We start from the raw sequence: 56162 nt of genomic DNA, 5'->3' as shown, positions 1-56162 counted from the left end.
GAACGCAGTGGGGCTGTAGAGCTGCCGGTAGAGCACGGCGCCGGTCGCGCCGATGGCGCCGATCAGAAGGATGCCGATGACTCCGAGTGCGGTCAGATCGACCGCGAGCCGGCGACGTCGGCGCGGGCCGGCGACCGTCTCGGTCCGTGTGGGGGCAGCGGGGACGTCGGACTCGGCGGCATCCGCCGTCACATCGCCCCCATCGTGTTCCACGTGCTCAGTCTAGGAAAGGCCGGCTGGTAGCTAGCATGGTTCCGGTGAGCCTGCCGCCCCTGTCTCCCGAACAGGACGCGCTCTTCCGTCTCATCGAGGACACCCGCGAGCACGTGTTCGTGACCGGTCGCGCCGGAACCGGCAAGTCGACGCTCCTCCAGCACCTGTCGTGGAACACGACCAAGCAGATCGCCGTCTGCGCGCCGACGGGCGTGGCCGCCCTCAACGTCGAGGGACAGACCATCCATTCGCTGTTCAAGCTGCCGATCGGTCTCATCGCCGACAGCGAGATCGAGCAGACCGACGCGACCCGCAAGATCCTGAACGCCATCGACACCCTCATCATCGATGAGGTCTCGATGGTCAACGCCGATGTCATGGACGCCATCGACCGGTCGCTCCGGCAGGCGCGGCGAAAGCGCGCCGAAGCCTTCGGCGGGGTGCAGGTCGTCATGTTCGGCGACCCGTACCAGCTCTCCCCGGTCCCGCCCCGGGGTGACGAGCTGCGCTACATCCAGGACCACTACCGCTCGTTCTGGTTCTTCGACGCGCAGGTGTGGGCAGGCCCCCGAGCGGATGCCGGTGCCATCCGCTCCGACGGACTGCTCGATCTCGGGCGGGTCGGGGCTCCGCTGCACATCGCCGAGCTCCGCAGCATCCACCGGCAGTCCGACGACGCCTTCAAGGCGATGCTGAACGCCGTGCGCCACGGGATCGTGACGGCCGACATCGCAGGCGCCCTCAACGCGGCCGGCGCTCGCAAGCCGCCGGAGCCGGCGGCGGGCGAGGTGCCGATCATCACCCTCGCGACCCGCAACGACATCGTCTCTCGCATCAACCAGCGGCACCTCGACGCGCTACCCGGGCCGGCGCAGACGGCGCGCGCAGAGATCAGCGGCGACTTCGGTCGCGGCGACGCCTATCCCGCCGACCAGGAGCTGCAGCTGAAGGTGGGCGCACAGGTCATGTTCCTGCGCAACGACATCGGCGGCTTCGGCGGCGACGGCCCTCGGTGGGTGAACGGGTCGATCGGCACCGTCACGCGTATCGCCGGCGGCACCGTCCGCGTCGAGCTCGACGGCGAGGAGCACGACGTCGAGCCGACGGTGTGGGAGAAGTTCCGCTACGCCTACGACCCGGGCACCCGCAAGCTGACCCGCGAGATCGTCGCGGAGTACACGCAGTTCCCGCTGCGGCTGGCGTGGGCCGTCACGATCCACAAATCGCAGGGGAAGACCTACGACAGGGCGATCATCGACCTCGGAAACGGCGCGTTCGCCCCGGGCCAGACCTACGTCGCACTGTCGCGACTGACGTCGCTCGACGGGCTCTACCTCTCGCGTCCCCTCCGCCCCGCCGACATCCTCGTCGACCGCGACGTGCGGCGCTTCATGGCAGGGGTCCGGGCGGCACAGAACGCCGGGTGAGACCCGGCATCCGTCATCACGCGAGGCGCGACCGGACAGGCGCGACGGGTGTGTTGTAATCGTTGAGACGAATCCCGGGGGTGATCTGCGCGTGGCAGGACGTGTGTCGAGGCGAGTGGTCGCTGCAGTGACGGCGCTCGGCCTCGCGATCGGTCTCGGCGCGTGCGCTCCTCAGCCGGAGCGCATCGACATCGGGGTCGACCAGGTCGACGGCGCCCTGCCCGCCGATCTCACGGAGCAGATGCAGTCGCTCACCGAGACGGCGATGACCTCGATCGGCGCCAGCGGCGCGATCGTCTCGGTCTCGGTGCCGTGGTCGGGTGAATGGGTCGCGGGCCTCGGCACGTCAGGCCCCGGCGGGCCCGAGGTCGACCCGTCCATGACCTTCAAGAGCGCCAACGTCACGCGCGCCATGACCTGCGATCTGCTGTACGCCCTCGTGGAGAAGGGGACCGTCGGCCTCGACGACACCGTCGGCGACTGGCTCGATTCCTACCCCGGGCAGGCGGGGATCACCCTGGGTGACCTGTGCGACAGCACGAGCGGTCTGGCAGGCTACCTCGGCCGGGTCTTCCCCCGCGTGATCGCGGCGCCCGAGCGCGTGTGGAACCCGCGCGAGCTCGTGGCCTACGGGATCGCCCAACGCGCGACAGCTGCGCCGGGCGCGGAGTTCCGCGATTCCGACACCGGGTACGTGCTCCTCGGACTCGTGCTCGAACGTGCGGGCGGTGAGTCGCTCTCCGACCTGTACAACGAGTACGTGTTCGAGCCGCTCGGGATGTCCTCCAGCGCCTACCCCACGGGAGCGGGCGGCGGAGATCGCCTCAAGGGTGCGTACATCGCCAACGGCAAGGACCGGAAGCCGGACTGCAGCGCCCCGATCGATGTGACCGAGGTCACCTCGAGCGTCGGTGCCGCGTCGGGCGGTGTCGTGTCGACCGTGGGTGATCTGTCGACGTACGTGCGCGCTCTCGCCGTCGGCGCCCGGTCGTACGACGCGGACACCCGCTACGCCGACCCTCGTCCCGCGAACTCCGAGCAGCCGGCATGGTTCACGGCGGACGGCGGCACCTACCAGGCCGGCAGTCTCGTCGGGCAGTTCGGCTCGCTTCCGGGCTACATGGTGGCGGCGTTCGCGGACCGGACGACGGGCATGTCCGTCGTGGTCGTCCTCAACGAATCGCGTGCGTCGTCGAACGCCGTGCGCGTGCTCGCCTGGCAGCTCGCGGCGCTGGCCTCGAAGGCCCCTGCCGCGGACGGGCGCACGGCGCCCGAGATGGGCCTGCCGTGGACCGCGGAGAGCCTCGCGCCTGAGCTCGCCCGCTACGCCACCTGCGGAGGGTGACCTCACGCAGCACGTCGACGACCGCCGTCACGCTGGTCGTCGTGGGGTTGTGTTGCCAGGAGGTCGGCGCCTCGCTCGCGGTGCTCCTGTTCCCCGAGGTGGGACCGCTCGGCATGGTGATGCTGCGCCTCGTGTTCTCCGCGCTCATCCTCGGGCTGATCGCCCGGCCCTCATGGCGCGGCCACAGCCGCGCGTCATGGCTCGCCGTCGTCCAGCTGGGTGTGGCGCTGGCGGTCATGAACGGGTTCTTCTACCTCGCCCTCGAGCGGCTCGCGCTCGGGGTGACGGTGACGATCGAGGTGCTCGGTCCGCTCGCCCTGTCGATCATCGCGAGTCGGCGGGCTTCGGCCTGGATCTGGGCGGGGCTCGCGCTCGTGGGCGTCGTCGCGCTCGGAGGCGGGGGGTTCGACCGGCTCGATCCGCTCGGCGTGATCTTCGCCCTCGGCGCGGCCGTGAGTTGGGCGTTCTACATCCTGTCGTCGGCGAAGGTCGGCGCCGCGTTCCCTCGGCTCGACGGGTTGGCCCTCGCGATGGCGGTGGGCGCGGTCCTCTCGCTGCCGTTCGGCATCGCGGACGCGGGCAGCGCGCTTCTGCGGCTCGACCTCGTCGCCCTGGGTGCCGCCGTCGCGCTCCTGTCCTCGACCATCCCGTACGCTCTCGAACTGATCGCGCTCCGACGCCTGCCGGCGGCGGCGTTCGCGATCCTCATGGCGCTCGCTCCCGCGACGGCATCGCTGGCGGGTTTCGTGCTGCTCGGGCAGCATCTGACGGTGATCGAGCTCATCGGCATCGCGCTCGTCATCGCTGCCTCGATCGGCGCCGTCCGTGCGGCGGGGCGCCGCGCCGACGACGTCATCGAGCCGGTCGGCTGAGCCGCGTCAGGCGGCGGCCGTCGCTCGCGCGGAGGCAGCGGCGGCCAGGTAGCGCTCGACGACCACGGTCGCGACCGCGGCGTCGGGGGCCAGCGGGGCGGTCACCGCATCGGCGCCGGCGCGGGCGATGACGTCGGCGAAGAACCCCGGCGCGAGGACGTAGCTGGCCGCGACGACCCGCATCGCACCGGCATCCCGAGCCGCGGCGACGGCGTCGGCGATCCTCGTGCCGGCGCCCGCGGCGAAGCCGACCGAGACGGGGGCGTCGATCCGCTCCCGCAAGAGGTCCGCCATCTCCGCGACGTCGACGGATGCCGCGGGGTCGCTCGATCCCGCCGCGGCCAGCACCACCGCATCACCGGGGGCGAGGCCGGCATCCTGCAGTCGCTCCGCGAGCAGGTCGGCGAGGAGCGGATGCGGTCCGAGGGCGACGGTCGCGACGGCGCGGGAACCGGCATCCGTCACCGCCCGTGCGATGTCGACCTTCGTGTGGAACCCGGTCGACAGCAGGAGGGGCACGACCACGGCCGGGCGGGGGGAGGTGGCCTGTACGACGTCGTCGATCTCGGGCTGCTGGACGTCGACGAACGCCTCCGCCACGGCGACGTGGGGCAGCAGCAGGCGCACCTGCTCGACGACGGCCGAGATGGCGGCGCGGCCCTCGAGCGAGCTGGTCCCGTGCGAGCAGGCGATGAGGACAGGGGTCACGGTGTCTCTCCCGGGGTGAGGACGTCGAGGCGGTAGCCCCGTTTGACGACGGTGCGGATGAGGGTCGGGATGCCGAGGGCTTCGCGCGTGCGCGCGATCGCGACGTCGACCGCATGGGTGCTGTCGCCGGCGCCCGAGCGGGGCAGGGCTTCGGCGAGTTCGGCTCGGCTGACGACACCGCCCCCGGCGGCGAAGAGCAGGGCGAGGATAGCGGCGGACGTGGGCGACAGGGGCAGGAGTGCCCCATCCAGGACGGCGGCGCCGCTGCGGAGCTCCAGGCGCCCGGCTGCCGTCTCGAGGGCGGGGGCGCCGCCGCCGCCGAAGTGCGTGACGACGGCTCGCACGAGGGATCCGAGCCGGCCCCGCTCGGCGACGAGCGGTGCCGCTCCGGCCTCGACGAGCGGACCTGCCGTGATCGGGCCGACGGCGGCGAGGAGGAGCGTGCCGTCGACCGACCGGCGCACGATCGCGTCGAGGGCGCCCTCCCGTCGCGCCGTCGCGAGCCACTCGGCGGCGCCGGGCGCGGAGGTGAAGAGGACGGCGTCGACATCGCCCTGTGCCGTCTGGGCCACCGAGCGTGCGACGGCGGCGGAATCGGGAGGAGGTCCCCAGCGGTAGACGGTGAGGCTCACGACATCGGCACCCGCGGCCGAGAACAGCTCGTCGAGCCCGTCCGCGCCCGACCCGTGGTGCTGGACCGCGACGCGACGGCCGGCGACGCCCTCGGCCAGCAGGAACGCGCCGAGCTCCTCGGAGGTCTCGGACTCGGCGACCCAGTCGGCGGTCAGGCCGGCCTGCTGGATCGCTCCGCGCGCCTTCGGCCCGCGCGCCACGATCTGCGCGCCCGCGAGCGCCGCGTGGAGCGCACCCTGCAGTCCCGCTTCGTCGGCGGCTTCCATCCACCCGCGGAAACCGACTCCCGTGGTGGCGACCACGATGTCGGGCGGATCGTCGATCAGCGCACGCGTCGCTCCGATGAGCGCGTCGTCGTCGATGTGCGACTCGATCGTCAGGGCGGGGGCGTGGCGCACCGTCGCCCCGTGCCGCTCCAGCGCCGAGGCGAGCTCGGCGGAGCGACGATCGACGGCGATGACGATCGTGCAGCCGCCGAGCGCGGCGGAGAGGGCGGGGCGGGCGATGGTCACCGGGGCGGATCCCCCGTTCCCGCGGCCACGGGCTCCGGCAGCAGCAGGCCGGCGGCGGCGACGTCGCCCACCACGATGACGGCGGGATTGCTCACCCCTGCGGCCGCGGCATCCGTCACCGCGTCGGCGAGGGTCGTGCGGGTGGTCCGCTGCGTGGGCGTGTGGCCGCGCTCGACGATCGCGACGGGGCGACCCTCGGGGGCGCCGGCCGCGAGCGCGGCGGCGACGAGCTTAGGGAGCGCGGCGACCCCCATGAGCACCACGGTCGTGATCGTCGCGTCGGCGAGGGCGGCTCGGGTGGCGGGTGTGACGGGTCCCTGTCCGATCGTGACGTGCAGGCCGGCGGCGGTGCCGCGGTGGGTGACCGGGATGCCGGCGGCCTGGGGAACCGAGACGACACTCGTCAGCCCCGGCACGACCTCGACGGGCACGCCTGCGGCCAGGCACGCGGTGACCTCTTCGCCACCGCGTCCGAAGACGAACGGATCGCCGCCCTTCAGACGCACGACGCGCTTGCCTGCCTTCGCGTGGGCGACGAGGAGAGCGTTGATCTCCTCCTGCGGCACCGGGTGGTTGCCGGGGGCCTTGCCGACGTCGATCACCTCGACGTCGGGGTCGAGCTCGCTCAGCACGTCCGTCGGGCCGAGACGATCGGCGACGACGACGTCGGCCTCGGCGAGCAGCCGGCGACCGCGGACGGTCATGAGGTCGGCGGGGCCGGGACCACCGCCGACGAGGTCCACCCGCCCGGCGGCCTTCCGCCGGCGACGGAGGGGGAGCGTCCCCTCGCGGAGGGCTGACCCGATCGCGTCGCGCAGCCGGGCGGACCGGCGCGGGTCGACGCCGGCGTCGGAGGCCACTCCGACGATGACGTCCCCCGATCGCGTCTCGGCGGTGAGTCTCGCCGTGCCGTGGGCGCCGTCCGAGGCGTTCACGCAGAACACGCGGGCCGACTCGCACCAGGCCGCGACGGTCGCGTCGACGGATGCCTGGGCCGTCGCCGCGTGCACGAACCAGGCATCCGCCACATCGGCCTCGCGGGCCGGGCGGGCGGTCCACGTGACCCGTCCCGCGTCGACGAGCTCGCGCATCGCGTCACCGAGCGCGGGCGCGACGACGGTCACGAGCGCGCCCTCGTCGAGGAAGCGTCCCACCCGCCGGCCGGCGACGGTCCCCCCGCCGACGAAGACGACGCGTCGACCGGTAAGGGACAGCCCGATCATGGCGGTCATCGCTGCTCCTCCCGGAGGTAGACGATCCCGTCGGCGACGGCAGCGGGCCAGACGCGCAGGGCCAGCGGCTCCTTGCCGTTCGTCTCGAGGCACACCCCGGTGCGCAGGTCGAAGACCTGCTTGTACATGGGCGATGCGACCGTCGGCACGTCGCCGCGGGTGCCGACGATGCCGCGGGAGATGACGTGGGCTCCGCTGTACGGGTCGAGGTTCTGCACCGCGTGGACGCGTCCGGCGTGGGTGAGGAACAGTGCGACCTGCGTGCCGCCGAGGAGGGCGGCACGGCCGCGCTCGGTCTCGAGGTCGGTCACCGCGCACACCGCCGTCCAGCCGGCGGGCGGGGCCGCGGCATCCGTCTCATGCGTCACCATCGTCATCGCCGCACCTCCAGCGTCGTGCCGGCGATGAGCACGCCGGCGTCACGGTCCTCGGCGGTCGCCGGGCGGGCCTGCCCGCGCTCCGCTGTGTAGGCGAGGGAGGGGTCGGGCGTCGTGGGGGCGTTGACGAACGAGGCGAACCGGCGGAGCTTCTCGGGGTCGTCGAGGGTCGCCTTCCACTCGTCCTCGTAGTTCTCGACGTGGCGCGCCATCGCGGCATCCAGGTCGGTGCAGATTCCGAGCGAGTCGTCGAAGATCACGCGGCGCAGCTCGTCGATGCCGCCCTCGAGGTCTTCGAACCACGGGGCCGTGCGCTGCAGCCGGTCGGCGGTGAAGACGTAGTACATGAGGAAGCGGTCGATCGCCTGCAGGAGCCCTGCGTCGTCGAGACCCTCGGCGAGGAGCACCGCGTGGCGCGGCGTGAAGCCGCCGTTGCCGCCGACGTACATGTTCCAGCCGGCCTCGGTCGCGATGACGCCGACGTCCTTGCCGCGGGCCTCGGCGCACTCGCGGGCGCACCCCGAGACGCCGAGCTTGATCTTGTGCGGCGATCGCAGGCCCCGGTAGCGGAGCTCCAGCTGCACGGCCATGCCGACCGCGTCCTGCACGCCGTAGCGGCACCAGGTCGAGCCGACGCACGACTTCACGGTGCGCAGGGATTTGCCGTACGCGTGGCCCGACTCGAAGCCCGCGTCGACGAGGCGCTTCCAGATCTCGGGCAGCTGCTCGAGGCGGGCGCCGAACATGTCGATGCGCTGGCCGCCGGTGATCTTCGTGTACAGCCCGAAGTCCTGCGCCACCTGCCCGATCACGACGAGGCCTTCGGGAGTGATCTCGCCGCCGGCGATGCGGGGGACGACCGAGTAGCTGCCGTCCTTCTGCATGTTCGCCATGACGTGGTCGTTCGTGTCCTGCAGCGTCGCGTTCTCGCCGTCGAGCACGTGGCGGCCGGTGAGGGTCGACAGGATGCTGGCGAGCACCGGCTTGCAGATGTCGCAGCCGCGTCCGGTGCCGAAGCGGTCGATGACCGCGCTGAAGGTCGACAGCCCCGAGACGCGCACGGCGTCGAAGAGCTGCCGGCGCGACATCGCGAAGTGCTCGCAGAGCGACGTGCTGAGGGCGGCGCCCGTCTTCGCGAGCTCGCTGCCGAGGAGCTTCGTGATCATGCCGACGCACGATCCGCAGGCGGCTCCCGCCTTCGTGCAGGCCTTGATGCCCTTCACGTCGGTGCAGCCCTCGTCGTTGACGGCCGAGCGGATGCCGCCGGCCGTGACGCCGTTGCAGGAGCACACGAGCGCCTCGTCCGGCAGCTCGCCGGTCGGGGCGGCGACGCCGTCCTGCGGCATGAGGTACGCGACCGGGTCGCCGCCCAGCGCGCCGCCGACGAGAGGGCGGAGCGAGCCGTAGGCCGAGGCGTCGCCGACGAGGATGCCGCCGAGCAGGGTCTTCGCGTCGTCAGAGACGACGAGCTTCTTGTAGACGCCGGCGACGGGGTCGGCGTAGACGACGTCGAGCGCGCCGGGCGTCTCGGCGAACGCGTCGCCGAAGCTCGCGACGTCGACGCCCGAGAGCTTGAGCTTGGTCGACACGTCGAAGCCCGCGAAGGATGCCTCGAGTCCGAGCAGCCGCGCGGCGGCGACCTCCGCCATCGCGTAGCCGGGGGCGACGAGACCGACGCACTGCCCGCCGAAGCTCGCGACCTCGCCGATCGCGAGGATGCGCGGGTCGGAGGTGTCGCAGGCGGCGTCGATGACGACCCCGCCGCGCGGGTCGACGGTCAGGCCCGCCGTCCGCGCGAGCTCGTCGCGAGGACGGACACCCACGGTGAAGACGACCACGTCGGTGCGCTCCCACGTGCCGTCGCGGAACTCGAGCCCCACGACCTGGCCGGTGCGGTCGGCGTCGAGTCGCGTCGTGAGTGCGGAGGTCCGCACGCCGATCCCACGCTGCTCGATGAGACGCCGCAGGGCGTCGCCGGCGGGCAGGTCGAGCTGCGCCGACATGAGCCGGTCCGAGGACTGCACGACGGTGCAGTCGACGTCGAGTCCCTGCAGGGCGCCGGCCGCCTCGAGGCCGAGGAGCCCGCCGCCGATGACGGTCCCGGTGAGCCGGCGTCCGAGCTCGGCCGACCGGCGCTCGACGAAGCGCTCCAGTGCCTCGACGTCGTCGAGGGTGCGGTAGACGAAGCATCCGTCGTGGTCGTAGCCGTCCACGGCGAGCCGGGCGGCGTACGAGCCGGTCGCGAGGACGAGCCGGTCGTAGCCGATGCGCTCGCCGCGGTCGGTGACGACCTCGGCCTGGCTGCGATCGATTCGCGTGACCGTCGTGCCGCGGAGGAAGCGCACGCGCTCGTCCGCCAGGGGAGCCGCGTCGAGCTCGAGGTCTTCGGCGGACGCACCGGCGAAGAAGGAGGTGAGGCCGACCCGGTCGTAGGGGTGCCGCCCCTCCTCGCCGATCACGGTAACCCGCCACGCGTCGTCGGTGCGGCTGAGCAGGCTCTCGACGAACCGGTGGGCGACCATCCCGGCACCCACCACGACAACGTGGGGCGGGGTGGGGCCGGTGGAGCTCATGTCGTGACCGTATGCGGGCGACGTTGCAGTCGGGGTCCCGTCGTGTTGCGGGCTCTTTACGAGGCGGGCCACGGTGATCACCGAGCGGCGACGGGAGCGTCCGCCGCGGCGGCGCGGGCGGCGGTCTCACGGCGCGAGGCCCGCACGCGACGCGGAGCCGAGGGGCGGCCGTACGTGAAGTACAGCGGGAGTCCCACGAAGAGCAGGCCGCCGACGAGGTTGCCGAGCACCGTCGGGATCTCGTTCCAGATCAGGTAGTCGCCGATCGTGAAGTCCCCGCCGAGGAGCAGGCCCGAGGGGAACAGGAACATGTTGACGATCGAGTGCTCGAAGCCCATGAAGAAGAAGAGCATGATCGGCATCCACATCGCGACGATCTTGCCGATGACGTCCTTCGAGACCATCGCGAGGACGACCCCGGTGGCGACCATCGCGTTGCAGAGGACGGCGCGGATGAAGAGCGTCAGCATGCCGTTCGCCCCGTGCTCGGCGTAGCCGACGGTGCGGCCTTCGCCGATGTGCCCGATCGCCTGTCCGACCTCGTTCGGCGGGGTGGAGAACCCGTTGGTGAAGACGATCGCCATGAGCACCGCGATCGCGAACGCGCCGATGAAGTTGCCGAGGAACACGAGTCCCCAGTTGCGGAGGATGCCGCCGAGGGTGACGCCCGGGCGCTTGTCGAGCCACGCCAGCGGGGCCAGCACGAAGACGCCCGTCAGCAGGTCGTAGCCCAGCAGGTAGAGCATGACGAAGCCGATGGGGAACAGCACGGCGCCGAGGAGCGGACTGCCGGTGGTGACGCTGATCGTGACGGCGAAGGCGGCCGCCAGAGTGAGGATCGCGCCGCCCATGATCGAGCGGATGAGGGTGTCACGGGTCGAGAGCATGACCTTCGACGCGCCGGCGTCGATCACGGTCTGGACGAGTTCGGTGGGCTTGACGTACGTCATCGCAGTGCCTTTCAGTCGTGGAGCCGGGTGTGAGGCTCGACGCTAAAGGGCGGGTGTTTCCCCCGACCGCACGGGGATCGACCGCTTTGGTTACCTCTTCCTCTCAACCGAAGAGGTCGCGATGTGAGAACGGATGCCGGGGGTCACTCCTCGTGCCCGACGGAGCGGGCTTCGAGGTAGGAGCACAACTCTGCGGCGACGGCGAGCTCGGCGGCCATGCCGTGGAGCTGGTGGCTGTTGAGGATCGTCGTGTCGGGCTGCGGTTCGAACGTCACGCGCCACGAGGCCTCGCCGATCTGCACGGGCTCCATGGAGATCGCAACGGTCGCATTCTCGAGGGGGACGATGACGAGCCCCGTGTCGGATCCGTCGGATCCGTCCTGGACGATCACCTTGATGCGGTCGCCCGCGCCCCGGGCGTCGTGGAACTCGGACACCCACGTCTCGAGGGTTTCTTTACTGCGGAACGGCATCGGGACTCCTCCCCCGGGTCGCGAGGAGGGTAGCGGATCGGCGGACACGTGGCCACAGGCATCCCTGCACCCTCTCTCATCACCTATTCTCGACGAGATCGCCGTGAACGGCGTCATTACCGGGGAGTGAATGTGGCGGACGTCGACGCGCAGACCAGCGAGGAGCCGCCAGCGACGGCCGGGTACTGGTACGACGAGTCGCCCGGCCAGCGCGAACGTGCCCGCCGCGTCCTCGAGGCCCTCCGCACGTACCGTGCTGCCGAGTCCGCGATGCGTCGGCGTACGCGGGACTCGATGTCCATGGGTGAGAACGAGCTGCTCGCCCTGCGCTACCTGCTCCGCCAGCCCGGCCACTCCGCTCGTCCCGCCGAGCTCGTGAAGTACCTCGGGGTGACGTCGGCCTCGATCACGACGATGCTCGACCGGCTCGAGAAGACCGGCCGGATCGAACGGCTGGCGAATCCGGCGGATCGGCGAAGCATCTTCGTGAAGGCGACGACGCACGCGAACGAGGAAGTGCGCGAGACCCTCGGCCGCATGCACGGGCTCATGTACGACGTCGCTGTCGGGATGAGTCCTGAGGCGCAGGAACATGTCGTCGACTTCCTGCGTCGGATGTCGGATGCCGTCGACGGCGTCGACCCCGTCGTCGTCGAGGAGCCCTGACGCACTCGCCGTACCTGGCTCGGGCGCCGAAAGCAACTGGTCGGTCGAAACCGGGCTCGCCACCCATAGTGGTCACATGAGATGCATCACCTACGCCGGCGAGACCGTGGTCACGACCGATGACGTGGCGGAGGCTCTCGTCACCCTGACCGCCGCCGTCGCCGAGGTGGGACGCGCCGACGCGGTCACGATCCCCATCGTCTTCGAGAAGAACGGCGAGATCGGCGAGGCATCCCTCGTCATCGGCGTCGGCAACGACGTCCTGTCGGTCGCGACCGACTGGGAGCGTGAGGAGCCGGACTTCTCCTTCGCCGCCGCGCAGCTGCGGCGCCACCCGCATTACCCGCGTGGCGATTCCGGCTCCGCCGAACCCGTGTACGACGAGGGCCCGGAAGCGTACTGGGACCCCGACCTCGACGGGTTCGGTCGCAACTGACCGGAGGTCAGTCCTCGACGCCCGCGGGTGGAGCGCCCAGAGCTTCGACCGCGTCGTAGAACTCCGCGGGGATCTCGGCCTCGATCAGCGGCGCGAGAGCGTCGAGGCGGGCCGTCGAGGTGATCCCCACGACCGTCGCGTCGACCAGCGGGCTGCGCATCGAGAAGTGCAGGGCGGCCGCGGCGAGGTCGACGCCGTGCTCGCGGGCGAGATCCCGGACGCGGCCGAGGTGCGCGGCGAAATCGTCGGGCATCGGTCGGTACCCGAATGTGTCGTCGCCGTTCGCGAGCGTCCCGCCGCCGAACGGCGCGGCGTTGAGGACGGTCATGCCGTGCTCGCGCGCGGCGCGGAAGACGGGCTCGGCCGTCCGGCTGACGAGCGTGTACCGGTTGTGCGAGAGGACGACGTCGAAGACGCCGGTGTCGACGTATTCGCGCACCTGCGACAGCGTGCCCGAGGCTATGCCGATCGCCCCGATGACGCCCTGCTCCCTGAGTGCGAGCAGAGCGGGCACGGCCCCGCCGGGTGCCATGGCCTCCGCGAAGGAGATCGTGTACGGGTCGTGCAGCTGGTAGAGCGGCAGCCGGTCGAGTCCGAGGCGCGTCAGCGACTCGTCGAGCGATCGCTTGACGCGCTCGCCGTCGAAGGCGCCGGATGCCGGGTCGCTGTCGGCCTTCGAGTACACGGCGGTGTGCGACGGAAGACCGCCCGCGCGTCGGATCGCATCGCCGAGCAGCTGCTCGCTCTTTCCGCCCGTGTAGTTGTTGCTCGTGTCGACGTAGCCGAGAGAGGAGCGGATGAGCGCATCCGCCAACGCCTCCGGGTCGGGGCGATCGCCGAGGCGGGACGCGCCCAGGATGACGGGGGTGGGCGAGAGTGTCGACATGAGAGCCTCCGGGCTTCTGTGCGCGGTCCACTCCGACGATACTCATCAGCGAGCGCGCGTAGCGTTTCGCGTGGGGGATGCCCCGACCCGAGGCATCCGTCCATCGATCTGCAAGGAGACCCCCATGCCTACTGTCGCCGCTTACGCTGCGCCGTCCGCGACCGAACCGCTCGTGCGCACGACGATCGAACGCCGTGAGACCGGACCCCGCGATGTCCTCATCGCGATCCGCTACGCCGGGATCTGCCACTCCGACATCCACCTCGTCCGCGGCGACTGGGGCCCGGTGACCTACCCGCAGGTCGTCGGTCACGAGATCGCCGGCGAGGTCGTCGAGGTCGGCTCCGAGGTCACCGGCTTCGCCGTGGGCGACCGGGTCGGCGTCGGCTGCATGGTGAACTCGTGCCGCGAATGCGAGAACTGCCTCGCCGGCATGGAGAACTACTGCCTGAACGGCAACACCCAGACCTACGGGTCCGTCGACCGCGACGGCACGATCACCCAGGGCGGCTATTCGACGCACGTCGTCGTCGACCAGGACTTCGTCCTGCGCATCCCCGAGGCGCTTCCGTACGAGTCGGTCGCGCCGCTGCTGTGCGCAGGCATCACCACGTACTCGCCGCTCGCGCACTGGAAGGTCGGCCCCGGCTCGAAGGTCGCCGTCGTCGGCATGGGCGGACTCGGACACCTCGCCGTCAAGATCGCCGTCGCCATGGGCGCCGAGGTCACGGTGCTGTCGCAGAGCCTGTCGAAGCAGGAGGACGGCAAGCGGTTCGGCGCGACGCACTACTACGCCACGAGCGACGCCTCGACGTTCACGGCCCTCGCCAACACGTTCGACCTCATCATCAACACGGTCAGCGCGCCGCTGAAGCTCGAGTCCTACCTGCGTCTGCTGCGCCTGGACGGCACGATGGTCAACGTCGGCGCGCCCTCCGAGCCGCTGTCGCTGCGGGTGTTCGCCCTCTTCGGCAACCGTCGCTCGTTCGCCGGCTCGAACATCGGGTCGATCGCCGAGACGCAGGAGATGCTCGACTTCTGCGCCGAGCACGGCATCGCCCCCGAGACCGAACTGATCGGTGCGGGCGAGATCAACGAGGCCTACGAGCGCGTGCTCCGCTCCGACGTCCGCTACCGGTTCGTCATCGATATCGAGACCCTGCAGGACTGAGTCCAGAAACCGGCGGGGCGGTGTCACCTAGGGGTGTTACCCTCGCGACAGAGCACGACGTCGTCCCGCCGGGGCCACCGGCACGCCGCCGCGCCGGGAAGACGAACACATGCCGTACCGCAGTCGCGAAACCTTGCAGCTCTGGCTGGATGAGTTCACCGCCGCGCGGGGAGACGGCGACCTCATCAAGGTCGTCATCCAGGACGACTCCTGGGGTGATGACGGCGGGCTCGTCGTCGTGCCGCTGCGGAACGCGTCGACGACGGTCTACGTCCGGCCTCCGATGGGAGGCGACGCGCGCTGGCGCGTCGTGTTCGAACCGCAGCTCGACGAGGTCGCCCTCTCGGCGGAGGAGACTGCCGCACTCGTCGCCGAGCTGGGTACGGCCGCCGAGCTCTGCGGGTACCTCGAGGTCCGTTCGGTCGCGCACATCGAGACAGCGCCCACGGCCTGACGGTCGCGAGCGCTGCTCGGCGGACGACGTCCGCGGTGGCGATGTGGCGTCAGTGGGCGGAGTAGCCGCCGTCGACGAGGTGGTAGCTGCCTGAGATGAATGACGCGTCGTCGCTCAGGAGGAACAGCGTGAGCGCTGCGACCTCGGCATCCGTTCCGAGCCGTCCCGCCGCATGCTCCTTCTCGAGAGCCGACAGTGCATCGCTCGAGAGGCTCGCGCGCACGAGCGGGGTGTCGATGAAGCCGGGACCGACCGCGTTCGTGCGAACGCCCTGGGCGGTGTATTCGAGGGCCGCCACCTTCGTGAGGCCGACGAGGGCGTGCTTGCTGGCGACATAGGCCGCGTTCTGCGCGATGCCGACCGAGCCGAGCACGGAGGCCATGTTGACGACCGCACCGCCGCCGGCGGCCACCATCGCGGGCAGCTGGAAGCGCAGCCCGTAGAAGACGCCGTCGAGGTCGACGGCGCGCACCCGGTCCCACGCCTCGATGTCGTAGTCACCGATGTTCTGCGGCGCGGCGCCGATCCCGGCGTTGTTGACCGCGAGGTGCAGGGCGCCGTAGGTGTCCTGCGCGTAGCGGACGGCCGCCTCGGAGTCCTGCCATTTCGCCGTGTTCTGAGCGAACGCGGACGCGGTGCCCCCGGCATCCGTGATCTGCCTCACGACGGACTCGGCCGCCTCGAGCTTGATGTCGGTGACGACCACCGATGCGCCCTCAGCGGCGAGCTTGCGGGCGATCTCCGCTCCGATGCCGCTGCCGCCGCCGGTGACCAGAGCCGTCTTGCCGTCGAACCGTGCCATTGCATTTCCCTCTTCTCGCAGGGCCTGGCGCCGTGACTCTCGCGGCCGATGCCATGCACCTGAATACAACGGATGCCGCGCGCCGGCATTCCTGCGAGCACGGAAACGTGTGCGCCACAGCCATCGATTCCCTCGGTGACAGATGCGACGAGGGCGTACGGTGAGCGGAGGACCGGGGGAACGACCATGCTGAATCTCGCTGTGCGGAGCGTTGCTGCTGTCGCGGCGCTCCTCGTCGGAACGATCGCGCTCTCGGGCTGCATCTCCACGGGGCCGAAGAACTTGGACGATGCGCCGGACGGAGTGCCCTCCCCGGTAGCGACGGAGGTCGCGGGCTTTCCCGCCCTTGACGACCTCATCGTCCGGACCGCCGACACGGAGCTGCGGCTCGAATCCCTGCCCGAGGAGGCCGGGTACGCGGGCATGCCCGATGACGTGCCCGCCATCACCGGGGACGACCTGTACGTCTTCGTGCGGCAGGACGGATGGATGCTGTTCGCCGAGCAGCGGGGCGGCGACGTCGTCGGCTGCGGCCCGGATCTGTCCGAGCCGGAGATCACCGACCTCGGGAGGGGGTGGTGGAAGGTCGCGAACCGCTCGGAGGCCGACACGTACGCCCTGTGGCTCCAAGCCGGGAGCGGCCCCGGTCTGCCGATCGGCGGCACGGTCGGGTCGTCTCAGGCCTACGTGAGGTGGACGACCACGACTACGTTCGACGTGCCGACCACGAGCTCGCTCGACGTCACGGCGAGTCCGGACGGAGAGGGCGGTTCCGTGGAGCTCCACCTCCGTGACGTGACCTCTCCGCTCACCGCCGTGGCGGCGACGATCGCGCTCCGCGGCGAGGGAGGGGGCGTCGACCTCCAACTCGCCATCCCGGACTGGGCATGCGACCAACCCGGCGACCTCACGCTCTTCTCCCGCCTGTCCCCATCGCAGATGGCGACGCTGGGCGAGGATGGTGCCGTCGACTACGACGTCGAGCTCGTCCTCGACGGGACGACGTACACCGCGAGCGGAAGCGCGGACGGCGCGTCGAGCGCCGAGCCGACGTGGACTCCGGGCCTGCCGTGACCCCCGCATGAGTTTCGTCGATGAGGGCGAGACGTTCTCGCGGATCGCCAGGATCACCGGACCGGTGACGTCCGACGACACCCGCCGGCTGGTCGAAGAAGGACATGAAGGCATCCTCCTCGACCATGAGTCTGTGGACGCGGCATCCTCTCTGCGGTGGATCGCGGAAGTGCCCGCGCTCCGCTTCATCGAGTTGCGCGGCAGGATCGTCACCCCGTCGCTGGCGGCCCTCGAGCAGACGAGCGTTCGATCGTTGATCGTCCGGACGAATCACGCGCGTCCGGTGCCCACGGCGGACCTCCGCTGGGCGACCCACATCCATTCGGAGTCCTCCGACTTCGCCGCGGATGGGTGGGTCGGCCTCCCCAGGCTGGAAAACCTCGTCCTCGGCCGGGTTGGTGGCGAGGTCATCACGGCGGGGGACGGGTGCTCAGCCCTCACGCATCTGAAACTGCAGGGTAAGCGGCAGACCGCCGCCCTCCGATGGGAGACCCCGCCGAAGAAGCTGGATTCGATGCTCCTCCTGGCACTGCGGTGTCGAGATGTCGCTGCGCTGTCCGGATGTCGGGCGTTACGCAGCCTCCACATCGAGAACCCCGCCCTCCTCGTCGGGGGAGACGTCGTCGACGTCTCCCCGTTGGCCGACCTCCCCGTGCTGGACAGCGTGGGGATCGCCGAGAACCTTCCGATGGAGGGAGTGCCGAGTCTGCTCGGGAGTGAGGCGCCGTTCGGCTGGCTGCCGGTGGCGAAGGGGCATCATGACGGTGATCCGGCGGACCCGCGCCTGCGGGAGTACGTCTTCCGCACCACGTCGTGATGATGCGGTCGGCCGCCTCATTGCTCGAACGGGTGGTGCCGCTGCGGCGGGCACCGATAGCTTCGACTCCCATGAGAGCGTCGGGGGTGTGGGATGGTCCTGACTGCGTTCGGCGTGACTCTTCTCGTCGGTTGTGCCCCCGCTGCTGAATGGGAGCATTCCAGACGCTCGACTGGCCCTGACGGAAAGGATTGCCGATGGCGAATGACTCAGTCTTCGACGACGAGCGCTGGTTCGTCATCAACGGTCGCCGATGGCGGCGCACCGACCCGTCCCTGCCCGCAGGCCTCGTCGCGGCGCTGACGTCCCATCTCGGGCGCGGCAGGTCGGGTGTGCGCCGTGCGAAGGGCGATCTGGATGCCACCTCAGCGGCTCGCCGGCGGGTCGACCTCGCAAAGCACGGGCTCGGCGAGCGCGGTCCGTACTGGTGGGACGAGCCTGAGGTCGAGCGACTGCGCCGTGCGAGGCAGGCGCTTCGAGAGCTGGAGGAACTCGAGGGCTGAGGGGTTTCGCCGGCTGTAGGGTCCGGGTCAGCGGCGAGATCACCGTTCCACCCGTCGGTAGGAAGGGGCTAGCGCCGCGCGACCGTCGACCCTCGGATCACCAACCGCACCGGCAGGTTCCGGATGCCGGACTCTCGCGTGGAGCCGTCGATCGCTTCGAAGACGTGCTGCGCCGCGCGCCTCCCGAGCTGCTGCAGGTTGGCGTCGATGCTGGTGAGCTCGGGGCGGGAGTTGGTGGCCAGAAGCTCCCAGTTGTCGTAGCCGATGACGGCGAGGTCGTCGGGGACCGTTCTGCCGAGGTCGCGCGCCGTATCGAGTACGCCGCGCGCGATCTGATCGGATGCGGCGAAGATGGCGTCGATGTCGGGGTGTCGAGTGAGAAGAGTGCTCGCGGCATCCCTTCCCCAGTGCTCGGACCAATCGCCGGAGAGGGGTTCGCCGACGAAATCGAGTCCCGCGTCCGCGAGTGCGGCGCGTGCGCCTTCGAGCCGCTCGCGAGCGGCGGCGTAGGTGGGGTCGCCGGAGACGTGCGCGATCCGTGATCGCCCGCACGCGAGCAGGTGCTCGATCGCCAAGCGGCCGCCGGCGCGGTTGTCGGGAGTGAGGGACAGGTCGCGATCGTCGTCGGAGGGCGCATATGCGTAGACGACCGGGACGGGGATCTCTTGACCGAGCGAGGGGCGCGGGTCGGTCTGACGGCCGACCACGATGATCCCGTCGACTCGTCTGCTCAGGAGGGCACGAAGGTGATGCTGCTCGCGAATGGCATCTCCGCGCGCATCGCATAGGAAGACATTCACCTGCCCAGCTCCGAAGGCGTCCTCGGCGCCCATGAGGATCGGGAGCATGAAGCGTCCGTCGAGGTCGCTCGTCAGCAGCCCCACGGTGCCGGTTCGGCCCGCGAAGAGCCCCTTGGCCATCGGGTTCGGTGTGAAGGCGAGCTCGTCCGCCGCCTTGAGTACCCGCCGTCGCGTGCTCGCCGCCACGTCACTGCGGTTGTTGATCGCCTTCGATGCGGTGGCGAGCGACACTCCGGCGGCGCGAGCGACATCGCCCAGAGTGGCCATGCGAGGACCGACTTCGTCGAGCGACACGGACCCACCTTTCGAAAAGATTTCGGAATTCATTATTGACCCTAGCGAACAACCGGCGCTAGTGTCCCGAAATGGGTTTCGATAGTTTCGACATCCGCAGCACCAGGGCCGTGTGATCACCCACACGCTCACTCGACGGAGAGTAAGAGGACTCGCAATGACCACCATCCCTCGCCGGTCCCGACGGCGGACTTTCACTGCACTGATCACTGCCGGCCTCCTGGCCGGTTCGCTGGCCGCCTGCGCAGGTGGCGGGAACACGACGGGGGCGGCGCCTGCCGACATCCCCGCCGAAGGTGTGGACGACGGCTCCACTCTCACCTTGTGGACGCGCGCACCGCTCGAGAAGCAGGCGAAGCTCCTCGTCGAGGCCTACAACGACACGCATGAGAACCAGGTCGAGCTGACGGTCGTGCCCAACGACGACTACGTCGCCAAGGTGGGGGCCGCTGCCGGTTCGAACGGGCTCCCGGACCTCTTCGCTGCGGACATCGTCTACGTGCCGAACTGGGTCGAGCAGGGTCTGTTCCAAGACATCAGCGCGCAGATCGACGGCCTCGACTTCAAGGATGAGATCAACAAGGGGCACCTGAGTGCCGGCACGGTCGACGACAAGGAGCACGTGCTCCCGTTCGTCCTCGACCTCTCCATGCTGTTCTGGAACAAGGAGCTGTTCGAGGAGGCCGGACTCGACCCGGAGAAGGCGCCGGCGAACCTCGAAGAGTTCGCCGAGGCGGCCAAGGCGATCCAGGCCCTCGACAAGCCGGACGTCTACGGCACGGCTACCGGGCTGAACTGCGGCGGATGCCTCGTCTTCACGTGGTTCCCCACGGTCTGGGCCGATGGCGAGGACGTGCTGAGTGACGATGGCATGGAGTCGTTGCTCGCCAGCGACACCGCCAAGGAGGTCTACTCGACCTGGAAGGACCTGTGGGACTCGGGCGCCGTTCTGCCCAGCTCCCAGGATGAGGCCGGGCCGACCTGGACGGCGGGATTCACCGAAGGCAAGGTCGGGCTCATGTACTACCCCGCCACGCTTCTGTCCTCCACGCCCTTCGACGCGGGCGTGGCCGGTATCGCCGGTCCCGACGGCGGCGCCTCGACCTTCGTCGGTGGTGACGGCATCGGCATCTCGAAGGACTCGAAGCAGTCGCCCCAGGCGTGGAACTTCCTCAACTGGCTCATGTCCGAGGACGCTCAGGTCGGTGTCCTCGCCAAGAACAAGGACGTCGTCTCACGAGCGGACTTCGCGTCGAACGAGTACTCCGAGGCGGACCCGCGACTGGTGACCATCAACGAGGTCGCGGGTCAAGGTGACACCCCCGTCGCGCTGAACTTCCAGCAGGCCTTCAACGCCCCGGGCAGCCCGTGGCTGACGCTCGTCCGCAACGCCGTCCTCGGCGACGGGGACACGGTCGACGCCGACAACGAAGAGATCACCGCCATCCTGCAGCAGTGATCCTCGGCGGGGGCCGCGCCGACCGCGCGGCTCCCGCCGGCATCCCCTCCACGAAAGGTCGACATGGTCGTCACCGCACCTCCCGCTCCCGCCCGCCGGCGGGCGCGTCGCCCCCTCGGCGGGCCGGCACAGGGCTGGGGCTTCGCTGCTCCCACGGCGCTGTTCGTCGTCTTCCTGTTCGTCATCCCGCTGTTGCTCGTCCTCCAGATGTCGGGCTCGGACTGGCCGCTCCTGGGTGGCAACCGCGGGCTGAACCTCCCCGAGAACTACGTCGATGCCGTCGATCACCGGTTGTTCTGGGATTCGATCCGGTTCACGCTGCTCTACACCGTCATCACGACGGTCCTGCTGATCGGTCTCGGCCTCGGACTCGCCCTGCTCGTGCAGGAGAGCACGCGCTGGAAGGGGCTGCTCCGCACGGCCTTCCTCGTCCCTTCCGCCCTGGGCCTCGCGTCCGCGTCGCTGCTCTTCTACGTCCTGTACTCGCCTCTCGCTGGGCCCTTCGCCGATCTGATGGATGCCTGGGGCATCACGTTCCTGGGTACGCCCGAGGGTGCGCTCTGGTCGACCGTCTTCCTCATCGTGTGGCGGTACGCGGGCTTCTACATGCTGCTCATGCTGGTGGGCTTGCAGGGAATCCCCGACGAGGTGTACGAGGCCGCGCGGATCGACGGTGCCTCGCGCTGGCAGACCTTCCGCGACATCACCGTGCCGCTTCTGCGGCCGACCTTCGCGCTCACCACCGTCATGTGCGTGACCGGCTCCCTGCTCGCGTTCGAGCAGTTCTACATCCTCACCAAGGGCGGGCCCGACAACAGCACGGTCACGATCGTGCAGCTCATCTACAGCGTCGCGTTCCAAGGGCAGAACAACCTCGGAGTGGCCGGAGCGCTCTCGGTGCTCGTGCTGCTCGCTCTGATCGTCATCAACTTCTTCCAGCTGCGTGCCTTCCGCCGCCCCGACGAGAGCTGACCTCCGATGACCATGACCGCCACGCGCACCCTCGTAGCCCCGGGGTCGACCCCCGACTCGCCGCGACGGCGTCGCTCCCGCGCACAGCGCCTCGTCCTCGGCATCCCCTATGCCGTCTTCACGACAGCCCTCGCCATCATCTTCCTGTACCCGCTCATCTGGACGGCGGTGTCATCGGTGGGCCCCCGTGCGGGTACGAGCCAGACGGAGGGCTGGGGCTTCGGCAACTACCTCGCCCTCGCCGACTATCAGGCGGGGATCTGGGTCTACCTCGGCAACTCCCTGTTCGTATCGATCTTGACGGTGGCGCTGACGCTGCTGCTGTCACTGACCGGCGGGTACGCGTTCGCCCGATTCGATTTCCCGGGCAAGAACGTGCTGTTCCTCCTGGTGCTCGCGATCTTGATGGTGCCGTACGCGACGCTGTTGATCCCGCTCTACGTCCTGCTGAACGCCGTCGGCCTGCAGAACTCGCTCGTCGGGGTGGCCCTGGTGATCACCATGTTCCAGTTGCCGTTCTCGATGTTCATGATGCGAGTGTCGTTCGAATCGGTTCCCAAGGAATTCGACGAGGCCGCCATGGTCGACGGGTGCTCCGCATTCAGCGCGCTGTGGCGCGTGCTGATCCCCGCCGTCAAGCCGGGATTGATCACCGTCGGGTTGTTCGCCTTCCTCACCGCGTGGAACGACTTCTTCGCGCCGCTCATTCTCATCAACGACTCCGCGCGGATGACGCTGCCTCTCGCGGTCGCCAACCTGCGGGGCCAGGTCCAGGGCGTCGTCGACTACGGCGCGACGGAGGCGGGGGTCGTCGTGCTGGCCCTGCCCTGCATCCTTCTCTTCCTGATCCTTCAACGTCATTACGTCCGCGGCTTCATGTCCGGCGCTTTCAAGGGATGACCATGACCACTCCGATCGTCGACACCGCCGTTTCCCGACCCATTGCGCCGGCCGATCCCTCAAGAGGTCGATTCCGTCCGCTCGGCCTCAGCGAGGTCCGGCTGACCGACGGCTTCTGGGCCGAGCGTCAGAGGCGCAACGCCGCAGCGACCATTCCCCACATCCGGGCGCGGCTCGAGTCCGAAGGCTGGCTCGGGAACTTCGATCTGGCCGCTGCGGGTGACCTTCCCGAGGGGCGCCGCGGACGAGAGTTCTCCGACTCGGAGGTCTTCAAGTACCTGGAGGCGCTCGCATGGGAGCTCGGTCGCGAGCCCGACGAGCGATCAGAGGAGAACTTCCGCGCCGTCGTCGCACGGGTCGCCGCCGCCCAGGAGCCGGACGGCTACGTCAACACCATGTTCGGCCGCCCCGGCCAAGCTCCGCGCTGGTCCGACCTCGAGTGGGGCCACGAACTGTACTGCCTCGGTCACCTCTTCCAAGCGGCGGTCGCCCGTCACCGCACGCGGCCCGACGCAGACGACGGGCTCATCGGTGTCGCGCGTCGTGCTGCGGACCTCGTCTGCCGCACGTTCGGCGAGGGGGGCATCGAGCGGGTGTGCGGGCACGCGGAGATCGAGGCCGGCCTGGCCGAGCTCGGCAGAGCATTGGGCGAGGCCGGATACATCGATCAGGCGGGCCATGTTCGTCGAGCGTCGCGGCCACGGCACGCTCGCCGACATCGAATGGGGCAGGGTCTACTTCCAGGACGACGTTCCGGTACGCGAGGCCGACTCCCTTCGCGGCCACGCGGTGCGCGCCAACTATCTCGCCGCCGGTGCCGTCGACGTCGCTGTCGAACGAGGCGATGCGGATCTGCTGGATGCCGTCCGGCGTCAGACCTCGCACGCCATCGCCCGCCGTACGTACCTCACGGGCGGTCAGGGATCTCACCACCAGGACGAGGCCTTCGGGCAGGACTGGGAGCTGCCCTCCGACCGCGCGTACTCGGAAACGTGCGCCGGGGTCTCCTCGATGATGCTCTCGTGGAGACTGTTGCTGTCCGACGGGTCTCCGGAACACGCTGACCTCATCGAGCGCACTCTCTACAACGTCGTGGCGACGGCGGTGGGGCAGGACGGCACGTCGTTCTTCTACGCCAACACTCTCCACCAGCGTGTGCCAGGCGAGCCCGCCGATCCGGAGTCGACGTCCCCGAGGGCATCCTCGTCGTCGCGCGCACCGTGGTTCGACGTGTCCTGCTGCCCACCTAATGTCGCGCGGACGTTCGCCGCCCTCGGCGCCTACCTCGCCACGGCGGACGACGACGGTATCCAGGTTCACCAGTACGCCGGTTCCGAGATCCGCACGACACTCCGGCCCGGGGTGACGGTCGGCGTGCGCGTCGAGACGTCCTACCCGGATGCAGGCGACATCCGTCTCGTGATCACGGAGTCGACCGGCGGGCCGTGGTCGCTCACTCTGCGCGTGCCGGCGTGGGCGGTCGGGGCGACGATCTCCGATGCGGATGGCACTCGAACCGCCGAGCCCGGGACTGTCAGCGTGCGGCGTTCCTTCGCCGTCGGTGAAGAGGTTGTCCTGACGCTGCCCATGGCGCCCCGTGTGACGCATCCCCACCCGCTCATCGACGCCGTCCGGGGGTCCATCGCGGTCGAACGGGGTCCGGTGGTCTACGCCCTCGAGTCGATCGACCTCGGTGCCGACGTGGATCGAGCCGTCATCGTCGGCGACCCGGAACTGGATGTGCGGGGCGGCGAGATCCTGCTCCGAGTCGGCGTTCGCGCGTCCGAGGAAGCCTCATGGCCATATGGCGACGCGGTCGATCCGGTGGTCGAAGAGACGCGAGTGCGCCTCATTCCCTATCGAGAGTGGGGCAACCGCGGGCCCTCGACGATGCGCGTATGGATCCCGCGGTGATCCCGCGCGAGAAGTCGCAGTGGAGGGGCTGACGGGAATCGAACCCGCGCTATCTGCTTGGGAAGCAGATGTTCTGCCATTGAACTACAGCCCCACTGCGCCCGGAGGCGCCTCGTAAGCCTAGCAAGGCTCGGAGGCGTCCGCCCGTCGCAGCGATCAGTCGTTCGACGGGCGCGCCGGCGGAGCCTGCGGGGGCGTCTGCGGCGGAACCGGGGGCTGACCTCCCACCGGGGGCTGGCCGCCCACCGGGGGCTGACCGGGGTAGGGCGGCTGGGCTACGGGGTGCCCGCCTCCCGGGTACGGCGGCTGAGCCCCGGGCTGCCCGCCCCCGGAATAGGGCGCACCCGGCCGCGGCGCGAAGATCATGCCGCTTTCCTGCATCGCGCGCAGCATGCCGTTCTTCACCGCGGTGCGCTGGATGAGATACCCGACCCAGAGCGCGAGAGCGAAGATGCCGACGTAGATGATGATCCCGAAGATGATCAGGCCGGCGCCGAGCCCGGCGTAATCCCCATAGCTGTTCATGCCCGGAACTGTAGCGAACGGGATGGACTTAGTCCCGCACCTTGACGGAAGCGGCTACCACGAGAACCCCGAGCACGGCGACGAGTCCGGCCAGGGCGGCCCATCCGCCCGCGGTCCACGCCGCCGCGCCGATCGTTCCGAGCACGCTCGAGCCGATGTAGTACGCCACGCTGTACAGCGCCACCGCGTGCTGTCGGCCCGAGCCACCGGCTCGCGCGGTTGCGGCGTTTGCCGTCGCGTGGGCCAGGAACATGCCCGCCGTGATGAGCAGGACTCCGAGCACGATGACGACCACCGGGGACGCGAGGGTGATGACGGCGCCGACAACCATCGCAGCGCCGGCGGCGACCAGCGGCATCCGGGTCCCGAAACGCTGGACGAGCGCGCTGGACAGACGTGAGGTCACGGTGCCCGACAGGTACGTCAGGAACACCAGCGAGACAGCCGTCGCCGACAGGAAGTACGGCGCGGCTTCGAGGCGGAAGCCCAGCGCATTGAAGACCGCGACCATCGCCCCGACGACCATCGCGCCGATCGCATACAGCGGGAGTGCGCGCGGGTTCACAGCCTGTCGTCCGAGGACGCGCAGGCTGCGGCCGAGCGGCACCGGCCGGTGCTCCTCGGTCGGCGGCAACAGCACCGCGAACAGCACGGTCAGGGCTGCCGCGAGGATGCCGAGCAGTTCCAGCGACAGCCGCCATCCGACGACCTCGCCCACCGGCGCCGCGACGAGCCGCCCCGCGAGCCCGCCGACGCTCGTCGCGGCGACGTACGCTCCTGCCGCGACCCCCGCGCGCTGCGGACCTGCGGCCTCGTGCAGATACGCGACCGCGAGAGCCGGGATTCCGCCGAGCGCCGCGCCGAGCAGGAACCTTCCCACCAGCAGCCCGGCGAACCCCGGCAGCAGAGGCGATGCGACGGCGATGACCGCCGCGGCCACGGCGGCGACCCGCAGCATCCGTCTCCGTCCGAAGCGGTCGGCAGCGAGCGCCCACGGCAGGATCGCCAGGGCGAGCCCGAGCGTCGCCGCCGACACGACCCACGACGCGTCGGCCGCGGTGAGCCGGTACGTCTCGGCGATGCCCGTCAGCAGGCCCTGCGGCGCGTAGAGCACCCCGAACGTCGCGATGCCCGTCGTCCACATCGCCGCGCCGAGCCGACGGGGCGACGCGGTGAGGGGAGGGATGCCGACGGTCGTCACACGCTCCACGGTAGGCACGCGTCGCATTCAGTTCCAATACCCTTGTGCGTGAAGCGATAGCGTTCGTGCATGAGTCACGATCGCCTTGTAGACCTGCTGCCGCACCTCCCACTGCTCGACGCACTGGGTGAGGACGAGCACGTCACCCGCGCGGCCGAGGCGCTCGGGGTGCCGCAGCCGACCGTGAGCCGCGCGCTCCGCCAGCTCGAGTCGCGGCTCGGCGTCGCGCTGGTCGCGCGGGACGGCCGCGGCATCCGACTCACCGACGCCGCGCGTCGCATGCTGCCCGGCGTCCGCGTAGCCCTCCGCGCGGCGCAGGACGCGCTCGACTCCCTCGACGACGCCCGGTCGACCGTCGGGCTCGCGTTCCAGAACTCGCTCGGCGAGAACCTCGTCCCGCGGCTCGTCCGGCGGCTGCGCGAGGCGCGCCCCGACATCCGGGTGCAGCTCTGGCAGGGCGCACGAGACGCGTGCCTCGCCGAACTCGACTCCGGACGGACCGACCTCGCGATCGTCTCGGGGGCCGCCGCGACGCATCCCTCCGGAGAAACGCTCCACCTCTACGACGAGCCGCTCGTCGTCGTGGTCCCCGAGGGGCACCGACTCGCGACGGCCGCGCGGGTCTCGCTCGCGGACGTCGTCGGTGAGACGCACGTCACGCTCAAGCCGGGGTACGGGCTGCGCCGCACGCTCGAGCAGCTCTTCGCCGCCGAGGGCGTGCCGCTCGACATCGCCTTCGAGGGCGACGATCTGCGCACGCTGCACGGCCTCGTCGCCGCGGGGCTCGGCATTGCCATCGGACCCGAGGTGCCGCATCCGCTCGACGGGTGCGTGCAGCGGCCCATCGACGATCCGCGCGCGGCGCGTGACATGGGGGTGGTCTTCCGGGCAGGCCCCCGCCCGCCCGCGGTCGACGACGTCATCGCTGTGCTCCGCGAGCTCACACGGTCCTGACCCCCGGCAGAATCGGACCATGCGCGCGATGGTGATGGAACGGATCGCAGGACCCCTCGTCGTCACCGAGGTCCCCGATCCGGTCGCCCCCGCGGGCGGCGCCGTCATCGAGGTGCACGCGACGGGCCTCTGCCGCAGCGACTGGCACGCCTGGGTCGGACACGACGACATCGCCCTGCCCCACGTTCCCGGGCACGAGCTCGCGGGCGTCGTCGTCGAGGTCGGCGCAGGCGTCGAGAACTGGTCGGTCGGCGACCGGGTCACCGTGCCGTTCGTCTGCGGATGCGGCCGGTGCGAGTGGTGCCGGAGCGGCGACGCTCAGGTGTGCCCCGACCAGCAGCAGCCCGGCTTCACCCATTGGGGATCGTTCGCCGAGCGGGTCGCCCTCCACGCCGCCGACCGCAACCTCGTCGCCGTGCCGGAGTCGATCTCGTTCGCCGCTGCCGCCGCACTCGGATGCCGCTTCGCCACCGCCTACCGCGCGCTCACCGCTCGTGCGCAGCTGGCCGCGGGGGAGTGGGTCGTGATCGTCGGAGCCGGCGGGGTGGGCCTCAGCGCCGTCATGATCGCGAAGGCGCTCGGCGCGAAGGTCGTCGCGGTCGACCGCTCGGCCGCGGCGCTCGATGCCGCCCACGCGCTCGGCGCGGACGAGGTCATCGTCGCGGACGGACGTGACGTGCCCGAGGCCGTCCACGCGATCACGCGCGGCGGCGCTCACGTCTCGATCGACGCCGTCGGCAGCGAGCAGACCTGCGCGGACGCCATCCACAGCCTGCGCCGCCGGGGCCGGCACGTGCAGGTCGGGCTGCTGCCCTCGGCATCCGGTCTCACCCCTGCACCGCTGGCGCGCGCCATCGCGTGGGAGCTCGATCTGCTCGGCAGTCACGGCATGGCGGCCGAGGATTACCCCGGGATGCTGGAGCTCATCGCCCGCGGCACGCTCCGCCCGCAGGACCTCATCGAGCGGACCGTGTCGCTCGAGCAGGCCGCCGAGCTGCTGCCGGTCATGGACTCGGCGTCGCCCGCGGGGATGACGATGATCGACCCGCGGCTCACACCTTCGGCCTGAGTAGAGCGTCCAGCGCGACGCGCATCGCGGCGACGGGGTCCGTGCCGTCGGCGAGCCAGCGCACCTGGATGCCCTCCCACGTGCCGATCACGAGGTCGGCGAGCATGGTGGCGTCTTCCGTCGTGGTCAACCGTCCGGCCGCACGGTCGTGCTCGATCGCGTCGCGGTAGTCGGGGATGACCGACGCGTAGCGCTGCCGCAGCCACTCGTGCGCCTCATGGTCGGCGTGCGTCGCCTCGGCCTGCACGACGGTGAACATGCGCACGAGTTCGCGCCGGGCGATGTTCCGCTCGACGATCGCGAGCACTGTGGGGATGAAGCCGTCCCGGGCGGAGCGCTCGAGGAAGTCCGTGTCGGCGGCATCCTCCTGCGAGAGGACGGCCGCGAGCAGCGACACCTTCGTGGGGAAGTGGTGCATGACGGTCGTGAGCCCGAGGTCGAGCTGCTTCGCGATCTGGCGCAGGGACCCGCCCCGGTACCCGTGCGTACCGAAGACGGCCGTCGCCGTCGCGATGATCTCGCTGCGCCGCGCGGCGGACTTCGCGTACGGTCCGCGGGCCGGTGCATCGGTCATCGTCACACAGTAGATCACGTGAAACCGTGCACATGCACGTTTTTGGGTTAGCGTGGTCGCGTGCAGAACTATCGCTGGGTGAAGGACGGCTCGCAGGAGCCCGGGACCATGCGCTACGGCGCCGACTACAACCCCGAGCAGTGGCCTCGCGAGGTGTGGGACGACGACATCCGGCTCATGCGCGAGGCGGGCGTGAACATCGTCTCGCTCGGCATCTTCTCGTGGGGCCTCCTCGAACCGCGTCCCGGCGAGTACGACTTCTCGTGGCTCGACGAGATCATCGAGCTGCTGCACGCGAACGGCATCGACGTGGACCTTGCGACCGCGACGGCCTCGCCGCCGTCGTGGATGGCCCGTCGGCATCCCGAGATCCTGCCGCAGACCGTCGACGGCACGATCCTCTGGCCTGGCGCCCGCCAGCACTGGCGGCCGACGTCACCCGTGTTCCGCGAGTACGCCCTGCGCCTCGTCCGCGCGCTCGCCGAGCGCTACGGCGACCACCCCGCCGTCGTCGCGTGGCACATCTCCAACGAACTCGGGTGCCACAACCTCTACGACTACTCCGATGACGCCGCGCGGGCGTTCCGCATCTGGCTCGAGGCCCGCTACGGAACGATCGAGGCCCTCAACGACGCGTGGGGCACGGCGTTCTGGTCGCAGCACTACGAGGAGTGGGACGAGATCCTGCCGCCGCGATCGGCGCCCACGATCCGCAACCCCGGGCAGCAGCTCGACTTCGAGCGCTTCTCGTCGGATGCCGTCCGCGACCACCTGCGCGCCGAGGCGGCCGTGCTCGCCGAGGTGACCCCCGGCATCCCGCGGACGACGAACTTCATGGTCGCGCAGAACGTCCGCGACATCGACTACCCGTCGTGGGTGGACGACGTCGACTTCGTCTCGAACGACCACTACCTGCGCCCCGGCGAGCTCGGCCGCGACGACCTTTCGTTCTGGGCGAACCTGACCGGCAACATCGCCGGCGGCCTGCCGTGGTTCCTCATGGAGCACGCGACGAGCGCGGTCAACTGGCGCGAGGTGAACCCGCCCAAGCGCTCCGGCGAGCTCGTGCGCGACGCCCTCACGCACGTCGGTCACGGCGCCGACGCGGTCTGCTACTTCCAGTGGCGGCAGTCGCGCGCCGGCGGCGAGCGGTACCACTCCGGCATGGTGCCCCACGCGGGCGAGAACAGCCGCGTGTTCCGTGATGTCGTCGCCCTGGGCGGAGCGCTCCGCGACCTGTCGTCGGTCACCGGTTCGCGTCGCGAGAAGGCGCGCGTCGCGATCGTCGTCGACTACGAGTCGTGGTGGGTCAGCGGGCGCGACGCGCACCCGTCGGACTCGCCCGCCTACGACGTCGAGACCCTCGCCTGGTACCGGGCCCTCCTCGACCTCGGCGTCCGCGCCGACGTCATCCCCGTCGGGGCGTCCTTCGACGGGTACGAGGTGCTCATCGCCCCGATGCTGCACGTCGTCCCCGACGCCCTGCGGACGCGCCTCGAGGTGTTCACGGATGCCGGTGGCCACCTCATCACGACGTATTTCTCGGGCATCGTCGACGAGAACGATCGCGTCTGGCTCGGCGGCTACCCGGGCGCACTGCGCGAGCTGCTCGGCGTCATGGTCGAGGAGTTCGTGCCGCTGCTGCCCGAGGAGCGCATCGCCCTCGCCTCGGGCGCCGTCGCGCACGGCTGGACCGAGCGCATCGTGCACGTCGGCGACGACGTCGAGGTGCTCGACACCTACGCCGACGGCGACCTCGCCGGCGCACCGGCGGTGACGCGGCGCAGTCTGCCCGCGGGCGGGTCGGCGACGTACGTGTCGGCCGATATCGGCCGCGACGGCGTCCGCGCGGTGCTCGCGGGGCTCGGTCTCGAGGCGCTCGCCGCGGACCCGCGGTCGGCGGACGGCCGGCTGGACGTCATCGAGCGCGGCGACGACGAGGCGCGCTACGTCTTCCTCTCCAACCGCACCGACGACGAGGTCGCGGCGCCGGTGGTCGGAGACGTGCTCGTCGGGGCGGCCGCGGCATCCGGTGTCGTCACGGTGCCGCCGCGGAGCGTGGTGGTCGTCCGCGTCGCGCGCTGAGGGTGCGATGCGCCGGGAGGCTGGCCGCGTGCTGCCTTCGGCGGACGGGAGGCTGGCCGCGTGCTGCCTGGTCGGCCAGTAGGCTGGCCGCGTGCTGCTCAGCGACCGCGACATCCGAGGCGAGATCGACGGAGGCCGTATCGGCCTCGACCCGTGGGACCCGGCGATGGTCCAGCCGTCGAGCGTCGACGTGCGGCTCGACCGGTACTTCCGGCTGTTCGACAACCACAAGTACCCGTTCATCGACCCGTCCGAGGACCAGCCCGAGCTGACGCGCCTCATCGAGGTCGCGCCCGACGAGCCGTTCATCCTGCATCCGGGGGAGTTCGCGCTCGGCGCGACCTTCGAGCAGATCACGCTGCCCGATGACGTCGCCGCGCGCCTCGAGGGCAAGAGCTCGCTCGGCCGCCTGGGACTCATCACCCACTCGACGGCGGGCTTCATCGACCCCGGCTTCTCGGGGCACGTGACGCTCGAGCTCGCGAACGTCGCGACCCTTCCCATCAAGCTGTGGCCGGGCATGAAGATCGGGCAGTTCTGCTTCTTCCGCCTGAGCTCGCCGGCCGAGAACCCCTACGGCACCGGCCCGTACAAGAACCGGTATCAGGGGCAGCGGGGGCCGACGGCATCCCGCTCGTTCCAGAACTTCCACCGCACCGACGTCGGGACGACCGACGCCGGTGCGAAGGGCAACTGACCGCGCTCGTCGTCAGGAGCGTGCGTCCGCGGCGCTCCAGCTCGCCAGCAGGCGCAGCCGGTCGGCGGTCTCCGATCCCGGTTCGGCGCCGTAGACGACGAAGTTCTGACCCGGGTCGGCAGGCAGGGGCATCGCTTCGAACGTGAGGTGGAGTTCGCCGACGACCGGATGCCGGATGCTCTTGATCCCGGCGTCGTGGGTGCGAACGTCGTGGGACCGCCACAGCTCGCCGAACTCGGGGCTGCGGCGGTTGAGCTCGTCGACGAGCTCTTCCAGCGCCCGATTGAGCGGGTCGGAACCGACCTCGCGTCGGAGATTCGCCACCAGGTTGGCGGCGGCGGTGTGCCAGTCGACGAAGAACTCCTTCGCGCCCGGCTCCAGGAACGTGTAGCGCGCGGTGTTCGGGATGCCGTCGGGCGCGGCGTCGTACAGCGGAGAGTAGACGGCCCGCCCCAGGGCGTTGGCGGCGACGAGGTTGCGCGCCGCGGTCGCGACGAACGCCGGTGACTCGCTCAGACCGTCCAGGATTCGCTGCACGGTGGGCCGGACGGTCGTCCGTTCGGGCTGCGCGGCGGGTCGGAGTGAGGCGGTGGTCCCGGTCAGATGGAACAGGTGATCCCGTTCGGTCGACGTGAGCTGCAACGCGCGGGCGACGGCGTCGAGGACCGAGGGGGAGACGACACCCACGGCGCCGCGCTCCAGCTTGGTGTAGTAGTCGACGCTCACCCCCGCGAGCATCGCGACCTCTTCGCGGCGGAGTCCCGCGACGCGGCGATTGCCGCCGTAGGCCGGCAGCTTCGCCTGCTCGGGTGTGATCCGTGCGCGCCGGGACACGAGGAACTCCCGCAGCTCGTTCTCGCCGTCCATGTTCCGAGGCTACGACGGAGCCCGCACCCGAGGGTGGTTCCGCGAGAGCCTGGCTCGCCCGACGCGACGGGCGTTCACTGGTGTTCGACGCCCGCCGGCCTGCTACTGGCCCCCCGCGCCGACGCGCGCGGCTGAAAGGAACACCATGGACACCACCCCCTCCGTGACTCTGAACACCGGGGCCGAGATGCCGCTGCTCGGCTTCGGCGTCTTCCAGATCCCCACCGACGACACCGAGCGCGCCGTGGCCGACGCCATCGCCGCCGGGTACCGGCTGATCGACACGGCTGCGAGCTACGGCAATGAGGAGGCGGTCGGTCGAGGCATCGCGGCCAGCGGCATCCCGCGTGAAGAGCTCTTCATCACCACCAAGCTCTGGATCCAGCGCCGCGGCGAGCAGGGCGCCCTCGACGCGATCGACGCGTCGATGGCGAAGCTCGGGCTCGACTACCTCGACCTGTACCTCATCCACCAGCCCTTCGGTGACTACTACGGGGGATGGCGAGCGATGCAGCGGATGCATGAAGTGGGGCGGATCCGCGCGATCGGCGTCTCGAACTTCGCACCCGACCGGCTCGTCGACCTCATCGAGTTCGGCGGGACCGTGCCGGCCGTGAACCAGATGGAGGTCAACCCGTTCCACCAGCAGGCCGATTTTCAGCGACTCCTCACCGAGGAGGATGTCGTCCTCGAGGCCTGGGCGCCCTTCGCCGAGGGGAGGAACGACCTCTTCGCGAACCCGGTGCTCACCGAGATCGGCGAGGCCCACGGCAAGACCCCTGCGCAGGTCGTGCTGCGCTGGCTGCTGCAGCGCGGCGTGGTGTCGCTGGCCAAGTCGGTGCGGCGCGAGCGGATGGCCGAGAATCTGAGCGTGCGGGACTTCGCACTGTCGGATGAGGAGATGCATCGCATCGCGGGCCTCGAGATCGGTCGGTCCCAGTTCTTCTCGCACGCCGACCCCGAGATGGTGCGGCGGCTCGCTGCGCGCGCGCACGACTGAGAGCGGCGGCACCCCCACCGCGCCGGTGTCGGTGCGGTGGGGGTGGGGTGGCGCTCAGTCGCGCTGCGCCTGCTCGTACCCGCGGGTGAAGCCGCGCTCGAAGGCCTCGGCGACGGCGGGATGCTGCGCGAAGCCGCGCCGCTCGCTGTGACCGTGCCGGTGGCCGCAGTCGCGACCGTGGTCGCCGTGCCGGTCGTGGTGGCCGAAGCCGTGGCCGCGGTGCGGACCGAAGCCGTCTCCGCGGAGCGGGCCGAAGTCGTGGCGCGGCCCGAAGCCGCGACGGTGGCGGCGTCCGGAACGGGGCGGCATCGGCTGCGAGTCGTCCCAGCCGAGTTCCCGCGCGATCGCGTCGAGCGAGCGGAGAAGGGTGTCGTAGTCGTCCTCGGAGACGGCGGCTGAGACCCGCGCCTGCACGGCGGCGACGATGTCGTCGCGCCGCGCCTCCGGCCCGGCCTGCGCGGCCTGCTCGTGGAGCTCGCGCGCCACGAGGCGGTGAACGAGCTTGAGGCGGTAACCGAGGGTGTCGTTGGATGTGGTGTTCATGAGGTGTCCTTCCGGGACGTCGTGTCACCGGCGGACGTTCCGCGATGACCATTGCATGTCAATGTGCAAGTACATGCAGTGTGACATGCATCTGCGGTGCATGTCAAGTGACATGGATGCCGTCGCTGCCGGTATCGTCGAGGCGTGACCGATCCCACCGGCGACCTCGACGCCCTCCTCGCCGCCTTCGCGCAGATGCGCGGACGCGGCGGACCGCATCGGCACCACCCGGGCGGACCGCACGCCCACGGCCCGCACTCGGACGGCGGCCCGCCGCCCTGGATGCGCGGCGAGCGCGGCTTCGGCCCCGGCGCGCGCCTCGCGAGCGCTCCCGCCCGCATCCGTCTGCTCGATGCACTGGTGCACGCCGAGCACCCGCTCTCGGTGAGCGAGATCGCCGACGCGGTCGGCGTCGACCAGCCGCGCGCATCGCGGCTCGTGCAACAGGCTGTCGAACTCGGGCTCGCCGCTCGTGAGGCAGACCCCGACGATGCGCGGCGCACGCGCATCGCACTGACTTCCGAGGGGCGCCGCCGTGCCGGGGACTTCCGAGGCGAGCGACGCGAGCGGCTCTCCCGCGCGCTGGCCGACTTCACGGACGAGGAGCGCGCGGAGCTCGTCCGGCTGCTCGGCAAGCTCGCGGCATCCTGGCCCCGCGAATGAGGCGCTAACCCGGCCGACCCCCGGAACGCAAGAAGGTGAGCGGATCCCCCTCCGTCAGTAGCCTGGCGGCATGTCCGACAGCGCCTCACCCTCAGAGACCGTCGCCCACCCACCCGCGTCGCGGGCGAAGGCCAGCGTGTGGGTGATCGCGCCGGCAGCCGTGGTCGCGGTCGTCTTCAGCGCGTTCGCGATCGCGCTTCCTGCCCAGGCCGAGGCGTTCTTCGGGACGATCCAGGGTGCGATCATCGACACCTTCAGCTGGTACTACGTCCTCATCACCGCCTTCTTCGTCGCCTTCTGCCTCTTCCTCGGGTTCAGTCGATTCGGCGACATCCGCCTCGGCAAGGATGACGACAAGCCCGAATTCTCGACGGGTGCCTGGTTCTCGCTCCTCTTCGCCGCGGGGATGGGGATCGGCCTCGTCTTCTACGGCGTGAGCGAACCGCTCAGCCACTTCGTGGACCCGAAGCCCGGCGTCGAGGGCACGTCCGCGCAGCTCGCACAGTCGGCGCTGACGCAGACCTACCTGCACTGGGGCGTTCAGGCGTGGGCCGTCTACGTGGTCGTCGGCATCGCCCTCGCGTACGCGATCCACCGCCGCGGACGCCCGCTGTCGATCCGGTGGGCGCTCGAGCCCATCCTCGGTCGGCGTGTGCGCGGCGGTTGGGGCAACGCCATCGACGCCATCGCCCTCGTCGGCACGCTGTTCGGCGTCGCGACGAGCCTCGGTCTGGGAGTGCTGCAGATCAGCTCCGGCCTCGACAGCGCGGGGATCATCAAGGATCCCAGCCTGCTCGTGCAGGTCATCATCATCGCCGTCATCACGACCGCCGTACTCTTCTCGGTGCTCTCGGGCGTGACACGCGGCATGAAGTGGCTGTCCTCCTTGAACCTGATCCTCGCGGGGCTCCTGCTCCTGTTCGTCCTCTTCACGAACGACACGTTCTACCTGCTGCGCGAGTGGGTTCAGTCGATCGGCGCGTACCTGCAGAACTTCGTCGGCCTGAGCTTCAGCGTCAGCGCATTCCAGGGCGCTGAGGGCCAGGCCTGGCAGGCGACGTGGACGTCGTTCTACTGGGGCTGGTGGATCTCGTGGGCGCCCTTCGTCGGCATCTTCATCGCCCGCGTCAGCCGTGGCCGCACGGTGCGCGAATTCGTCATGGGAGTGCTCATCGTGCCGACGCTCGTCGGTGTGCTCTGGTTCGCGGTCCTCGGTGGCTCCGCGATCAAGCTCCAGCTCGATGAGCCGGGCGTGATGACGCAGGCCGACGGATCGGTGAACGTCGAAGGCGCGCTGTTCCAACTGTTCGAACACCTGCCCGCACCGCTGCTGCTCACCATCGGCGCTCTCATCCTCATCGCGTTGTTCTTCGTCACCTCGGCGGACTCGGGTGCGCTCGTCATGGGCATGATCGCAACGGGCGGCGACCCCGAGCCGAGCAAGCCCGTGCGCACGCTCTTCACTCTCATCACCGCGCTCCTCGCGATCGCGCTCCTCATCGCGGGCGGGCTGACGGCGCTGCAGACGGCGGCCATCATCATCGCCCTGCCGTTCAGCATCGTGATGCTGCTCATCTGCTGGTCGACCGTCGTCGCGTTCCAGCGCGAGAGAGGCATCTACGAGAAGGCCGAGCGGGCGCAGTTGCTCGATCACATCGGGGAGCACTACGGCCTCGAGGTCGAGTCCGAGAACGAGCGCGGCATCCGACTGCCCTGGGGACGGAAGCGGGCCGACTGACCGGCTTCCGCTGCAGTCACCGGCCGGCGTCGACGGGGAGCGAGGCGGAGCTGAGCCTCGACGCGGCCGCGGCGTCGAGGACGAGCGTGACGCGGTCGTGGCGCTGCAGGAAGGATGCCGGGAGCTCCGCGGTCTGCGGACCCTCGACAGCGCGCGCCACGGCGTCGGCCTTCGACTCACCCCACGCGATGAGGACGACCTCGCGCGACTCGAGGATCGTCCCGATGCCCTGCGTCAACGCTCGGGTCGGAACGAGGCCGGCGTCGCCGTCGAAGAAGCGGCTGTTGTCGGCGACGGTCCGCGGAGCCAGGTCGACGACGCGTGTGCGGGAGTCGGGGGCGGAGCCGGGCTCGTTGAACCCGATGTGCCCGTTCGCCCCGATGCCGAGGATCTGCAGGTCGACGCCACCCGCCGCGGCGATCGCCGCCTCGTAACGCGCCGCTGCGTCGACGGGGTCGGCGGAGACTCCCTCGGGGACGTGCACGCGGGAGGGGTCGAGGCCAAGGGGGCCGATCACCTCGCGGGCGATGACGGAATGGTAGCTCTCGGGGTGGTCGACCGGCAGGCCGACGTACTCGTCGAGCGCGAACGCCGTCGCGCGCGCGAGGTCGAGGCCGGCCTGCACGCGGTCGGCGAGCGCCCGGTAGAGCGGCTGCGGGCTCGATCCGGTCGCGACGCCGAGCACGGGTGCGGGGCGATCGCCGAGGGACGAAGCGATCACCGCGGCTGCGGCGACACCGGCGCCGGTGGCGTCGGGGGAGAGCAGAATTCTCACGAGAGCGCCTTTCGGAGAGAGGGGGCGAGCACGCCGAGGCTCGGGTACCGGATCTCAGGCAAGGTAGACCGCCCCCTGCACGTGATCGATGGTGAGCTGGCCGATGCCCACGAGGGCTGCGTCCTCGCCGAGCGCCCCGACGACCAGGGCGGGAGGGCGGGGGATCCGCCCCGCCAGGCGCTCCGTGACACCGTCGATGAGCCGGTCGGTGCGCCGCGGCAGGCGTCCGGCGAGGATCACGACGCGGCAGTCGAGGATCACGGCGAGCGCGGCGACCGACATCGCGATGTGGTCGAGCAGTCGCTCCGCGCGGGCGTCGTCGCCCTGATCGAGAACCGCCATCGTCGAAGCGTCGTCGACCGTTGCGGCGCCGAGCGCGAGCACGCGCGTCTCGAGGTCGCCGCCCGTGCCGTGGTCCTGCGCGAACGCCGCCGGATCGGTGATGAGGTAGCCGATCTCGCCCGCGGCGGAGCCCGCTCCGCGCACGAGGCGGTCGCCCGAGACGATCCCGGCGCCCACGCCGACCCCGAAGACGAGCGCCGCGAGGTCTCCGGTGCCCTGCCCGGCGCCGCGGGTCCACTCGCCGATCGTGACCGCGTTGGCATCGTTCTCGACGATGACGGGGAGCCCCGTGCGCCGGTGCATCAGGTCGCGGACGGCGACGCCGTGCCAGTCGAGCTCGACCGAGTCGCTGACGGTCCCGTCCGGGTCGACGACGCCGGGAACCGACATTCCGATGCCCTGTGCGGGGGTCCCGAGCTCGGCGGCCGTGCGGATGAGCCCGTCCGCGAGCCGGCCGATGCCCTCGAGGCGAGAGGATGCCGACGGCATCCCGTCCTCGCCGCGGAGGGATTCGCGGGCCTCGTGGCGGATGTCGCCGTTCAGGTCGATGAGCGCTCCGCGGGCGACGGTGGCGGTGACGTCGAGGGCGCCGACGGTGCGCGCCTCACCGAGCGGCCGGTAGCGGTGCGTCGGGCGACCGACGCCACCGGAGTCGCGCTCGACGGCGAGGAGCCCGTCGGCGACCATCCGTGCGCACAGGCGGTGGACCGTCGCCGAGGCGAGCCCCGGTCGCTTCGATGAGCTCCGCGCGGGTGAGAGCGCCACCCGCCTGCAGGGCGTCGAGGATCGCGGTGCGGTTGATGCGGGTGACGTCGGCGTTGGTCGCCGTGCCCTTGCTCGCCGCGCGTTCGCCGCTCATCATTCCCCTGACGCCCTTTTCGTCTTACTCTGAGATAAAAGCAGACGGATGCCGCTCCCGCAAGACCGCCGGCGCCGTCCCCGACATCGGAGCAGCCGTGGCCCCCACCTCCTCTTCGCCCACCGCGTCCCTGCGCCGCGCCGGTCGGTTCGGCCTCGGGGCCGCGCCGCTCGGGAACCTGTTCCAGGAGATCGACGACGCCGAGGCCGCGGCGATCATCGACGGCGCCTGGGACAGCGGCATCCGTGTCTTCGACACCGCTCCCCACTACGGACTCGGCCTCAGCGAGCTGCGCCTCGGCGCCGCGCTCGCCCGCCGACCGCGCGACGAGTTCGTCCTCTCGACGAAGGTCGGACGGCTACTCGAACCCGACCCGAGCGGTGCCGGGCGCCTCGACGACGAGGGGTTCGTGGTCGAGGCGACGAGGCGGCGCCGGTGGGACTTCTCGGCCGACGGTGCGCGCCGATCGCTCGAGTCCTCACTCGAGCGGCTCGGGATGGACCGGGTCGACATCGTGCACCTGCACGACCCCGAGGGCCGCGTCGACGAGGCGATCGACGGCGCCCTCCCCGCCCTCGTCGCGCTGCGAGAGGCGGGTGTCATCTCCGCCGTCGGCGTCGGGTCCAAGGACACCGCCACCCTCACCCGCATCATCGAGACCGGCATGGTCGACGTCGCCATGGTCGCGGGGCGGTACACGCTCCTCGAGCAGCCCGCCGCCGACGACGTCCTGCCCGCCGCGCTCGCCCACGGGGTCGACATCATCGCCGTCGGCGTCTACAACTCGGGGCTCCTCGCGACCCCGCATCCGGATCCCGCCGCGCCCTATGAATACGGCTCTGCGCCCGAAGCCGTCTATCGTCGAGCTGTACGTCTTGCGGACGCGTGCGCGGCGCGTGGAGTGCCGTTGCCCGTCGCCGCCCTGCACTTTCCGCTGCGGCATCCGGCTGTGGTGAACGTGACGGTGGGACTCGGCGGGGCGTCGCACGTGGCGCAGACAGCCGGATACGTCAGCGAGCCGCCGACCGAGGAGTTCTGGCGCGGTCTCGAAGAGGAGGGCCTGGTGCCCGAAGGAGAACGATGACCGAGCACGTCCTGTGGTACCGCCGACCCGCGGAGACCTGGAACGAGGCCCTGCCCCTCGGCAACGGTGCGCTGGGAGCCATGTGCTTCGGCGGTGCGACCGACGCGCTCCTGCGTCTGAACGACGAGACCCTCTGGTCGGGGAGCCCCGCGAGCGAACTCGCCGCGCCCGTCGTCACCGCCGACGAGGCCCGCGAGGCGCTCGCCGAGGCCCGTGCCGCCGTCGCCGACGGGCGTGAAGAGGATGCCGACCGTCACGTCCGCCGTCTGCAGCACCGCCACGCGCAGTCGTTCCTCCCGTTCGCCGACCTGCGCCTGCGCATCGACGGCGCGACCCCGGACCAGGTCGAGGACTACCGCCGCGAGCTCGATCTGGCCACGGCGACCCACGTCGCCGCCGGCACGCGCGCCGGGGCGGCGCTGAGCCACCGCACATGGATCAGCGCTCCGCACGGGGTGCTCGTCCACGAGCTCGAGAGCGACGAGCCGATCGACGTCCGCGTCGAGCTCGAGACGCAGCTGCGCGAGCTCGGCCGCGTCGAGATCGACACCGCGACGACTCTGCTCGTGCAGGCACCCTCCGACGTGACGCCCCCGCACGACGTGGTCGACGAGCCAGTGGTGTACGAGGACGACGCCGTCTCGGTGCGCGGAGCCCTGCACGCCCGCATCGTCACCGACGGCACCCCGGTCCGCGGCGGCCGCGTGCTGCGCGCGACCCGCGTGACCGTCGTGCTCGCGACCGCCACGACCTTCACCGGGATGGGACGGATGCCGGCCGGCACCGAGCGTGCCGCGGCCCGCCGCGCGACCGAGCTCGTCGACGCCGCGATCGCCGCGGGGCTCGACGAGGTGCGGGCGGCGCAGCTCGTCGATCACGCGGCGCTCTACGACCGGGCCGAGCTCGCGCTCGGCGCCGCGCCCGACCCCGAACGCGACACGGCCGAGCGCCTGCGCGACCTCGCGGACGACGGCGCCGTCGACATCGGCCGCGACCCGGGGCTCGCTGCGCTCCTCTTCCACTACGGCCGCTACCTGCTGATCTCGTCGTCTCGTCCCGGCGGGCTTCCCGCGACGCTGCAGGGCATCTGGAACCAGGACCTCCGCCCCGGCTGGAGCTCGAACTACACGACGAACATCAACGTCGAGATGAACTACTGGGGCGCCCATACCGCCAACCTCAGCGAGACCGAGGAACCGCTCCTCGACCTCATCGAGGCGCTCGCCGACAGCGGCGCCGAGACCGCGCGTCGGCTGTACGACGCCCCCGGCTGGGTCGCCCACCACAACACGGATGCCTGGGGCTACACCCAGCCCGTCGGTGACGGTGTGCACGATCCCTCCTGGGCGTTCTGGCCGATGGCGGGCTTCTGGCTCTGCCTGCACCTCGCCGAGCGCGACGCGTTCGGTGTCGCCGACGAGTTCGAGCGGCGCCGTGCGTTCCGTCTGCTGCGAGGCGCGACCGCCTTCGCCCTCGCGTGGATGACACGCGCCGAGTCGGGCGAGCGGGGCACCGCGCTGTCGACGTCGCCCGAGAACACGTTCCGCACCCGAGACGGCGGTTCGGCTGCCGTCGCCGAGTCGGCCACGCTCGACATCGTGCTGCTGCGGGCGCACCTCGACGAGTTCGTGCGCCTCGCACACCTTCTGGGGCAGGAGGACGATCCGCTCGTGGCCCGGGCGCAGGACGCCCGTGCCGGCCTGCCCGAGATCCCGATCGAGGACGGCTCGATCGCCGAGTGGCCCGGTGGCCGGGAAGCCGTCGATCCCCACCACCGGCACCTGTCGCCCCTCGTGTTCGCGTACCCGGGGACCGAAGCCCTCACGCCCGAGCTTGCGGCCGCGGCATCCCGCTTCCTCGACCTTCGCGAGGACGAGTCGACCGGATGGTCGCTCGCGTGGAAGATCGCCCTGCGCGCCCGGCTCGGTCAGGAGGATCGCGTCGCGGACCTGCTCGCGCTCGTGTTCCGTGACATGTCGGTCGCCCGCGGCGGCCACTCCGGCGGCCTCTACGACAACCTGCTCGCCGCGCACCCGCCGTTCCAGATCGACGGCAACCTCGGCTACGTCGCCGGCCTCGCCGAGTGCCTCATCCACTCGCACGGCGACGCGATCGGGCTGTTGCCGTCGTGGCCGTCGGCGCTCGGAGCGGGTTCGGTGCGCGGTCTCGTGGCGCGTCCCGGTGTCGAGATCGACCTCGCGTGGGACGACGCCGGCGCCGTGACCTCCGCCCGCGCACGTGCCCGGGTTGCGTCGGCGCACGGCGCGCGCACCTTCCGGGTGGGCGACCGCGAGATCGAGGCGACGATCGACGATGCGTGGAGCGTCCTCATCGGCGAGTGATCGCCTTCGCACAGCGCGTGTCGGGAATGCGCGCGTGACGGATGCGTTTCCCCGACGTATGACACACGTAGGAATCATCGGAGCAGGTCACATCGGTTCGGCTGTCGCGCGCGGACTGGTCGCGCAGGGGCACCAGGTCGCGATCAGCAACTCGCGCGGTCCCGAGACGCTCAGCGATCTCGTCGCCGAACTCGGTGAGAACGCTCAGGCCATGACCGCAAAGGATGCCGCAGCATTCGGCGAATGGGTCGTCGTCACCGTCCCGCTGAAGGCCATCGACGACCTCCCCGTCGACGAGCTAGCCGGCAAGATCGTCGTCGACACGAACAACTACTACTGGGAGCGCGACGGCCACATCGCCGAGCTCGACGAGAAGAAGACCACGACCTCGCGCATGCTGCAGGAGCGCCTGCCGCAGTCGACCGTCGTGAAGGGGTTCAACCACATCCCCGCCGCCGACATCACCACCGACGGCGCCCCCGCCGGCACGCCCGGCCGTCGCGCACTGGCGACCTCGAGCGACTCGGCCGACGCCGTCACCTTCATCACCAAGGTCTACGACGACTTCGGCTTCGACACCGTCAACGTCGGCGGCCTCGACGAGAGCTGGCGCGTCGAGCGCGACCAGCCCGCCTACGTCATCCGCCAGAACGCCGACGAGCTGCGCGAGAACCTCGCCCGCGCCGAGCGCTGAGCCCCGGCATCCCCGTCGAGCCGACGCGATCTGCACTCATCTTCTTCGGATGGATGCCGATTGCGTCGGCTCGACGCGCAGTCAGGAGATCTCGCTCTGACGTGCCTTTACGGGGAGCATGAGCAGGAAGCCGGCCGCCAGGACGAGCACGATGCCGAGGATCCCGAGCCGCGTGTCGCCGGAGAGACCGACGAAGAGCGCGAACAGACCCGGCGCCAGGAACGACACCGCGCGACCAGTCGTTGCATAGAGGCCGAAGATCTCGCCTTCACGACCTTCGGGCGTGATGCGGGCGAGGAAGGTTCGAGAGGCCGACTGGATGGGTCCGACGAAAGCGCACAAGATCAGGCCCGCGATCCAGAAGCCGATCTGCGCCGTGCCTATGAAGAGGACGGCGGTACCTGTCGCAATCAGTGCGACCAGCGACGCCATGATCACGTTCTTCGAGCCGAAGCGGTCGTCGAAGCGGCCCGCGACGATGGTCGAGATACCGGCGACGACGTTCGCGGCGACGGCGAAGTAGAGCACTCCCGACGGGGTGAAACCGAACACCTGCGCGGCGATGATGGCACCAAAGGTGAATACGCCGGCGAGTCCGTCGCGGAAGACCGCGCTCGCGAGGAGAAACGCGAGGACCTGACGGTCGCGGCGCCACAACTTCGTGAGCGTCTCCCAGAGGACCCGGTAGGACCCGAAGAAGCCCACGCGGTTCGCGCGCTCGCGTGCGGGGATCTCGGGAACGCGCACCAGCACGGGGATCGCGAAGATCCCGAACCACACCGCCGACGCGAGGACGGCGAGGCGGATGTGCAGGCCCGCGTCGGTCGTCACCCCGAGAGGCCCCGGGCTGTCGATGAGGCCGATGAAACCGACGAGCAGGATCACGAGGAGCACGATCCCGCCGACGTAGCCCATGCCCCAGCCGAAGCCCGAGATGCGACCCATGTTCTCGCGACTCGACACCTGCACGAGCATGGCGTTGTAGTTGACGCCCGCGAACTCGAAGAAGACGTTGCCGACCGCGAGGAGCGTCGCGCCGAGGATGAGATATCCCGGCGCGCCCTCGACGAACACCATCGCGGCCATGGCGAGGACGACGACGAAGGTGTTGATGCCGAGCCAGAGTTTGCGCCGCCCGGATCCGTCGGAGCGCTGTCCGAGTACTGGAGCGAGGACGGCGATCAGGATGCCCGCGATCATGAGCGCGGTGGCCACGACGCTCGCATTGCCGGCGAGAGCACGGACGAGGGCCGGATCCGACGCGTCGCCGTCCGCCGCCGACACGACCGAGGGATCGACGAACAGGGAGCTCGCGAGAAAGGTGCTGAAAACGAAGGTCGTGACGACGGCGTTGAATGCCGCCGACCCCCAGTCCCACAAGGCCCAGGCCACTACGCCGGGTCGGGAGGGGGCGGCGGTGGCGGGGATCTCGGGCGTCCCGCCGGTGGTGCGCGTCATGAGCCGCACCCTACCCCGCGGCGGGGTCTTCGCGGTGACGCCGCGGGTGCGGCTCCGGAGAGCCGGGCGGATGCCGCATCCGCATCGGACGATGCAACATCGGCCACGGCGGGGGTCGGGGCCGCTCCTACGCTGGAACCGGGGCGACGTCGCGCCCGGGAAACGGAGCATCATGGAGCGCACACTCTCCATCCACTCGATCATCGCGGGGGCGCCGGTCGCCGGCTCCGGCGAGGAGATCTCGGCCGTGGCCGCCTTCGACGGCGCACCGCTCGAACCCGCCTACCGGGCGACGAGCTCCGAGGAGTTCGAGCGCGCCGCATCCGCAGCCGCCGACGCGTTCGACGCCTACCGCGCGACCGACCACGAGACGCGCGCCGCCTTCCTCGAGCGGATCGCGGACGCGATCGAGGCGCGCGGCGCCGAGATCACCGAGCGCGGCGTCGTCGAGACCGGCCTGCCCGCGGCGCGCCTCGAGAACGAGCGCGGCCGCACGACCGGCCAGCTGCGCCTGTTCGCCGCCGTCCTCCGCGAGGGCAGCTGGGCGGGTGCGCGCATCGACCGCGCACTGCCCGACCGTGCGCCCGCGCCGCGGCCGGACCTCCGCCGCCGCCTCGTGCCCCTCGGCCCGGTCGCCGTCTTCGGCGCCAGCAACTTCCCGCTCGCGTTCTCGACGGCCGGCGGCGACACCGCGTCGGCGCTCGCCGCCGGGTGCCCCGTCATCGTGAAGGCCCACCAGGGGCATCCCGGCGTCGCATCGCTCATCGGCGACGCGATCGCCGAAGCCGTCGAGGCGTCGGGACTGCCCGGCGGCGTGTTCTCGCAGGTCTTCGGCTCGGGCCGGGACATCGGCCAGCGCCTGGTCGCCGACCCGCGGATCGCCGCCGTCGGCTTCACCGGCTCGCGCGCGGGCGGGCTGTCCCTCGTCCGCACCGCACAGCAGCGCCCCGTGCCGATCCCGGTCTACGCCGAGATGAGCAGCATCAACCCCGTCGTCGTCCTGCCCGCGGCCGTCGAGGCCGACGGCGGGGCCATCGCGGCCGGGTACGTCGACTCGCTGACGCTCGGCTCGGGGCAGTTCTGCACGAACCCGGGCATCCTCGTGGTGCCGCGCTCCGCCGCAGGAGACGAGTTGCTGGGTCGCGTCGCCGAGCTCGTCCGCGGCCGGACGGGGCAGACCATGCTGACCCCCGGCATCCACTCCGCCTTCCGCGAGGGCGTCGACGCGCGCCGAGCCGCCGACACGGCGATCGTCGGCGAGGGTGCGCCCGGCGAGGGCCCCCACGCGCCTGCGCCGATCGTGTTCGAGGCGGATGCCGCATCGTTCGGCGACGCGCTGGCCGACGAGGTCTTCGGCGCTGCGGGACTGGTCCTGCGGTACGACTCGGCCGAGCAGCTGCACGGCCTCGTCGCCGGCCTCGAGGGGCAGCTGACCGCCACCGTCTTCGCCGCGGAGGCCGACCACGAGGTCGCCCGCGGCCTGCTCCCGGTGCTCGAGCGGCGCGTGGGACGCATCCTGTTCAACGGCTGGCCGACGGGGGTCGAGGTGACGTGGACGATGGTCCACGGCGGACCGTTCCCGGCGACCTCCGACTCGCGCAGCACGTCGGTGGGCGCCGCCGCGATCGAACGCTTCCTGCGGCCGGTGGCGTACCAGAACGTGCCCGCCGGGCTGCTGCCCGAGGTCGTCCGCGACGACAATCCGTGGGGCGTCCCGCAGCGCGTCGACGGCGGGATCGTGCTGCCCTGACGCCGGCGCCGCCGCGCGCTATCGGGCGAGCGCGGCGGTCTCGGGGACCGGTGTGACCAGCCGGCCGTCCGCGAGGTAGGCGCGCAGGTTGTCGAGCACGAGAGCCGCCATGTCGGCGCGGGTGTCGACGGTGCCGCTGCCGAGGTGGGGGAGCAGCACGACGTCGTCGCGACCGAGCAGGGCGCTCGGCACGTGCGGCTCGTCGGCGAAGACGTCGAGCCCGGCGCCGCCGAGGCGGCCCGCCTCCAGCGCGGCCACGAGGGCGTCCTCGTCGACGACCGACCCGCGGGCGATGTTGACGAGGTAGCCCTCCGGCCCCAGCGCGTCGATGACCGCGGCATCCACCAGGCCGACGGTGCCCGCACCGCCGGCGACGGCCACGACGAGCGCGTCGCTCTCACGGGCGAGGGCCACGGGGTCCGGAACGAACCGGTACGGCACGCCCTCGACGGGACGACGTCCCGAGTACGAGACCTGCACGCCGAAGGCGTCGGCCCGTGCGGCGATCGCGCGGCCGATGCGCCCGAGCCCGAGGATGCCCAGGCGCGAGCCCGAGAAGCGCCGTGTGAGGGGGAAGGCGGATGCCTCCCACCGCCCCGCGCGGACGAAGCGGTCGGCGGCCGAGAAGCCGCGGAAGACGTCGAGCAGGAGCCCCAGGGCGGTGTCGGCGACGCAGTCGGTGAGGACGTCCGGCGTGTGCGAGACGACGATGCCGCGACGGGATGCCGCGTCCACATCGGTCGTGTCGTAGCCGACGCCGAAGTTCACCACGGCCTCGAGGCGCGGCATCCGCTCGATGAGGTCGGCGTCGACGCCGGTGCGTCCGCTCGTGACGACGACCCGGGCGGCCTCGGCGACGGCGGCGAAGCCGGGGTCGGTGCGGTCCGCCGGCAGGAGCGCGGCGCCGAAGTCCTCGCGGAGAATCGCCGCGAGGCCCGGCAGCAGGGGGCCGACCTGAACGATCTCACCGGGGGCGGGACGGGATGCGGGGGGCGTCGTCATGCGGCCGATGCTAGGTTCGCGCAACGATGCGCGTCCAAGATCGAAAAGGCATGGATCGATCCGCTTACGACATGTAAGCCCGCGATCCGCGTGATCCTGCGGAAGACGGCGGCGCGGTGGCGTCCGAGAGAGCCGTCCCTCGGAATCGCGCGGAATCCCGCGGGTCCCGGCGTATTGACCTGACTCGGCGGTCTTCCACATCCTGGGACCGTCTCCGACCCGAGAGTGCCCCACCGGCTCCGGACCCGCGATGCCGCAGGAGACTCGATTCTGGAGGAACAACGATGTCTTCTTCTTCTTCACCCCGAACCCGCCGATTCGCGGGAGTCGCCGCCGGCGCCGCCGCCGCTGTCCTGTTCACCGGATGCGCCGTCGCGAACTCCGAGGGAACGTCGACCGGCGCCGACAGCGACGCCCTGCGCGTCGTGCTCTCGCAGGAGCCGCCGACCCTCGAGCCCTGCGAGGCGAACCTGACCTCGACCGGCGTGGTGGTGCGCAGCAACATCACCGAGCCGCTCGTCGAGCGCGACCCCACCACCGGTGAACTCGACCCGCTGCTGGCGACCGCGTGGGAGCAGACCGGCGACACCGAGTGGACCTTCACCCTGCAGGAGGGCGTCACCTTCCAGGACGGCTCGCCCTTCGACGCCGAGGCCGCCGCGTTCTCGATCGACCGCGCCGTCAACTCCGACCTCGGCTGCAACGTCGAGGGCTACGTCTTCGGCGACGACGACCTGGGCGTCGAGGCCGTCGACGACACGACCCTCGTGATCACCACTCCGAGCCCCGACCCGATCCTCCCGCTGAAGCTCTCGTTCATCGAGATCGTGCCGACCTCGACCGACACGTCGGCGAAGGTCCGCGAGCCGATCGGCACCGGCCCCTACGCCGTCGCGCAGTGGGATGCCGGGACCCGCCTCACGCTCGAGCGGTACGACGACTACTGGGGCGACGCCCCGGAGTTCGCCTCCGTCGAGTACCAGTGGCGTGACGAGGGCACCGTGCGCGCGGCGATGATCACGAGCGACGAGGCCGACGTCGCGACCGGCCTGAGCGTCGACGACGGCATCGGCGACCTCGGCGTGGCGTACCCGAACAACGAGACCGTGGCGCTCCGCTTCACCGGCGACATCGCGCCGCTCGACGACATCCGCATCCGTCAGGCCATCAACTACGCGGTCGACCGTGAGGGCATCGTCTCGTCGCTCTACCCCGACGGCGACGTCGTGGCCGCGCAGCTGATCCCCGAGGGCGTCGTGGGCCACAATCCCGACCTCGAGCCGTGGGAGTACGACCCCGAGCGCGCCGCCGAGCTGGTGCAGGAGGCCGCCGCCGACGGCGTGGCCGTCGACACCCCGATCACGCTCGTCGCCCGCAACGCGCAGTTCCCGAAGGTCGGCGAGATGGCAGAGGTCCTGCGCGAGCAGATGGCCGCGGCGGGCCTGAACGTCGAGCTGCGGATGGTCGACACGACGCAGCACCTGCAGTACCAGCTGCGTCCGTTCGTGACCAACGAAGGGCCGATCGCCCTGCTGGTCCAGCACGGCAACCAGGCCGGTGACGCGCAGTTCACCGTCGAGCAGTACATGTCCTCCACGGGCGCGCAGAGCACCTTCGGCACGGACGAGTTCGACGCGATCCTGGACGCTGCCTCGCAGCTGTCGGGCGACGAGCGCCAGCAGGCCTACGCCGACATCTTCGAGTACCAGAACGAGGAGATCGTGCAGTTCTCCTTCATCGCCCACCAGACCGGCATGCTCGGCATCTCCGACCGCGTGTCGTACGAGCCGAACTCGGCCTCGGGCGACGAGCTGCGGATCTCGCAGGTCACCCTGGCCGGCTGACGCCGAGTCGTACCGCTCGCCGAATTCGGGAGGAATCAGCCATGTGGAGCTACCTGCGCGGACGCATCCTGCAGAGCGCACTGCCCCTGGTCGCGGTGGTGCTGGGAGTCTTCCTCCTGGCGCGCCTGACCGGCGACCCCGCCAGCCTCTACCTGCCGCTGAACGCGACGGAGGACATGAGGGCCGACTTCAGCGAGCGGTACGGGCTCGACAAGCCCGTCTGGGCGCAGCTGGGCGACTACCTGGCCGGCGTCGTCCGGTTCGACTTCGGCGTCTCGATGCGCACGGGAGAGCCCGCAGCCGACATGGTGCTGCGGGCCTTTCCGGCCACGCTGCAGCTGGCCGCTGCCACGATGCTGCTCGCGGTGATCATCGCGGCAGTGGTCGGGTGCTGGGCCGCGCTGAAGCCGAACGGCGCCGCCGACCGGGTGGCGAGCTTCACCTCCATGACCGCGGCCAGCGTGCCGGACTTCTGGCTCGCGATCATGGGCATCTGGATCTTCGCCATCTGGCTGGGCGTGCTGCCCACCTCGGGCACCACGGGAGCGGCGGCGTGGATCCTGCCGGTCGCCGTCCTCCTCATGCGCCCCGTCGGCGTGCTGACCCAGGTCGTGCGCGGCTCGATGGTGACCGCCCTCGGGCAGCCGTACGTGAAGGTGGCGCGCAGCAAGGGCGCGGGCGAGTTCCACATCGTCTCGCGTCACGCGCTGCGGAACGCGGCTGCCCCTGCGCTCACCGTCGCCGGGGACCTCACCGTGGGCTTCATCAACGGCGCTGTCGTGATCGAGTCGATCTTCGGGTGGCCCGGCATCGGCAAGCTGATGATCGACTCGATCCTCATGCGCGACTTCCCCGTGCTGCAGGCCGCCGTCCTGCTCACCGCGATCGCGATCTTCGCCCTCAACATCCTGATCGACGTCTGCTACGCACTGCTCGATCCGCGGGTCCGCCCCGCGGCGAAGCGACGCCGGACGTCCAAGCCCACCACCGAGTCGACGAAGGAGCCGGCCCATGTCTGACCTCCCGGCCACGCAGAACATCCTCGCGCTCGAGGACCGCGCTCAGACGGGCCGGCGGGCGAGCCTGTTCCGGATGCTGTTGAACGACCCGGTCGCCACGGCGGCCGCCGTCATCCTCATCATCGTCGGCCTGACCGCGATCGTCGCGCCGCCCCTGCTCGGCGACCTCGCCCGCGCGCAGGATCTCGGCGCCCGCAACCTGCCCCCCTTCAGTGTCGCTGAAGGCTGGCAGTACATCCTCGGCAGCGACAGCCTCGGCCGCAGCATGATCGCGCGCATGATGGTCGCGGCCGGCACGACGCTCGGCGTCGCGGTGCCCGCGGTGCTGGTGGCAGCCCTCGTCGGTTCGGCCTGGGGCATCTGGGCCGGCTTCCACCGCGGCTGGCGCGAGGCGGTCTCGATGCGCATCGCCGACGTCATCATGAGCTTCCCGTCGCTGCTGCTCGCCGTCGTCGTGCTGTACATCTTCAACCCGAGCGCGGCGAACATCGTGCTGGTCCTGGCGGTCACCCGCATCCCGGTCTACCTCCGCACCGCACGCGCCGAGGCGGCCGAGCTGCGCTCGCGCATGTTCGTCGACGCGGCGCGCAACTTCGGCACGCGTCCGAACGCCGTCATCCGCCGGCACATCGTCCCGAACGTCCTGCCGACCCTCGTCACCCTCGCCACGCTCGAGTTCTGCTACGTCATGCTCGCCGAATCGTCGCTCAGCTTCCTCGGCATCGGCATCCAGCCGCCGGACGTCAGCTGGGGCCTCATGGTCGCGCAGGGACGCGAGTACCTCTCGCAGGCGTGGTGGCTGTCGGTCCTGCCGGGCCTCGCGATCGTCATCACGACCGTGGCGGCGAACGTGCTGGCCGCGTGGCTGCGCCTCGCGACCGACCCCGGTCAGCGCTGGCGGCTCGCTTCGAAGGGGCGCCGCCGGTTCATCGGCCGGGTGACGCCGCGCGCCACGCGTTGAGGACCGTCCGGTGAGCGTCGAGGCGCTCCTCTTCCTCGCGCTCATCGTCTTCGTCGCCTCGTGCCTGCAGGCCGCGATCGGGTTCGGGCTCGGCATGGTCGCCGCCCCCTTCGTCGCGATCGTCGACGCGTCGCTCCTGCCGGCGGTCGTCATCATGCTCGCGATCATGGTGTCCGCGGTCATCGCGGTGGTCGAGCGGGCCGCGCTCGATGTGCGGGGCGCGGGGTGGGCGCTCGTCGGACGGGTGCCCGGCAGCATCCTCGGTGCGGTCCTCGTCGCCGTCGTGTCGGCCCAGGCCATCGGCTGGCTCGTCGCCGCGACCGTCCTCGTCGGCGTCGTCGCGTCCCTCCGGGGATGGATGCCGCGGGTCACCCGGACCACGCAGGTCGTCGCCGGGGGCCTCTCGGGGGTCATGGGCACCGCGACCTCGATCGGCGGTGCGCCGATGGCGCTCGTCTGGCAGGGGTCTGACGGACCGCGCCTGCGGGGCACGATGTCGGCGTTCTTCCTCGTCGGGTCGGTGGTCTCGACGATCGCGCTGGCGGTGCTCGGTCAGATCTCCCTGCACACTCTGCAGGTCACGGGCCTGCTGGTGCTCCCTGCGGCGCTCGGCATCGTCGCGTCGCGCTTCGCCGTCCGCCACCTCGACAAGCGCCGCGTCCGTCTCGTCGCGCTCGGCGCCTCACTCCTCGGCGCGGTGCTGCTCATCGGCACGCAGACGGCCGCGCTGCTCGCCGGCTGAGCGGCTCAGCGCACGCGGCGCTCGAGTGGCGCGCCGGCGGCGAGCAGCTCGAGGTTGCGAGCGATGTCGGCGGCGCGTGCGGCGAAGACCTCGCGCGCGTGCCCCGAGTGGTGCGGGGTGAGGACGGTGTGCTCGAACGCGGCCAGGCGGGCGACGGATGCCGGTGCCTCGGCGCCGGTCGGAGCCCCCCACCAGACGTCGATCGCGGCCCCGGCGAGCCGGTCGCCGGCCAGCGCCTCGCAAAGCGCGTCGAGGTCGATGACCGGACCACGCGCGACGTTGACGACGATCGCGCCCGGCGGCAGGAGGGCCAGCTCGTGCGCCCCGATCGCGCCGCGGGTGGCGTCGCTGAGCGGAATGGTCACCACGAGCACGTCGGATGCTGCGAAGAACGAATCGCGCTCGTCCTCGCCGTACACCGTCGCGTCCGTGACGCCGTCGGGCAGCGCTCCGGTCACATGCCGGCGGAGGAATGCGATGCGCATCCCGAAGGCCTGCGCGAGCCGGGCGACGGCGCCGCCGATCTCGCCGGCGCCGGCGATGCCGATGGTGCCTCCGGCGAGCGCGCGGTGGAACGGCACGTCGTCCGTGTTCATGACCGTGCGCCACGCCCCGGCTCGCATCTCGGCATCGGCCTGCCGGGCGCGGCGACGGAGCATGAGCGTCGTCATGAGCACGTGCTCGGCGATCGCCTCACCGTGGTGACCGGTGTTGCACACGGCGGCACCGTCCGGCACCGACCCCGGCTCGAGGCGGTCGACGCCCGCGCCCGTCACGTGGACGAGACGGAGGCGCCCGGCATCCCTCGTCATCGCCGGCGTCAGCCGCGAGCAGACGACCGCGTCGGCGTCGGCGAGCGCGTCGGCGATCTCGTCGTCGGTCGCTCCGGGCAGCAGCACGACGTCGCCGAGGACGGCGGCGAAGCCGCTGATGACGGGATCGGTGACGACGACCTTCACGACGGGGTCACCACCGCGGGCTGGCGAGCGTGTAGTCGGGGACGTGCCGCTGCATGTAGCCGGTGTCGTCCCGCTCGCGGATACCGGAGTCCAGGTACTGGCGGTGCAGCCGCTGCAGGGCGTCCTCGTCGAGTTCCACCCCGAGGCCGGGGCCGGTCGGCACGGCGACCGCGCCGTCCGAGAACGACAGCGCGCCCGGGACGATGACGTCCTCGTCCGCGCGCTTCCACGGCCAGTGCGTGTCGCAGGCGTAGTCGAGGACTTCGGTCGCCCCCGCCAGGTGCACCATCGCGGCGAGGCTGATGCCGAGGTGCGAGTTCGAGTGCATCGACAGCCCCCAGCCGACCGTCTCGGCGATGCCGGCGAGCAGGCGTGAGCGCTCGAGTCCGCCCCAGAAGTGGTGGTCCGAGAGGACGACGTCGATCGCGCCGGCGCGGACCGCGGGTGCGACGTCGGCGAAGCTCACGACGCACATGTTCGTGGCGAGCGGGATGCCGGTGCGCGCCCGCACCGCGGCCATGCCCTCGATGCCGGGGGTCGGGTCCTCGAGGTACTCGATGACGCCGGTGAGCGCGTCGGCGACCCGCACCGAGGTCTCGACGCTCCACGCGCCGTTCGGATCGATGCGCAGCGGATGCTCGGGGAACGCGTCGCGCAGGGCCAGGACGGCCGCGATCTCGTCGTCCGGGTCGAACACGCCCGCCTTGAGCTTCAGCGCGCCGAACCCGTACTCGTCGACGATCCGCCGCGCCTGCGCGACGATCCCCTCGGGGTCGAGCGCCGGTCCCCAGGCGTCGGCGGGCGAGCCGGGGTGACCCTCCCATTTGTAGAAGAGGTAGCCGCTGAAGGGCACCGTCTCGCGGACGGCGCCGCCGAGCAGATCGCTCACCGGCAGGCCGAGCGCCTTGCCGCGCACGTCGAGGGCTGCGACGTCGAACGCCGACAGCACGCGGTCTGCAGTGCTGCTGCCGGTGACCATGCCCGACATCCCGTGGCCGCCGGTGCCCGTGTCCGAGCGCAGCGACGCGCGGACACGGGCACGCAGCTCGTTCGTCGCGAAGACGTCGCATCCGATCAGCAGCGACGCCGCGGCTTCGAGGCGACGGAGGTGCCCCTCGTCGCCGTAGGTCTCGCCGAGTCCGGTCAGGCCGCTCTCGGTGCGGATCTGCACGATCGCGCGCAGCGCGTACGGCTCGTGGACCCCGACGGTGTTCAGCAGGGGGAGGTCGGCGAAGGCGACCGGTACGACCCGGACGTCGCGGATGGCGTGCTCGGCGCGGCGCACGATGGGCCTCAGCGCGCGGCGACGAACGAGTCCGCCAGCACGCGGCGGGCGTCCGAGACGAGCTGCTCGAGGTGGTCGGCGTGCTCCGGCAGTGCGTCGACCAGGGGAGGTCGGACGTGCCCGGCATCCACTCCGGTGAACCGCGTGACACCCGCCTTGATCAGCGAGACCGCGTACCCCGGGACGAGGTTCCGAAGCCGGACCAGCGGGTGGAAGAACGCGGCGTCGAGCGCTGCGATCGTCGCGGTGTCCTCGTTCTCGACCGCGGCGAAGTACGCCAGTGCGATGTCGGGCGCGAAGGCGAAGGATGCCGACGAGTACAGCGGCACGCCGATCGCCCGGTAGGCCACCTGCGCGATCTCGGCCGTGGGGAGGCCGTTGAAGAACTGGAAGTCGGCGGCACCCGGCACGTCGCTGTCGCGGACGGCGCGGATGATCCGGGTGATGACGTCGATCTCGCCGACGCCGTCCTTCAGCCCGACGACGTTCGGGATGCGGGCGATCTCGAGGGTCGTCGCCTCGGTGAAGCGCGCGGTGCCGCGGTGGTAGGCGATGATCGGCAGGCTCGTCGCCGACGCCACGCGTCGGACGTACTCGACGAGCCCGGCGTCGGGACCCGCCGTGAGGTACGGCGGCAGCAGCAGGATGCCGGTGGCCCCCGCGCGCTCGGCGACCTGCACCTGCTCGATCGCCGCCGGCAGCGGACCGCCCGCGCCGACGAACAGCGGGGTGCGCCCGCCGATCACGGCGGCGCTCGTCTCGACGACCGTGGCGTAGTCGGTCTGCCCGAGCGCGTGGAACTCGCCCGTGCCGCAGGCGGCGAAGATGCCGCCCGGCCGGTGCTCGAGGCCCTGGGCGATGTGGTCGCCGAGGGCGACGCGGTCCACGGTGTCCTCCCGGGTGAACGGGGTCACGGGGAAGAAGAGGATTCGGTCCAGCACGGCAACTCCCTAGATCCTCGGCCCGCTCCGATGCGGAGGCCGATCACGCTCGACGCTAGGGTTGCGATGGATACAGTCGCAAACCATAATTTGCACCGATTGATATCGGGAGGGTATGGATGCTGTCGCTCGTCCAACTGGAGTGCTTCGTCGCCGTCGCGGAGGAGCTGCATTTCGGCCAGGCCGCCGCCCGGCTGCGCATGACCCAGCCGCCGCTGAGTCGGCAGATCCAGCAGCTAGAGCGCGAACTCGACACCCGCCTGTTCGAGCGGACCAGCCGCCGCGTGCAGCTGACGGAGGCCGGCCGCACCCTGCTCCCGAGTGCCCGGCGCATCATCGACCTCGCCGCCAAAGCCACCGCCGACGTCCGCTCGGTCGGGCACGGGGCGTCCGGCACGCTCACCGTCTCGTACACGGCGATGGCGGGGCAGAGCGTGCTGCCCGCGTTCCTGCGGCGCGCGGCGCGCGAGCTGCCCGGCGCGACGCTGCTGCTGCGCGAACTCGTGACCGCCGATCAGATGGAGGAGCTCGAGAAGGGGACCGTGGACGTCGGCCTCCTGCGGCCGATCGTCGAGCGGCCCGGGGTCTCGTCGCGGTCCGTCCTCGACGAGAAGCTCGTGCTGGCCGTGCCGTCCGATTCCCGACTGGCGGAGCTCGCCGACCCGATCTTCCTCTCCGACACGAGCGACCAGCCGCTGCTCATGTACTCGCCGGGCGGCGCGCGGTACTTCCACGACCTGCTGCTGTCGATGTTCGTCCGCGCCGGCGTGCACCCGCGCATCGTCCAGTACGCCGGTCAGGTGCCGGCGCTGCTGGCACTCGTGAGCGCGGGTCTCGGGTTCACGCTCGTCCCGGAGTCGGCGCAGGGGCTCCCCATCGCGGGCGTGACCTTCCGGCGGCTCTCGCCGGACGACCGGTCCGACGACGTCAACCGGGTGCGGCTCGACGTCGCGTGGGCGACCGAGTCGACCAATCCGCTGCTTCCCGAGGCGCTGCGCGTTCTGGACGCGACGCTGGAGCAGCACGCCGCCGAGTCGGGGATCGATGCCGTCGGCGCATGAGTCGATGCCCTAACAGCCTTTGATGGCACCGGTCGGCTGTGCGTAGGGTGGGGCCACTACCGACGTCGAAGGCGAGGATCGGATGAGCACCCCCGTTGTGGTCTCCTACGACGTGATCCCCGTGGCGGGTCACGACAGCATGCTGCTGAACCTCAGCGGTGCACACGCCCCCTACTTCACGCGCAACCTCGTGCGCCTGACGGACGTCGACGGTCGCGTCGGCATCGGCGAGGTGCCCGGCGGCGAGCCCATCCGCGCCGCACTCGAAGCCTCGGGTGCGCTGCTCATCGGCACGCCCGTCGCGGCGTACCGCGAGACGCTGCGGTCGCTCGCGGCATTCCTCGCCCACCTCGACGCCGCGGGGCGAGGCGACCAGACCTTCGATCAGCGCATCGCCGTGCACGCCGTGACCGCCTGGGAGAGCGCGCTGCTCGACCTGCACGGCAAGCAGCTCGGCCTGCCGGTGAGCGCCCTCCTCGGCGACGGACGCCAGCGCGACGAGGTCGACGTGCTCGGCTACCTCTTCCTCATCGGCGATGCGGATGCCACGGACCTGCCGTACCTGCAGCCGGAGGGCGCCGCCGGGTCGTGGGAGGACGTGCGGCGCCGGACCGCCCTCGACGCGGACGCCGTCGTCGGGCTCGCCCGCGCCGCGCAGGAGCGTT

Annotated in this window: 54 protein-coding genes, 1 tRNA gene and 1 pseudogene (2 of these 56 only partly in view); 32 read left to right on the top strand and 24 right to left on the bottom strand. The window is 70.9% G+C overall.

The window, feature by feature from the left end; all coding sequences use genetic code 11:
* A protein-coding gene (locus tag QE428_RS04425) for a hypothetical protein (RefSeq protein WP_091357554.1) crosses the window boundary here: on the bottom strand, positions 1-213 show its 5' portion. 912 nt of this gene lie to the left of the window's left edge; 213 of the gene's 1125 nt are visible here — the first part of the coding sequence; the start codon lies at positions 211-213; the stop codon falls past the left edge of the window.
* A gap of 35 nt (positions 214-248) precedes the next feature.
* Here QE428_RS04425 and QE428_RS04420 point away from each other — a divergent pair, with 35 nt between their 5' ends.
* The 3 genes from QE428_RS04420 (at position 249) to QE428_RS04410 (ending at position 3857) form a co-directional block, all read left to right on the top strand.
* The gene (locus tag QE428_RS04420; protein WP_091357550.1) at positions 249-1640 is read left to right on the top strand and encodes an ATP-dependent RecD-like DNA helicase; all 1392 of its coding nucleotides are present in this window, start codon (positions 249-251) and stop codon (positions 1638-1640) included.
* 91 nt (positions 1641-1731) lie between these two features.
* Entirely contained in the window at positions 1732-2985 is a 1254-nt protein-coding gene (locus tag QE428_RS04415; protein WP_307463473.1) for a serine hydrolase, read from the top strand.
* The gene (locus tag QE428_RS04410; RefSeq protein ID WP_307463471.1) at positions 2982-3857 is read left to right on the top strand and encodes a DMT family transporter; all 876 of its coding nucleotides are present in this window, start codon (positions 2982-2984) and stop codon (positions 3855-3857) included. Before QE428_RS04415 ends, QE428_RS04410 begins: the two co-directional genes overlap by 4 nt.
* 6 nt (positions 3858-3863) lie before the next feature.
* On the opposite strand, the gene QE428_RS04405 is transcribed toward QE428_RS04410, so the two are convergent.
* The 7 genes from QE428_RS04405 to QE428_RS04375 all read right to left on the bottom strand — a co-directional run bounded on the left by QE428_RS04405 (position 3864) and on the right by QE428_RS04375 (position 11315).
* On the bottom strand, positions 3864-4565 hold the full coding sequence (locus tag QE428_RS04405; protein ID WP_307463469.1) for a sirohydrochlorin chelatase: 702 nt from the start codon (positions 4563-4565) through the stop codon (positions 3864-3866).
* The gene (locus tag QE428_RS04400; RefSeq protein WP_091357540.1) at positions 4562-5710 is read right to left on the bottom strand and encodes a uroporphyrinogen-III synthase; all 1149 of its coding nucleotides are present in this window, start codon (positions 5708-5710) and stop codon (positions 4562-4564) included. Before QE428_RS04400 ends, QE428_RS04405 begins: the two co-directional genes overlap by 4 nt.
* Positions 5707-6942 (bottom strand): uroporphyrinogen-III C-methyltransferase, encoded by a 1236-nt coding sequence (gene cobA / locus QE428_RS04395; protein WP_307463462.1) that lies wholly within the window; start codon positions 6940-6942, stop codon positions 5707-5709. Before cobA ends, QE428_RS04400 begins: the two co-directional genes overlap by 4 nt.
* On the bottom strand, positions 6939-7319 hold the full coding sequence (gene nirD / locus QE428_RS04390; RefSeq protein ID WP_307463460.1) for a nitrite reductase small subunit NirD: 381 nt from the start codon (positions 7317-7319) through the stop codon (positions 6939-6941). Before nirD ends, cobA begins: the two co-directional genes overlap by 4 nt.
* Positions 7316-9892, bottom strand: coding sequence for a nitrite reductase large subunit NirB (gene nirB / locus QE428_RS04385; RefSeq protein WP_307463457.1), 2577 nt, complete (start codon positions 9890-9892; stop codon positions 7316-7318). Before nirB ends, nirD begins: the two co-directional genes overlap by 4 nt.
* A 77-nt stretch (positions 9893-9969) precedes the next feature.
* Positions 9970-10842 (bottom strand): formate/nitrite transporter family protein, encoded by an 873-nt coding sequence (locus QE428_RS04380; protein WP_307463454.1) that lies wholly within the window; start codon positions 10840-10842, stop codon positions 9970-9972.
* 143 nt (positions 10843-10985) lie between these two features.
* Positions 10986-11315, bottom strand: a complete 330-nt coding sequence (locus tag QE428_RS04375) for a hypothetical protein (RefSeq protein ID WP_091357523.1) — start codon at positions 11313-11315, stop codon at positions 10986-10988.
* Positions 11316-11447: 132 nt separating this feature from the next.
* On the opposite strand from QE428_RS04375, the gene QE428_RS04370 reads away from it, so the two are divergent.
* Complete coding sequence (locus QE428_RS04370) at positions 11448-11981, top strand: MarR family winged helix-turn-helix transcriptional regulator (RefSeq protein ID WP_065572297.1); 534 nt, start codon at positions 11448-11450, stop codon at positions 11979-11981.
* Positions 11982-12057: 76 nt separating this feature from the next.
* Entirely contained in the window at positions 12058-12417 is a 360-nt protein-coding gene (locus tag QE428_RS04365) for a hypothetical protein (protein WP_091357519.1), read from the top strand.
* A gap of 7 nt (positions 12418-12424) precedes the next feature.
* Here the strand turns inward: QE428_RS04365 and QE428_RS04360 are convergent, their stop codons facing one another.
* Positions 12425-13303 carry an aldo/keto reductase gene (locus QE428_RS04360; RefSeq protein ID WP_307463449.1) on the bottom strand — a complete coding sequence of 293 codons (879 nt, stop codon included), beginning with the start codon at positions 13301-13303 and terminating at the stop codon, positions 12425-12427.
* Between the two features lie 124 nt (positions 13304-13427).
* On the opposite strand from QE428_RS04360, the gene QE428_RS04355 reads away from it, so the two are divergent.
* Together QE428_RS04355 and QE428_RS04350 are read left to right on the top strand one after the other, a co-directional pair.
* Complete coding sequence (locus QE428_RS04355) at positions 13428-14474, top strand: NAD(P)-dependent alcohol dehydrogenase (RefSeq protein ID WP_307463446.1); 1047 nt, start codon at positions 13428-13430, stop codon at positions 14472-14474.
* A gap of 109 nt (positions 14475-14583) precedes the next feature.
* Positions 14584-14928 carry a hypothetical protein gene (locus QE428_RS04350; RefSeq protein WP_307463444.1) on the top strand — a complete coding sequence of 115 codons (345 nt, stop codon included), beginning with the start codon at positions 14584-14586 and terminating at the stop codon, positions 14926-14928.
* A 49-nt stretch (positions 14929-14977) separates the two neighbouring features.
* Here the strand turns inward: QE428_RS04350 and QE428_RS04345 are convergent, their stop codons facing one another.
* The gene (locus QE428_RS04345) at positions 14978-15730 is read right to left on the bottom strand and encodes an SDR family NAD(P)-dependent oxidoreductase (RefSeq protein ID WP_091357501.1); all 753 of its coding nucleotides are present in this window, start codon (positions 15728-15730) and stop codon (positions 14978-14980) included.
* A 186-nt stretch (positions 15731-15916) separates the two neighbouring features.
* On the opposite strand from QE428_RS04345, the gene QE428_RS04340 reads away from it, so the two are divergent.
* From QE428_RS04340 to QE428_RS04330, 3 genes are all read left to right on the top strand, one after another.
* Entirely contained in the window at positions 15917-16804 is an 888-nt protein-coding gene (locus QE428_RS04340; RefSeq protein ID WP_307463441.1) for a hypothetical protein, read from the top strand.
* 7 nt (positions 16805-16811) lie between these two features.
* Positions 16812-17621, top strand: a complete 810-nt coding sequence (locus tag QE428_RS04335; RefSeq protein ID WP_307463439.1) for a hypothetical protein — start codon at positions 16812-16814, stop codon at positions 17619-17621.
* Positions 17622-17818: 197 nt separating this feature from the next.
* Complete coding sequence (locus tag QE428_RS04330) at positions 17819-18124, top strand: biopolymer transporter Tol (RefSeq protein ID WP_307463438.1); 306 nt, start codon at positions 17819-17821, stop codon at positions 18122-18124.
* A 68-nt stretch (positions 18125-18192) separates the two neighbouring features.
* On the opposite strand, the gene QE428_RS04325 is transcribed toward QE428_RS04330, so the two are convergent.
* Positions 18193-19251 (bottom strand): LacI family DNA-binding transcriptional regulator, encoded by a 1059-nt coding sequence (locus QE428_RS04325; RefSeq protein ID WP_373457698.1) that lies wholly within the window; start codon positions 19249-19251, stop codon positions 18193-18195.
* A gap of 124 nt (positions 19252-19375) precedes the next feature.
* On the opposite strand from QE428_RS04325, the gene QE428_RS04320 reads away from it, so the two are divergent.
* The 5 genes and pseudogenes from QE428_RS04320 (at position 19376) to QE428_RS04300 (ending at position 24463) form a co-directional block, all read left to right on the top strand.
* Complete coding sequence (locus tag QE428_RS04320; protein ID WP_307463432.1) at positions 19376-20677, top strand: sugar ABC transporter substrate-binding protein; 1302 nt, start codon at positions 19376-19378, stop codon at positions 20675-20677.
* Positions 20678-20740: 63 nt separating this feature from the next.
* Positions 20741-21649: a carbohydrate ABC transporter permease gene (locus tag QE428_RS04315; RefSeq protein ID WP_091357484.1), complete on the top strand. Its 909-nt coding sequence runs from the start codon at positions 20741-20743 to the stop codon at positions 21647-21649.
* Positions 21650-21655: 6 nt separating this feature from the next.
* Complete coding sequence (locus tag QE428_RS04310) at positions 21656-22549, top strand: carbohydrate ABC transporter permease (RefSeq protein WP_091357480.1); 894 nt, start codon at positions 21656-21658, stop codon at positions 22547-22549.
* Positions 22546-23172: pseudogene (locus QE428_RS04305) on the top strand (beta-L-arabinofuranosidase domain-containing protein); the annotation flags it as partial. The gene QE428_RS04310 and the pseudogene QE428_RS04305, both read left to right, overlap by 4 nt.
* A gap of 55 nt (positions 23173-23227) precedes the next feature.
* The gene (locus QE428_RS04300; RefSeq protein WP_307470632.1) at positions 23228-24463 is read left to right on the top strand and encodes a glycoside hydrolase family 127 protein; all 1236 of its coding nucleotides are present in this window, start codon (positions 23228-23230) and stop codon (positions 24461-24463) included.
* 20 nt (positions 24464-24483) lie between these two features.
* Here QE428_RS04300 and QE428_RS04295 read toward each other — a convergent pair.
* The 3 genes from QE428_RS04295 to QE428_RS04285 form a co-directional block, all read right to left on the bottom strand.
* A tRNA-Gly gene (locus tag QE428_RS04295) sits at positions 24484-24557 on the bottom strand.
* 62 nt (positions 24558-24619) lie between these two features.
* Positions 24620-24988 (bottom strand): hypothetical protein, encoded by a 369-nt coding sequence (locus QE428_RS04290; RefSeq protein ID WP_307463429.1) that lies wholly within the window; start codon positions 24986-24988, stop codon positions 24620-24622.
* Between the two features lie 28 nt (positions 24989-25016).
* Positions 25017-26216 carry an MFS transporter gene (locus QE428_RS04285; protein WP_307463426.1) on the bottom strand — a complete coding sequence of 400 codons (1200 nt, stop codon included), beginning with the start codon at positions 26214-26216 and terminating at the stop codon, positions 25017-25019.
* A gap of 42 nt (positions 26217-26258) precedes the next feature.
* Between QE428_RS04285 and QE428_RS04280 the strand changes: the two genes are divergently transcribed.
* A complete protein-coding gene (locus QE428_RS04280) occupies positions 26259-27143 on the top strand; it encodes a LysR family transcriptional regulator (RefSeq protein ID WP_307463424.1) in 885 nt (294 codons plus the stop codon).
* A gap of 19 nt (positions 27144-27162) precedes the next feature.
* Complete coding sequence (locus QE428_RS04275; protein WP_307463421.1) at positions 27163-28212, top strand: zinc-binding dehydrogenase; 1050 nt, start codon at positions 27163-27165, stop codon at positions 28210-28212.
* On the opposite strand, the gene QE428_RS04270 is transcribed toward QE428_RS04275, so the two are convergent.
* Positions 28196-28786 (bottom strand): TetR/AcrR family transcriptional regulator, encoded by a 591-nt coding sequence (locus tag QE428_RS04270; protein ID WP_091357456.1) that lies wholly within the window; start codon positions 28784-28786, stop codon positions 28196-28198. The genes QE428_RS04275 and QE428_RS04270 overlap by 17 nt on opposite strands.
* A 60-nt stretch (positions 28787-28846) precedes the next feature.
* On the opposite strand from QE428_RS04270, the gene QE428_RS04265 reads away from it, so the two are divergent.
* Positions 28847-30871: a beta-galactosidase gene (locus QE428_RS04265; RefSeq protein WP_307463417.1), complete on the top strand. Its 2025-nt coding sequence runs from the start codon at positions 28847-28849 to the stop codon at positions 30869-30871.
* A 91-nt stretch (positions 30872-30962) separates the two neighbouring features.
* Positions 30963-31568 (top strand): dCTP deaminase, encoded by a 606-nt coding sequence (gene dcd, locus QE428_RS04260; RefSeq protein ID WP_091357450.1) that lies wholly within the window; start codon positions 30963-30965, stop codon positions 31566-31568.
* A 12-nt stretch (positions 31569-31580) separates the two neighbouring features.
* Here dcd and QE428_RS04255 read toward each other — a convergent pair whose 3' ends face one another.
* A complete protein-coding gene (locus QE428_RS04255; RefSeq protein ID WP_307463409.1) occupies positions 31581-32435 on the bottom strand; it encodes a helix-turn-helix transcriptional regulator in 855 nt (284 codons plus the stop codon).
* Between the two features lie 145 nt (positions 32436-32580).
* Here QE428_RS04255 and QE428_RS04250 point away from each other — a divergent pair, with 145 nt between their 5' ends.
* On the top strand, positions 32581-33435 hold the full coding sequence (locus tag QE428_RS04250; protein ID WP_307463406.1) for an aldo/keto reductase: 855 nt from the start codon (positions 32581-32583) through the stop codon (positions 33433-33435).
* 54 nt (positions 33436-33489) lie between these two features.
* Here the strand turns inward: QE428_RS04250 and QE428_RS04245 are convergent, their stop codons facing one another.
* Entirely contained in the window at positions 33490-33978 is a 489-nt protein-coding gene (locus QE428_RS04245; RefSeq protein ID WP_307463402.1) for a hypothetical protein, read from the bottom strand.
* Between the two features lie 144 nt (positions 33979-34122).
* Between QE428_RS04245 and QE428_RS04240 the strand changes: the two genes are divergently transcribed.
* Both QE428_RS04240 and QE428_RS04235 read left to right on the top strand, forming a co-directional pair.
* Entirely contained in the window at positions 34123-34641 is a 519-nt protein-coding gene (locus QE428_RS04240) for a MarR family winged helix-turn-helix transcriptional regulator (RefSeq protein WP_307463399.1), read from the top strand.
* 70 nt (positions 34642-34711) lie between these two features.
* Positions 34712-36379: a BCCT family transporter gene (locus tag QE428_RS04235; protein WP_307463396.1), complete on the top strand. Its 1668-nt coding sequence runs from the start codon at positions 34712-34714 to the stop codon at positions 36377-36379.
* A gap of 16 nt (positions 36380-36395) precedes the next feature.
* Here QE428_RS04235 and QE428_RS04230 read toward each other — a convergent pair whose 3' ends face one another.
* Positions 36396-37154: a glucosamine-6-phosphate deaminase gene (locus tag QE428_RS04230; protein ID WP_307463393.1), complete on the bottom strand. Its 759-nt coding sequence runs from the start codon at positions 37152-37154 to the stop codon at positions 36396-36398.
* 54 nt (positions 37155-37208) lie between these two features.
* Positions 37209-38261 (bottom strand): ROK family protein, encoded by a 1053-nt coding sequence (locus QE428_RS04225; protein ID WP_307463391.1) that lies wholly within the window; start codon positions 38259-38261, stop codon positions 37209-37211.
* A 26-nt stretch (positions 38262-38287) separates the two neighbouring features.
* On the opposite strand from QE428_RS04225, the gene QE428_RS04220 reads away from it, so the two are divergent.
* From QE428_RS04220 to QE428_RS04210, 3 genes are read left to right on the top strand one after another with little or no spacing between them, the layout of a single operon-like run.
* On the top strand, positions 38288-39439 hold the full coding sequence (locus QE428_RS04220) for an aldo/keto reductase (protein ID WP_373457697.1): 1152 nt from the start codon (positions 38288-38290) through the stop codon (positions 39437-39439).
* Entirely contained in the window at positions 39436-41781 is a 2346-nt protein-coding gene (locus tag QE428_RS04215; protein ID WP_307463387.1) for a glycoside hydrolase N-terminal domain-containing protein, read from the top strand. Before QE428_RS04220 ends, QE428_RS04215 begins: the two co-directional genes overlap by 4 nt.
* 58 nt (positions 41782-41839) lie before the next feature.
* On the top strand, positions 41840-42475 hold the full coding sequence (locus QE428_RS04210) for an NADPH-dependent F420 reductase (protein WP_091357415.1): 636 nt from the start codon (positions 41840-41842) through the stop codon (positions 42473-42475).
* An 81-nt stretch (positions 42476-42556) separates the two neighbouring features.
* Here QE428_RS04210 and QE428_RS04205 read toward each other — a convergent pair whose 3' ends face one another.
* Positions 42557-43933: an MFS transporter gene (locus QE428_RS04205; RefSeq protein WP_307463384.1), complete on the bottom strand. Its 1377-nt coding sequence runs from the start codon at positions 43931-43933 to the stop codon at positions 42557-42559.
* Positions 43934-44105: 172 nt separating this feature from the next.
* Here QE428_RS04205 and QE428_RS04200 point away from each other — a divergent pair, with 172 nt between their 5' ends.
* A complete protein-coding gene (locus QE428_RS04200; protein ID WP_307463381.1) occupies positions 44106-45683 on the top strand; it encodes an aldehyde dehydrogenase (NADP(+)) in 1578 nt (525 codons plus the stop codon).
* Positions 45684-45701: 18 nt separating this feature from the next.
* Here the strand turns inward: QE428_RS04200 and QE428_RS04195 are convergent, their stop codons facing one another.
* A complete protein-coding gene (locus tag QE428_RS04195; RefSeq protein ID WP_307463378.1) occupies positions 45702-46685 on the bottom strand; it encodes a 2-hydroxyacid dehydrogenase in 984 nt (327 codons plus the stop codon).
* 284 nt (positions 46686-46969) lie between these two features.
* Between QE428_RS04195 and QE428_RS04190 the strand changes: the two genes are divergently transcribed.
* Genes QE428_RS04190 through QE428_RS04175 form a run of 4 tightly spaced genes read left to right on the top strand, consistent with a single transcriptional unit; the run spans position 46970 to position 51251 of the window.
* The gene (locus tag QE428_RS04190; RefSeq protein WP_307463375.1) at positions 46970-48529 is read left to right on the top strand and encodes an ABC transporter substrate-binding protein; all 1560 of its coding nucleotides are present in this window, start codon (positions 46970-46972) and stop codon (positions 48527-48529) included.
* Between the two features lie 41 nt (positions 48530-48570).
* A complete protein-coding gene (locus QE428_RS04185; RefSeq protein ID WP_307463372.1) occupies positions 48571-49548 on the top strand; it encodes an ABC transporter permease in 978 nt (325 codons plus the stop codon).
* Positions 49541-50509, top strand: coding sequence for an ABC transporter permease (locus tag QE428_RS04180; RefSeq protein WP_307463369.1), 969 nt, complete (start codon positions 49541-49543; stop codon positions 50507-50509). Before QE428_RS04185 ends, QE428_RS04180 begins: the two co-directional genes overlap by 8 nt.
* Positions 50510-50519: 10 nt before the next feature.
* Positions 50520-51251, top strand: a complete 732-nt coding sequence (locus tag QE428_RS04175; RefSeq protein WP_091357390.1) for a sulfite exporter TauE/SafE family protein — start codon at positions 50520-50522, stop codon at positions 51249-51251.
* 5 nt (positions 51252-51256) lie between these two features.
* On the opposite strand, the gene QE428_RS04170 is transcribed toward QE428_RS04175, so the two are convergent.
* The 3 genes from QE428_RS04170 to QE428_RS04160 are packed head-to-tail and all read right to left on the bottom strand — an operon-like array spanning position 51257 to position 54436.
* Positions 51257-52210, bottom strand: coding sequence for an NAD(P)-dependent oxidoreductase (locus tag QE428_RS04170; protein ID WP_307463365.1), 954 nt, complete (start codon positions 52208-52210; stop codon positions 51257-51259).
* A gap of 7 nt (positions 52211-52217) precedes the next feature.
* Complete coding sequence (locus QE428_RS04165; RefSeq protein WP_307463364.1) at positions 52218-53495, bottom strand: glucarate dehydratase family protein; 1278 nt, start codon at positions 53493-53495, stop codon at positions 52218-52220.
* 8 nt (positions 53496-53503) lie between these two features.
* Positions 53504-54436 (bottom strand): 5-dehydro-4-deoxyglucarate dehydratase, encoded by a 933-nt coding sequence (locus QE428_RS04160; RefSeq protein ID WP_091357380.1) that lies wholly within the window; start codon positions 54434-54436, stop codon positions 53504-53506.
* A gap of 119 nt (positions 54437-54555) precedes the next feature.
* Between QE428_RS04160 and QE428_RS04155 the strand changes: the two genes are divergently transcribed.
* Together QE428_RS04155 and QE428_RS04150 are read left to right on the top strand one after the other, a co-directional pair.
* The gene (locus tag QE428_RS04155) at positions 54556-55497 is read left to right on the top strand and encodes a LysR family transcriptional regulator (RefSeq protein ID WP_091357378.1); all 942 of its coding nucleotides are present in this window, start codon (positions 54556-54558) and stop codon (positions 55495-55497) included.
* An 82-nt stretch (positions 55498-55579) separates the two neighbouring features.
* On the top strand, positions 55580-56162 hold the 5' end (the start) of the coding sequence (locus QE428_RS04150; protein ID WP_307463357.1) for an enolase C-terminal domain-like protein. 764 nt of this gene lie beyond the right edge of the window; only the first 583 of its 1347 coding nucleotides appear in the window; it begins with the start codon at positions 55580-55582; its stop codon lies off the right edge, out of view.

The sequence above is a fragment of the Microbacterium sp. SORGH_AS_0505 genome (assembly GCF_030818715.1).
Classification (GTDB): Bacteria; Actinomycetota; Actinomycetes; order Actinomycetales; family Microbacteriaceae; genus Microbacterium.
Note: the sequence above shows the minus strand (reverse complement) of the source record. Positions and strands in the feature narration are given on the sequence as shown.

Bases quoted from the DNA above. Each gene is read 5' to 3' on its own strand.
- QE428_RS04180 (WP_307463369.1), top strand. From the start codon at position 49,541: ATGTCTGACCTCCCGGCCACGCAGAACATCCTCGCGCTCGAGGACCGC.
- QE428_RS04380 (WP_307463454.1), bottom strand. From the start codon at position 10,842: ATGACGTACGTCAAGCCCACCGAACTCGTCCAGACCGTGATCGACGCC.
- QE428_RS04190 (WP_307463375.1), top strand. From the start codon at position 46,970: ATGTCTTCTTCTTCTTCACCCCGAACCCGCCGATTCGCGGGAGTCGCC.
- QE428_RS04195 (WP_307463378.1), bottom strand. From the start codon at position 46,685: ATGACGACGCCCCCCGCATCCCGTCCCGCCCCCGGTGAGATCGTTCAG.
- QE428_RS04420 (WP_091357550.1), top strand. From the start codon at position 249: ATGGTTCCGGTGAGCCTGCCGCCCCTGTCTCCCGAACAGGACGCGCTC.
- QE428_RS04250 (WP_307463406.1), top strand. From the start codon at position 32,581: ATGGACACCACCCCCTCCGTGACTCTGAACACCGGGGCCGAGATGCCG.
- QE428_RS04155 (WP_091357378.1), top strand. From the start codon at position 54,556: ATGCTGTCGCTCGTCCAACTGGAGTGCTTCGTCGCCGTCGCGGAGGAG.
- QE428_RS04290 (WP_307463429.1), bottom strand. From the start codon at position 24,988: ATGAACAGCTATGGGGATTACGCCGGGCTCGGCGCCGGCCTGATCATC.
- nirD (WP_307463460.1), bottom strand. From the start codon at position 7,319: ATGACGATGGTGACGCATGAGACGGATGCCGCGGCCCCGCCCGCCGGC.
- QE428_RS04340 (WP_307463441.1), top strand. From the start codon at position 15,917: ATGCTGAATCTCGCTGTGCGGAGCGTTGCTGCTGTCGCGGCGCTCCTC.
- QE428_RS04215 (WP_307463387.1), top strand. From the start codon at position 39,436: ATGACCGAGCACGTCCTGTGGTACCGCCGACCCGCGGAGACCTGGAAC.
- QE428_RS04210 (WP_091357415.1), top strand. From the start codon at position 41,840: ATGACACACGTAGGAATCATCGGAGCAGGTCACATCGGTTCGGCTGTC.
- QE428_RS04345 (WP_091357501.1), bottom strand. From the start codon at position 15,730: ATGGCACGGTTCGACGGCAAGACGGCTCTGGTCACCGGCGGCGGCAGC.
- QE428_RS04275 (WP_307463421.1), top strand. From the start codon at position 27,163: ATGCGCGCGATGGTGATGGAACGGATCGCAGGACCCCTCGTCGTCACC.
- QE428_RS04205 (WP_307463384.1), bottom strand. From the start codon at position 43,933: ATGACGCGCACCACCGGCGGGACGCCCGAGATCCCCGCCACCGCCGCC.
- QE428_RS04285 (WP_307463426.1), bottom strand. From the start codon at position 26,216: ATGCGACGCGTGCCTACCGTGGAGCGTGTGACGACCGTCGGCATCCCT.
- QE428_RS04270 (WP_091357456.1), bottom strand. From the start codon at position 28,786: ATGACCGATGCACCGGCCCGCGGACCGTACGCGAAGTCCGCCGCGCGG.
- QE428_RS04300 (WP_307470632.1), top strand. From the start codon at position 23,228: ATGTTCGTCGAGCGTCGCGGCCACGGCACGCTCGCCGACATCGAATGG.
- QE428_RS04310 (WP_091357480.1), top strand. From the start codon at position 21,656: ATGACCATGACCGCCACGCGCACCCTCGTAGCCCCGGGGTCGACCCCC.
- QE428_RS04245 (WP_307463402.1), bottom strand. From the start codon at position 33,978: ATGAACACCACATCCAACGACACCCTCGGTTACCGCCTCAAGCTCGTT.
- QE428_RS04185 (WP_307463372.1), top strand. From the start codon at position 48,571: ATGTGGAGCTACCTGCGCGGACGCATCCTGCAGAGCGCACTGCCCCTG.
- QE428_RS04325 (WP_373457698.1), bottom strand. From the start codon at position 19,251: ATGAATTCCGAAATCTTTTCGAAAGGTGGGTCCGTGTCGCTCGACGAA.
- QE428_RS04280 (WP_307463424.1), top strand. From the start codon at position 26,259: ATGAGTCACGATCGCCTTGTAGACCTGCTGCCGCACCTCCCACTGCTC.
- QE428_RS04360 (WP_307463449.1), bottom strand. From the start codon at position 13,303: ATGTCGACACTCTCGCCCACCCCCGTCATCCTGGGCGCGTCCCGCCTC.
- QE428_RS04330 (WP_307463438.1), top strand. From the start codon at position 17,819: ATGGCGAATGACTCAGTCTTCGACGACGAGCGCTGGTTCGTCATCAAC.
- QE428_RS04355 (WP_307463446.1), top strand. From the start codon at position 13,428: ATGCCTACTGTCGCCGCTTACGCTGCGCCGTCCGCGACCGAACCGCTC.
- nirB (WP_307463457.1), bottom strand. From the start codon at position 9,892: ATGAGCTCCACCGGCCCCACCCCGCCCCACGTTGTCGTGGTGGGTGCC.
- QE428_RS04320 (WP_307463432.1), top strand. From the start codon at position 19,376: ATGACCACCATCCCTCGCCGGTCCCGACGGCGGACTTTCACTGCACTG.
- QE428_RS04315 (WP_091357484.1), top strand. From the start codon at position 20,741: ATGGTCGTCACCGCACCTCCCGCTCCCGCCCGCCGGCGGGCGCGTCGC.
- QE428_RS04365 (WP_091357519.1), top strand. From the start codon at position 12,058: ATGAGATGCATCACCTACGCCGGCGAGACCGTGGTCACGACCGATGAC.
- QE428_RS04255 (WP_307463409.1), bottom strand. From the start codon at position 32,435: ATGGACGGCGAGAACGAGCTGCGGGAGTTCCTCGTGTCCCGGCGCGCA.
- QE428_RS04375 (WP_091357523.1), bottom strand. From the start codon at position 11,315: ATGCCGTTCCGCAGTAAAGAAACCCTCGAGACGTGGGTGTCCGAGTTC.
- cobA (WP_307463462.1), bottom strand. From the start codon at position 6,942: ATGACCGCCATGATCGGGCTGTCCCTTACCGGTCGACGCGTCGTCTTC.
- QE428_RS04350 (WP_307463444.1), top strand. From the start codon at position 14,584: ATGCCGTACCGCAGTCGCGAAACCTTGCAGCTCTGGCTGGATGAGTTC.
- QE428_RS04235 (WP_307463396.1), top strand. From the start codon at position 34,712: ATGTCCGACAGCGCCTCACCCTCAGAGACCGTCGCCCACCCACCCGCG.
- QE428_RS04335 (WP_307463439.1), top strand. From the start codon at position 16,812: ATGAGTTTCGTCGATGAGGGCGAGACGTTCTCGCGGATCGCCAGGATC.
- QE428_RS04200 (WP_307463381.1), top strand. From the start codon at position 44,106: ATGGAGCGCACACTCTCCATCCACTCGATCATCGCGGGGGCGCCGGTC.